Consider the following 56570-nt stretch of genomic DNA (forward strand, 5'->3'; position numbering starts at 1 on the left):
CCGCCCTCGCGGCGCACGACGCGATCCTGCTCGGCGCGGTCGGCGGCGATCCGCGCGACCCGCGGCTCGCGGGCGGGATCATCGAGCGCGGCCTGCTGCTGAGGCTGCGGTTCGCCTTCGATCACTACGTCAACCTCCGGCCGACCCGCGTCTTCCCGGGTGTCGTGAGCCCGCTGGTCCGGCCGGGCGACGTGGACTTCGTGGTGGTGCGGGAGGGCACCGAGGGGCCGTACGTCGGCAACGGCGGCGCCATCCGGATCGGCACGCCCGCTGAGATCGCGACCGAGGTGAGCCTCAACACCGCCTACGGCGTGGAGCGCCTCGTGCGTTACGCGTTCGAGGTCGCCGAGAGGCGCCGCAAGCGGCTCACGCTCGTGCACAAGACGAACGTGCTCACCAACGCCGGGGCCCTCTGGACGCGGCTCGTGCGCGCCGAGGCCGAGCGGCATCCGGATGTCGAATGGGACTACCTGCACGTCGACGCGGCCACGATCTTCCTCGTCACCGACCCTGCTAGGTTCGACGTGATCGTCACGGACAATCTCTTCGGCGACATCCTCACCGACCTGGCGGGCGCTATCAGCGGCGGCATCGGACTGGCGGCCTCGGGCAACATCAACCCCGACGGCGCGTTCCCCTCGATGTTCGAGCCCGTGCACGGATCGGCTCCCGACATCGCGGGGCAGCAGAAGGCCGACCCCACGGCCGCGATCCTGTCGACCGTCCTGCTCCTGGATCATCTCGGGATGCCGGAGCCGGCCCGCCGGATCGAGGCCGCGGTCGCGACCGACCTCGCGGATCGCGCCGGCGCCCCGCGCTCGACGGGCGACGTCGGCGACGCGATCCGCTCCAGACTGTAGATAGGACGAAAGGCGCACCCATGGCGATCAACCTGCTCCCGATGGCGAACCAGGACCTGCTCTGGCAGGTCACCCGCAACGACGGGGCGAAGTCGGCCGAGGAGCGCGCCGAGATCCTGAAGGCCCCCGGGTTCGGCAATTACTTCACCGACCACATGGTCGACGTGTGCTGGTCGGAGCAGGGCGGGTGGCACCGGCCCCGCGTCATGCCGTACGGCCCCATCTCGATCCAGCCGGCGGCCGCGGTGCTGCACTACGCCCAGGAGATCTTCGAGGGGCTCAAGGCGTACCGGCACGCCGACGGGTCGATCTGGAGCTTCCGCCCGGAGCAGAACGCGGCGCGGATGCAGCGCTCGGCCCGGCGCCTCGCGCTGCCGGAGCTGCCGACCGAGTACTTCATCGACGCCCTCAAGCAGCTCATCGCCGTCGACGGCGACTGGGTGCCGGCCGAGCCGGAGACCTCGCTGTACCTGCGACCGTTCATGTGGGCCAAGGAGGCGTTCCTCGGCGTGCGCGCCGCCAAGAAGGTCAACTTCAACCTCATCGCCTCGCCCGCCGGCGCGTACTTCACGTCGGGGCCGGAGCCGCTCTCGATCTGGCTCTCGACCACGTTCACGCGCGCGGGGCACGGCGGGCTCGGCGCGGCCAAGACCGGCGGCAACTACGCCGCGTCGCTCCTGCCGCAGCAGGAGGCGTACGAGAACGGCTGCCAGCAGGTGCTCTTCCTCGACGCCCAGGAGGGGAAGTACCTCGAGGAGCTCGGCGGCATGAACATCGTGCTCGTCACGCGCGACCAGAAGCTCATCACGCCCGACTCCGACTCGATCCTCGAGGGCATCACGCTCGACTCGGTGCTGCAGCTCGCGGTGGACCGCGGCTACGCCGTCGAGCAGCGCCGGGTGTCGATCGACGAGTGGCGCGACGGCGCGGCGTCGGGCGAGATCGTCGAGGCGTTCGCGTGCGGCACGGCCGCCGTGATCACCCCCATCGGCGAGATCAAGAGCCCCGACTTCGGCATCTGGATGACGGAGCCGGCCGGGGAGCGCGTGTCGATGCAGCTGCGCGCGGAGCTCCTCGACATCCAATACGGCCGCGCCGCGGACCGGCACGGGTGGCTGACCCGCCTCGACGCGTAGCGCGGTCCATCCATCTGACGCGAATGCCCAGTCCTCCCCAGGGGACCCGGGCATTCGCGTCAGACAGCCGACGTGAGGCGGCCCCGGGCGCTCCGCGAGGGAGCCCAGGATGCCGGCATGACACGTCGGCGCGATCTGCCCGGCCCCTTCGACGGCTCCGCATTCCGCGTGGGGCGGGCGCGATCCGCGGGGATCTCGCGTCATCGCGTCGACGCGCGGGACCTCGTCCGTCCGCATCACGGCGGCAGAGCCCACCGCTTGGAGACCCTCGAAGATCGATGCCGAGCCCTGATGCCGCTCATGTCGTCCACGCAGGCGTTCACCGGGCCGACTGCGGCACTGCTCATGGGTGCGCCTCTGCCCCTGCGGCTCGAGCGGGACCCGCGTCTGCACGTCTCCTCGCTGCGGCCGCAACGCGCCATGCGGCGCCCCGGCGTGGTCGGCGTGGAACGAGGCGACGGTGCGGTCGGTCGGATCCGTGGCATCCCGGCGCTCCACGCCGCACTGGTCTGGGTCGACCTGGGTCGCCGGCTCTCCATCGTCGATCTCGTCGCCGTCGGCGATCGTCTGGTCTCCGGCACCCTCCGTCGACCGCCGCTGTGCGGGGTCGAGGACCTGGCGGCGGCGGTTGCGCAGCGGACCGGATCGCCGGGGGTCCGGGCGGCGCGGTCGGCCCTGCCGTCCATCCGGATCGGCAGCTGGTCGCGGCCGGAGACCTTCCTGCGGCTGCTCATCGTCGCGGCGGGACTGCCCGAGCCCGAGCTCAACCGGCCGATCGTCCTCTCGATCGGCCGGTTGGTGGTGCCCGATCTGTGCTGGCCGCTGTATCGCATCGTCATCGAATACGACGGCCAATGGCATGACGACGTGTGGGATTCGGACGCCGACCGTCACGAGGCCCTCGTCGACGACGGCTGGATGGTGGTGCGTGTCCGTCGTCACGAGCTCTTCCACGCGCCGGGGGTCCTCGTCGCGCGCCTCGTGCGTCGTCTGAACCAGTGCGGCTACCGGCATCCCGCGTCGATCGACCTGACGCGAATGCCCCGCTTCACCGCTTAGGACTGGTCAGTTGCGTCAGATGGACGGGGGGGAGGGAGGAGGGGGGAACGGACCTGACGGGTGGCGGCGGGCGAAGGCGGCGACCGCGGCGGCGGCGGCGTCGAGGTTCTCGGCCGGGGTATGGCCCGACGCCTTGCGCGGGCGGAGGTCGTGGTCGCCGTCGGGCGCCCACGAGATCGTGATCGTCGGCGCGAGCGCGTAGCCCGCGACGTCGGCGGTGGTGCCCATCGGGTCGCGCTCGCCCTGGCAGATGAGGGCGGGGGTCGCGAGGTGCTCGAGGTGCGCCGTGCGCAGCTGCTCGGGCCGGCCCGGCGGGTGGAACGGGTAGCCGAGGCACACCAGCCCGCGGAGGCCGTCGGGTCGGAGCGAGTCCGCCACCATCGAGGCCACGCGCCCGCCGTAGGACTTGCCGCCGATGAGCGCGGGACGCCCGGCCTGCTCCCACGCGACGCGGTACTCGCCGAGCACGCGGTCCGCGCGGGGGACGGGGGGACGCGAGCCGGAGCGGCGGGCGGCCATGTAGGCGAACTCGAAGCGCACGACCCGGATGCCGCGGGCCGAGAGGCGGGCGGCCATGTCATCCATCCATCGCGAGTCCATCGCCGCCCCCGCCCCATGGGCCAGCATCAGCGTCGGCCCGTCGTCGGGCCCGGTGATCAGCAGATCGGGCACGGAGGCAAGGCTAGGCTCGGAGCGTGAAGGTCGCCCGATTCGCCACGGAGGGCGAGGACCCCCGGTACGGCATCGTCGACGGCGAGGAGGTCGTCGTGCTGCGCAGCGACCCCATCTTCGCCGGGTTCGACACGACGGGAGAGCGGGTCGCGCTCGCCGACGTCCGGCTGCTGGCCCCGGTGATCCCGCGCTCGAAGGTCGTGTGCGTCGGCCTCAACTACGCCGAGCACCGCAACGACATGGCCAACGTGGACGCGCCCGACACGCCCCTGATCTTCCTCAAGCCGAACACCGCCGTGGTCGGTCCGGGCGACCCCATCCAGATCCCGCCGGTCGAGGGCCGCATCACCCACGAGGGCGAGCTGGTCATGGTCGTCGGCCGGATCGCGAAGCAGGTCAAGGCCGAGAACTGGGCCGACTACGTGTTCGGCTACACGATCGGCAACGACGTCTCGGCGCGTGACCAGATGTTCGCCGACGGGCAGTGGGCCCGCGCCAAGGGCTACGACACGTTCGCGCCGATCGGGCCCTGGATCGAGACGGAGCTCGACCCGACGAATCTGGAGATCCAGACCTACGTCGACGGGGAGCCCCGCCGGCACGGCAACACGAAGGACCTGCTGCACAAGCTGCCGGAGCTCATCGAGTACATCTCCGACGTCTGGACGCTGTTGCCCGGCGACATCATCATGACCGGCACACCGTCGGGGCTCGGCGGCTTCGTCGACGGCCAGGTGGTCGACATCGACATCGAGGGCATCGGGCGCCTGAGCAACCCGGCGCGGAACCGCGACGGCTGAGCATGGCCGGCGCATGAGCGAGCGCGTCGACCGCGCGCGGCTGCATCGGCGGGTGCGCGTCTCGCTGATCATCGGCCAGGCGATGGCCGGCGTCGGCATGGGCGGCACGCTCTCCGCCGGATCGTTGCTCATCGCGCACGTCACCGGTTCCGACGCCTGGGCCGGGATGGCCGCCACGTTGACGACCCTGGGTGCCGCCGCGGCCGCCCTGCCGCTGGCCGCACTCGCGCGCCGCCACGGTCGAGCGCCGGCCCTCACGACGGGCGGCGTCGTCGCCGCCGCAGGGGCCGCGCTCGGCGTGCTGGCGGCGGTGCTCGGCTCGGTCGCGCCCCTGTTCATCGCCATGGTGCTCATCGGCGTCGGCACGGCCGTCAACCTGCAGTCGCGATTCGCGGCCACCGACCTCTCCGACCCGCGCAGCCGTGCCCGCGATCTCGCGATCGTCGTGTGGGCCACGACCGTCGGGGCCGTGCTCGGGCCGAACCTCATCGACCCGGCCGACCGGTTCGGCCAGGGGATCGGGCTGCCACCGCTCGCGGGGCCGTTCCTCGTGACGCTGCTCGCCCAGCTGCTCGCCGCCGTCGTGTACGTCATCGGCATCCGGCCCGATCCGCTGCGGTTCGCGGCGCGGGCCGCGGCGGCCGCCGGCCCTGCCGCCGCCGGCTCGCCGCCGGATCGCAACGGTGTCACGACGGGCATCGTGGCGCTGGCCGCGAGCCACGCGACGATGGTGTCGGTCATGTCGATGACGCCCGTGCACATCCAGGAGCTCGGGGGCGGGCTCGTCGTCATCGGATTCACCATCAGCCTGCACGTCGCCGGGATGTACGGACTGTCACCCGTGTTCGGCATCCTCGCCGACCGGGTCGGCCGCGAACGGGCGATCCTGGTCGGGCAGGGGCTGCTGCTGCTGAGCCTCGTCTGCGTCGGGGCGGGCGCCCGGAGCGAGGCGCTCGTCATGCTCGGGCTCGTGCTGCTCGGACTCGGCTGGAGCGCCTCGACCGTCGCGGCCGCCGCCCTCGTGTCGGAGTCGGCGGCGCCGGAACGCCGCACGAGCGTGCAGGGTCGCTCCGACCTCATCATGAGCGCGTCCGGAGCCGTCGGCGGAGCCCTCGCCGGGGTCGCGGTCGCCACGCTCGGCTATGCCGCGCTCGCCTTCATCGCACTCGCCCTCGTCTTCGCCGTGCTCGCCACGGTGGGCTTCCGCGCCGGACGCGGGCGGCGTGAGCAGCCTCTCGCCGGGGCGGCCGCGGCCGAGCTGATCCCGCTGGATCCGGACGTCATCCGCGAGGAGCTGCCGTGAGCTGGCCGGCCGACCGCACGGTGCTCGGCCCGAACGGCGAGCACTAGGCTCGGATCGCGATGAGTGCCGAGGAAGCGGGGGCGCCGGCCCCGAGCCGCATCGCCTGGGTCCCGGGACTCCTGCTCGCCGGGGTCGCCGCCGCGATCGGCTGGCTCGTGCACGACCTGCTGCCGTGGGCGCCGTGGTTGACGGTGTCGCTCGTGCTGGGCGTGATCGTCGGATGCATCCCGCCCGCCCGGCGCGCACTCGACGGGGCGCTGAAGGCCGGCCTGGCCCTGGCGGCGCGACGCGTGCTGCGCATCGGGATCGTCGTGCTCGGGCTGCAGCTGAGCCTCGTCGACATCGGGCGGCTCGGCTGGGCCGCGATCCTGCTGATCATCGCGCTCGTGGCCGTCGGCTTCGTCGTGATGTACCTGCTCGGCCGCGCGTTCCGGCTGCCCGGCGACGAGCCCGTGCTGCTCGCCGCGGGCTTCTCGATCTGCGGCGTCTCCGCCGTGGGGGCGATGAGCGCGGCACGGCGCTCCGACCCGGCCGACGGCGGCGCTCCCGTCGCGATGGTCACGCTGTTCGGGACGGCCGCGATCGCCGTGCTGCCCGCGCTCGCTCTGCCCTTCGGGCTCGGCCACGGCCGCATCTACGGCGACTGGGTCGGCGCGAGCGTGCACGACGTGGGCCAGGTGGTCGCCACGGCGGGCGCCGCGGGAACGTACGCCCTGGCGGCCGCGATCGTCGTCAAGCTCACCCGCGTGCTCATGCTCGCGCCGATGGTCGCCATCGCGTCCGTCGCGACCCGCCGCCGGATGCGCGCCGCGGGCGACGACGTGCGCGGGCCGCTGCCGCCGATCGTCCCGCTGTTCATCGTCGGGTTCCTGGCCCTGGTGCTGATCCGCACCTTCGCGCCGGTGCCGCCGGTCGTGCTCGATGTCGCCTCCACCGTGCAATCGGCTCTGCTCGCGACCGCCCTGTTCGGCATCGGCGCGTCGCTGCGGCTCGAGCGGCTCGTGCGGACCGGGCCGCGGGCGCTCGCCGCGGGCGCGATCGGCTGGGTCGTCATCCTGCTCCTGGCGCTGCTCGTGCCGTTCGTCGCCGCGCACTGACGTCGCCGCCGTGGTCGCCATCCTGGGCCTCGTGAGCGCGGTCGTCTACGGCGCCTCCGACTTCTTCGGCGGTCTCGCCGCCCGCCGGATGCCGGCGCTTCTGGCGAGCACGCTCGGCTCCGCGGTCGCCGTGGTGGGGGCCGCGATCGCGGTGCTCGTCGACCGGCCGGTCTGGACCCTCGAGGACGCCGCCCTGGCCGCCGTCGCCGGGGTGCTCGGCGCGATCGGCACCTGGTCGTTCTACGCGGGCCTCGCCATCGGCCCGATGAGCGTCGTCTCGCCGGGGGTCGCGATGATCTACGCGGTGGTGCCCGCGGTCGTCGGCATCGCGCTCGGCGAGCGGTTCCGTCCCGTCGGCTACGTCGCCCTCGTCGCGGTCGTCGGCGCCGCCCTGCTGCTCGCGGTGCCCCGGCAGCGCGACGGCGCCCGGCTCACCCGGCGTGCGATCGTGCTCGGGACGATCGCCGGGCTCGCGTACGCCGGGTACATCATCGCGATGGACCGCACGAGCGCGGCGTCGGGACTCGAGCCGCTGCTCGTCGAGCTCGCGGCGGCGTTCGTCGTGTTCACGATCGTGCTCGCGTTCCGGCGCGCACGCCGCGGCCCCTCCGAGCTGGCCGGCCTGCGCGACGCCCGGTCGGTTCTGCACGCCCTGCTCGCGGGGCTGCTCCTCGTGGTCGCGACCATCCTGCTCGTCATCGGTCTGCACCTCGGGGAGCTCGCCGTCATGGGCGTGCTCAACTCGCTCTATCCGCTCGGCACGGTGCTGCTGGCCCTCGTGGTGCTGCGCGAGCGGCTCAGCCGGCTGCAGCTCGCCGGCATCCTGCTCGCCATCGCCGCCTCAGCGGCGCTCGCGCTCGGCTGACGGACCGGCTGCGTCGGTAGGCTCGGAGGCGATGGCCGACCTCCCCTTCACCACCGCGACCGGATCCGACATCCGGGTGCGCTTCTGCCCCTCGCCGACGGGCACGCCGCACGTCGGCATGGTGCGCACGGCCCTGTTCAACTGGGCGTACGCCCGGCACACGGGCGGCACGTTCGTCTTCCGGATCGAGGACACGGATGCCGAGCGCGACAGCGAGGAGAGCTATCTGCAGCTGCTCGACGCGCTGCGCTGGCTCGGCCTGGACTGGGACGAGGGCCCCGAGGTCGGCGGCCCGCACGAGCCCTACCGCCAGTCGCAGCGCGGGCGGGTCTATCAGGACGTCATCCGGGCGCTGCGGGATGCCGGCCACCTCTACGAGAGCTTCGTCACCCCGGAGGAGATGGAGGCCCGCAATCGCGCCGCCGGCCGCGACCCCCGGCAGGGCTACGACAATCACGAGCGCGATCTGACCGACGAGCAGCGCGCCGCCTTCCGCGCCGAGGGTCGCGAGCCCTCGCTGCGGCTGCGGGTGCCCGACGTCGACCTGAGCTTCGACGACCTCATCCGCGGGCCGGTGACGTTCCGGGCGGGCAGCTTCCCCGACTTCGTGCTGGTGCGGCCGAACGGCGCGCCGCTGTACACGCTCACGAACCCGGTCGACGACGCTCTCATGGGGGTGACCGACGTCATCCGCGGCGAGGACATCCTGTCGTCGACCCCGCGTCAGATCGCGCTCTATCTCGCCCTCATCGACATCGGCATCACGACGTTCGTGCCGCGCTTCGGGCACATGCCGCTCGTGCTGGGCGAGGGGTCGAAGAAGCTGTCGAAGCGCGATCCGGAGTCCAACCTGTTCCACCACCGCGATCGCGGCTTCATCCCCGAGGGGCTGCTGAACTACCTCGCGCTGCTCGGCTGGTCGATCGCCGCGGACCGCGACGTGTTCTCGCGCGAGGAGCTGGTCGCCGCGTTCGACATCCGCGACGTGAACGCCAACCCGGCGCGGTTCGACCAGAAGAAGGCCGACGCGATCGACGGCGACCACATCCGGATGCTCGAGCCGGCCGACTTCGCCGGACGCATCGTGCCCTACCTCGAGGGGCTCGTCGCCGACCCGCCGACGCCGCAGCAGGCAGCGATCCTGCGCGAGGCGGCGCCGCTCGTCCAGGAGCGCGTCAACGTGCTCGGCGAGGCGCGCGGGATGCTCGGCTTCCTGTTCACGCCCGACGACGAGATCCACTACGACGACGACGCGCTCCCGAAGGACGCCGACCAGGCGCGCCTCGTACTGGATGCCGCCGTCGCCGCCCTGGAGCCCCTCGACGACTTCTCGGCGGCCGCGATCGAGGCGGCGCTGCGGGCGGCGCTCACTGTGCCGGTCGAGGAGGGCGGCGCGGGGTTGAACCCGCGCACCGCCTTCGGCCCGCTGCGCACCGCGATCTCGGGACGCCGGGTCAGCCCGCCGCTGTTCGAGTCGATGGAGATCCTCGACAAGGCCTCCACGCTCGCGCGCCTCGACCGCTTCCAGCGCCACCTGCGGACGGCGTAGTGCCGTAGCGGCACTCGCGAGTCACTCGAACCGCTGCGTGGCCCAGGGGAACCGCACCTCGACCTCGAGCCCGCGGCCCGGGTCGTTGTGGAGCGCGACGTCGCCCCCGCTCAGCCGGGCGATCCCGGCCACGATCGTGAGACCGAGCCCTGCCCCGTCGCGGCGCGGCGCCGCCCGGGCGAAGCGCACGAGTGCGCGGTCGGCGAAGTCCGGGTCCATGCCGCCGGCGTCGTCCCGCACCGACAGCACGGCGCCCGAGGCGCGGCGACGCAGGGCGAGCTCGATGCGCGCGGGCCGATCGCCGGCCGCCGCGATCGCATTGCCCGTGAGGTTGTCCACGGCTCGCCCGAAGTCCTCGATCGGCACGGCGACGGCCGTCTCGTCGGCGCCCGGATCCGCGTGCGCGACAACCTCGATCGCGCGGTCGCCGATGCGCAGGCGCGCCCGGTCGGCGGCGTCGGCGAGCTCGAGAGCGAGATCGGCGTAGTCCGCGCGGCCCGGCGTGGACTGCGCCTCGATCCGCGACAGCTCGAGCAGCGAGGTCGCGAGCGTGCTCAGCCGGCCGAGTGTCGCCTGGGCCGACGCGAGGTCGCGCCGCAGCTCCCGCTCGTCGTCGCCCGCCTGGGCGAGCTCGAGCTGGGTCTGCAGGATCGCGAGGGGCGTGCGCAGCTCGTGGCTGGCATCCGAGACCAGTTGTCGTTCGCGCTCCGCCGACGCCCGCAGCTGCTCGATCAGCTCGTTGAGCGACCGCGCCAGCCCGGTGATCTCGTCGTCGGCCGCACCGACCGGCAGCAGCTCGTCGCCCGGCTGCGCCGCCAGCCGCACCGCGCTGCGCCGCAGCCGGGTGACGGGCCGCAGGGCGAGCGTGCCGATGAGCCAGGATGCCGCCCCGAACCCGACGTTGATGATCGCGATCGCGATGATGAGCAGCCAGGAGACCTGGGTGAGCACGGTCGTCTGCTCCTGGGCATTGCGGGCGGCCACCAGGTGCCAGGTGCCGGTGGAGTTGGTGACGGAGGCGACGCGCACGAGGTAGCGGACGCCGCCGACGGCCACCATGTGGTACCCGTCGGGCAGCGCCACCAGGGAGCCCATTCTGTCCCGCAGCGCATGGGGGAGGCTGTCGACCTTGCGCGCACCGGTCGGGTCGACGACGGCGATGTGCTCGCCGCGGCCCGGCCCGTCCAGGCCCTCCGTGGGCTCCGTGAGCAGGGCGGTGCGGTACGGCGCCTCGATGCTCGCGAGCAGGTCGTGCTCGCCCTCGTCGACGATCGAGCGCACCCGATCGAAGATCACGACCCCCGCGACGACCGAGATCGCGAGGGCGATGACGACGCTGCCGCCCGTGATCCGGGTGCGGATGCTGAGGCGGGAGAGCCTCATGCCGAGGGGGTCGCGGCGGCGTCCTCGGCGGGCGCGCGCGCCGCGGGACGCCCGGCCGCCGGCGGCTCGGCTGCGGCCGGGTCGACCGCCTCGAGCCGGAATCCGACGCCGCGCACGGTGACGATCTTCAGCGCCGATCCGCCGGCATCGAGCTTGCGGCGCACATAGCTCACGTACTGGTCGACGATGTTCGGGTCGTATCGCGCCGACCCCCAGATCTCGCCGAGGATGGCCCCGCGCTCGAACACCTCGCCGGGGCGCTCGGCGAGCATCCGCAGCAGATCGAACTCGGTCCGGCTGAGCCGGAGTTTGCGCTCGCCGACCCAGACCAGCTGCCGCGCGAGGTCGAGCACGGTGTCGCCCACCTCGACGCGGGCCGCGCCGAGCCGGCCGCGCCGCCGGAGGGCGCGCAGGCGCGCCGCGAGTTCGGCGAGATGGAACGGCTTCGTGAGGTAGTCGTCGGCCCCCGCGTCGAGCCCGCGCACCCGGTCGTCGACCGCGTCGCGCGCCGTCAGCAGCAGGATGCCGATCCCCGGCACCGCCTCCTTGAGCCGGCGGCACAGCTCGAACCCCGACATCCCGGGCAGCATGACATCGAGCACGGCGACGTCGTACCCGTCGGTATCGCGCGCCAGCGAGAGGGCGTCGATGCCGTTGTCGGCGATGTCGACCTGGTACTCCTCGCCGCGGAGTCCGCGCGCGATGAGCGCCGCCATCTCCGGTTCGTCATCCACGACCAGTGCACGCACCACGACGCACCTCCTGAGGTCGGATCCGAGCCTACGGGGAGGAGACTTGGCGCCGGATCGATGCGACCTGAAAGTCCTCTCACCCCGCGCGGCCGCGATCCGGGCCGGTTCCCCATGCGTGCCGGGGAGCATGGGCGACATGACGACCCTCGGCACGCAGACCGTCCGGCCGCCCGCGGCGCGGCCGGCGCGTTCGCGATGGGCCGCGGCGCGTGCCGTCCTGCGGAGGTCGACCGCGGCGCGCGCGGCGTCTCTCGGTCTCGTGGGCGGGCTGATCGGCTGGGCCGGATCGGGGGTGCCGTCGTACTGGGGCGACGAGGCGGCGAGCATCATGTCGGCCGAGCGCTCCCTGCCCGGCCTGTTCGCGATGGCGGCCCACGTCGACGCGGTGCACACCACCTACTACGCACTCCTGCACGTCTGGATCCGCCTGGTCGGCACCTCGGAGCTCGCCACGCGCACGCCGAGCGCGGTCGCGGTCGCATTCCTCGTCGCCGGGGTCGTGGTCCTCGGCGAGCGGCTCGGCGGCATCCGGCTCGGGGTCGCCGCGGGCATCGCCGCCGTCGCCCTGCCACGGATCACCTACCTGGCCACCGATGCCCGCTCCTACGCGTTCGCGGCGGCGGCGGCGGTGTGGATCGCGGTGCTCGTCGTCCGGCTGCTGCGCGGCCGGCACCGCCGTCGCGCCTGGGTCCTGCTCGGCGTCGCGATCGGAGCCACCGCCTGGATGTTCCTCTACGCCGTGCTGCTCGTGCTCGTCGTCGGGGTCATGGTGCTGGTGCTGCGACGTGACCTCATCCGCTCATGGCTCTGGGCCGGCGCCGCGGCCGTCGTCGTCGCGTCGCCCATCGCCCTGCTCGCCATGTCCGAGCGGCACCAGATCGCCTTCCTCGCCCACCGCAGCGTCGTGAGCGTCGGCGGCGTGCTCGTGACCCAGTGGTTCCTCAAACCCTGGCCTGCCGTCGTCGGCTGGGCGATCATCCTCGCCGGCGTCGTGCTGTCGCTGCGCCGGCGGCGCGGACGGCGGGCCGTGCTGCTCGGGCTGACCTGGATGGCGCTGCCCACCGCGATCCTGCTGCTGGCCGACCCCGTCGTGCCGGTCTACACGACACGCTATCTCTCCTTCGCCGCCCCTGCCGTCGCGCTGCTGATCGGGCTCGGCGCCGTGCGCATCGCGGAGTCGGTGCGCGGACGGGAGCTGCGTCTCGCCGCCGGTGCCGCGGTGCTGGGCATCGCGGCCGGCGTCTCCGCCCCGGTCTACCTCGCGCAACGCGGGCCGTACGGGCAGTCCGAGGGAGCCGACTTCGAGCAGGCCGCGGAGGCGGCCGGCGACCTCGGCCACCGGGGCGACGCCGTCATCTTCGACGAGGGCACGAAACCGTCGATCGACCCGCGACTCGCCTACCGCCTGTTCCCGCAGCGCTTCACCGGGCTGCGCGACGTCGAGCTGGTCACACCGTTCGACCGGCGGACCCAGCTGTGGGACGTCGTGCGCCCGCTCGACCAGGCGCTGCCGGATCTGGGTCGCGAGGTGATCGCGATCGAGAACACAGCGGGTCACGGCCTCCCGCCCGACATCGAGCGCCTCGTCGGGGCCGGGTACCGCGTCGACGCGGTGCAGCGGCTGCACATCGACAGCGTCTACCGCCTGACCCGGCCGGGCGCCTGACGGGCCTCGTCCGTACGGTAGAGTTGCTCCTCGGCCCGGCGCTTTCGAGCGCGACGTGCCGCCGCATTGGGGTGTGGTGTAATTGGCAACACGGCTGATTCTGGTTCAGTTGTTCTTGGTTCGAGTCCAGGCACCCCAGCCACACGACTGATCGACGCGCAGGCCGAGCGCGATCCAGGTCACCCGTAGGTGCGATCGTTCCACTCGAGCCATCCGGTCTCGTGCCGCCCGGACGGATCGTGGTGAGTCCAGTGCACGGTGCCGCCTTCGGCGTTCCACTCGTACTGCCCGAGGAACGCGACCGCGTCGCCGACGCGCAGTCCGTTCAGCCGTGGCGCGATGTCGATGTCGTATGCGACGAGGATCGTGAGCCCGTCGGGCAGCGTGAGGATGAACCGCTCGTGCCGTGACCCCGCGGTGTCGTCGGGCAGGATGCGCGAGACCGTGCCCGTGCCATGCACCTCGATACCGCTTCGCCGGTCGTCGAAGAGCGCGCGGATGTCGGAGCGCGTCGTCGATGCGCTCGCGAGTGCCGCGCCGGGCGCGGGGATGCGCGCGGGGGCCGGTCCGGCGATCCATCCCTGGGTGAGTCCGAGCGCGACGGCCGCCCCGACCAGGACGAGGGCGGCGACGGCGCCGCGCGCCCCCCTTCGCCTCACGCTGCGAGCCTAGCCAGGGCGCTCCGGCGGGTCACGGGCAGGAATCATCCATGTGTGTACATATCCTTGACAGGAGCGGCCTTATTGCGCATGAATGGGCGTCGACGGCAGAAGGAGCGCGACATGCGGATCGGTGTTCTCGGAGCGGGTGTCCAAGGCAAGCTGCACGCGCAGACCCTCGCGGGTCTGGCCGAGGTGGAACTCGCAGGGGTGGCCGACCTCCTCCCCGACAACCGGCGATGGGCGCACGAGACGCTCGGCGTGCCGGTGTACGACACGCTCGATGAGCTCCTTCCGCACGTCGACGCCCTCAGCATCTGCCTGCCGGACCATCTCCACGAGCAGCCGACCATCGCCGCCCTCGACGCGGGCGCGCACGTGCTGCTCGAGAAGCCGATGGCGCTCAGCACCGATGCGTGCGACCGCATCGCGGCGCGCGTGACCGACCGCACGACGCTCATGATCGGCCACGTGCTCCGCTTCGACCCGCGGGTGATCCGGGCGAAGGAGCTGATCGACGCCGGTGCGATCGGCGACGTCTGGGACCTCCAGGTGTGGCGGTGCACGTCGCAGGCCGTGGGGGAGGGCATCTGGGACCGCACGGGGGTGCACTGGTTCCTCGGCATCCACGACGTCGACCTCGTGCGGTTCCTCACCGGGCAGGAGCTCGAGGTCCTCTCCGCGGTCGCCGCGTCGCGGTTCTCGCAGCAGGCCGATGTGGTGCACTCCACGCTGCGTCTCTCGGGCGGGGGGCTCGTCACGATGAACGAGAGCTGGCTGCTGCCGCACTCCCGTCCCTCGCGCGCCGACGCCGGAGTGAAGATCGTCGGCGAGCGGGGACTGATCGAGATCGACCTCAGTCACTCCGACCTGCTGCTGGCCTCGCGCGACGGGGAGGTGTCGTTCCGCGACACGCGGTTCTGGCCGAGCCCGTCGGGAGCGGGCGCCTTCAACCTGCGGACCGAGCTGCAGGAGTTCATCCGATCCGTCCGCGACGGGATGCCGTCGCCCGTCACCGCAGCCGACGGTCGCGCCGCGGTGGCGACGATCGAGCAGATCGACGCCCGGCTGACGCGCGCGGACTGACAGACCATGGCGATCGTCGGGGTCGACATCGGCCAGTCCGGAAGCCGCTCGGTCGCGATCGAGGCCGGCGCCTCGCGACATGGGCAGGCGGGCGGCTACTGGTCGGATGCCGTCGCGTCCACCCTGCTGGCCGCGGTCGGTGCCGTGGCGGCCGTCGGCGCGCACGAGATCGGCGTCGGTCTCAGCGGCTATCACCGGATGGGCGACGACCGAGCGCGCATCGTCGACGCCCTCGCCGCGGCCGGCTACCGCGGCACGGTGGTGCTGGCCGATGACGCGGTCACCGCGCACCTCGGCGCATTCGGCGGCGGAGCGGGGGCGGTCATCGCCGCCGGCACGGGAGCCGTCGTGCTGTACGGCGACGGGCGCAGAGCGGTCAGCGTGGACGGCCTCGGTCACGAGCTCGGCGACCGGGGGTCCGGCTACGCGATCGGCCGGTCGGCCCTGCGCGATGCCCTCCTCGAGGAGGAGACCGGGGCCGCACCCGGCCGGGAGTCCGCGCTGCTGAACGCGGCGCGCCGCATGCTGGGGGAGGACCTTCGCCGTCGCGTGGCCGACGCGCCGCCGTCGGTCGACGAGGTCGCGTCGTTCGCCCGCGTGGTCGCCGAGACGGCCCGGTCGGGCGATGTCTGCGCCGTGCGGATCCTGGCCGACGCGGGGGCCGAGCTCGCCCGGTCGGCGACCATCGCGCTGCGCCGGGCCGATGCCGCAGCCGCGGAGGTGTGCCTGATCGGGGGCCTCGCCGCCGCGGGCCCGGCGTTGACCGACGCCCTCGCCGACGGACTGCCGGCGGGCTGCCGGCTCGTCGAGCCGCGGGGCGACGCGCTCGATGGTGCCGTGCTGCTGGCCGGCCGCTCCCGGCATCCGTACGGCGACCTGGTGAGCCGCTTCATCATCGACGCCGGCGGGATCGTCGTGGCCGGAGAAAGGGGCCGGGGGTGACGACCGTGCTGGAGACCATCCGCGGCGGGCTCATCGCCTCGTGTCAGGCGGCGTCCCCCGACAGTCCGTTCCGCGATCCGGCCGCCATGCGGCTCATGGTCGAGGCGGTGCGGGTCGGCGGTGCCGTCGCCGCCCGCGTCGAGAGCATCGCCCACGTGCGCGCCGCCCGCGACTGCGGCCTTCCCCTCGTCGGACTCGTCAAACGCGCGAGCGCCGGGAGCGACGTGTACATCACCCCCACGGTCGCCGATGTGCGCGCGCTCATCGCGGCGGGGGCCGCGATCGTCGCGGCGGACGGCACCGTGCGGCCGCGGGAGGGGGGCGCGACCCTCCCCGAACTCGTGGACGCCGCCCACACCGCGGGCGCCGTGTTCATGGCCGATGTGGACAGCGTCGAGGCCGGGATCTACGCGGCCGGCTGCGGCGCCGACATCGTGAGCACGACGCTCGCCGGCTACACGGTTCGAGATCTCGAGGTGCCCGATACGCCCGACATCGACCTCGTCGCAGCGCTCGTGCACGCGGCCGGGATCCCCGTGGTGGCGGAGGGGCGCTACACCCGCGTGACCGAGGTGGAGCGCGCCGTCGCCCTCGGCGCGCATGCCGTCGTCGTCGGCACCGCCATCTCCGACCCCGTCCGGCTGACGGCGCGATTCGCGGCCGCCCTGCCTCCACGGCAGGAGTTCCGATGACCGACGGCACCAAGGCATCCCGCGCCTACACCCACCTCGTCCGCCGGGTCGAGACGATGCGACCCCACGAGATGCTGCCCCGGGAGGTCGACCTCGCGGCCGAGCTCGGCATGAGCCGCACGACGCTGCGCCAGGTGCTGACCACCCTCGCCGCCGCGGGATCGATCTACTCCGTGCGCGGGTCGGGCACGTTCGTCTCGGACGCGAAGATCGACAAGGGCACGGCGCTGTTCGGGTTCAGCGAGGACATGCGCGCCCGCGGCATGACGCCGGGAAGCCGCCTCCTGCACGCCGGTCCGGAGCTGGCCGACGGCGACGTGGCGGAGCGTCTCGGCCTGCGTCCCGGCGCACTGGTCTACCGGATCGAGCGGCTGCGTCTGGCCGACGAGGTGCCGATGTGCGTCGAGGACGTCCGGTTGCCCGCCGAGCTGTTGCCGGACCTGCTCACCCGCGACGTCTCGGCGGGGCTGTACGAGCTCCTGCGGTCGGCGTACGGGATCGAGGTCGTGGTCGCGCGGCAGACGATCGCCAGCTCCGTGGCCACCGCCCAGGAGGCGGACCTGCTCGGGATCGCCGTCGGGGCTCCCGTCTTGAACGTGCGACGGGTGGGCCAGGACGCACGGGGCCGATCCGTCGAGTGGGCGCGCTCGTTGTATCGCGGCGATCGGTACGAGTTCAGCCTGACCGCCACCCGCAACGGGCACCGGTGAGGCGCGGTCGGGATGGCTGAGCGGGCGGTGGCTCCGGAGGTGCTCGTCGTGGGCGGCGGTCTCGGCGGGGTCGCCGCGGCGCTGTCGGCGTGTGCGGCCGGACGCACGGTGCTCATCGCCGACGAGTTCCGCTGGCTCGGGGGTCAGGCGACCTCGCAGGCGGTGCCGCTCGACGAGCACCGGTGGATCGAGCGGACCGGGTCCTCCGCGACGTACCGGGCCTTCCGCCGGGGATTGCGCGCGGAGTTCCGCCGTACGTACCCCCTCCGCACCGCCGTCCGCGACGATCCCGCTCTCAACCCCGGCTCGGCATGGGTGAGCCCGTTGAGCATCGAGCCCCGGCTCGCGGTGCGGGTGATCGAGGCGATGCTCCGGCCGTGGATCGCGCGCGGCGTGCTCCGGGTCGAGCGCGAGTCCTCGATCGCCGACGCCGAGGTCGACGGCGACCGGATCGCGGCCGTCACCCTCCGCCTGCGCGACGGCGACCTCCTGCGGGTCGAGCCGCGGATGGTGGTCGAGGCCTCCGAGACGGGAACGCTCCTGGAGGCGGCCGGCGTGGAGCACCGGCGCGGAGCGGAGTCCGCGGCGATGACGGGCGAGCCCCACGCGCCCGCTCGGGCCCTGCCGGAACGGATGCAGGCCGCGACGCACTGCCTCGCCGTGGAGCACGTGGCGGGCGAGTGGACGATCGACCGTCCCGAGGATTACGACTCCTGGCGCGCACTGCGCATCCCGGGGTGGCCGGGGCCGATGCTCGACTGGCGCTATCCGAACCCGCGCACCGGGGCGACCATGACCGCCCGCTTCACGCCGAACCCGGACGAGGCGGACTCCGACATGGAGGCCGCCGTCTTCCGGCCCGAGCTGTGGACGTACCGGCGGGTGTTCGACCGGCACCATCTGGTCGGCGATCACCACGGCGTCAGCGACGTCACCGTTCTCAACTGGCCGATGAACGACTACGTCGCGGGCCCGATCGACGACGTGGATGCCGGCCGGCATCGGGCGGCGGCGAAGAGCCTGACGCTCAGCCTGCTCTACTGGCTGCAGACCGAGGCGCCCCGACCGGACGGGGGCGCCGGCTGGCCGGGGCTGCGTCCGCGCCCCGACGTGACCGGCACCGACGACGGCCTGGCGCAGGCACCGTACGTCCGCGAGGCCCGCCGCATCGACGCCCTCGCGACGCCTCGCGAGCAGGATCTGTCGGTGCAGGTGCGCGGAGATCGCGGCGCGGTCGTCTATCCGGATGCCGTGGCGCTCGGGCACTACCGGATCGATCTGCACCCGGCCGTCGACGGCACCGGATACGTCGACATCGCCACGCACCCGTTCACCGTGCCGCTGGGCGCGCTCATCCCGGTCCGCGTCGCCAACCTGGTCGCAGCCGGCAAGACGATCGGCGCCACCCACATCACCAACGGCTGCTACCGCGTCCACCCGGTCGAGTGGGTCACCGGCGAGATCGCCGGCCTGCTCGCGGCCGAGGCGATCCAGCGCGACCGTCCGCCCGCGGCGATCCGGGCCGACCCGGCCGGCTTCGAGTCCTTCCGGCGGCTCGTGGCGGCACGCGGCGTCGATCAGGCGTGGGGGGCCACCGAGCTAGCAGATGCCCGACGATTGTTCGGTCACGACGGCTGAGCGACCGCACGCGGGACGAGGTCCCTCGTCGTCACGAGCGCGCCCTGGTCGCGCAGCACCGCCTGCAACTCGGTGACGTCGAGCTCGCGCGGGTGGATGCCGTGCCGCGCGCTCAGGGCGGCCGCGGTACCGGCGGCGTGCCCGGTCGCGGTGCAGGTGGCCCCGACCCGCACCGAGCCGAGCGCCTCGCGGTCGACGGAGATGCAGCGGCCGGCCGCGAGCAGGCCGTCCGTGGTGGCCGGCACGAGAGCGCGGTAGGGGATCCCGTACGGTGCGGGGACGAACATCGAGTGCGACCCGACCTCCCCCTCGGCGGGGTGCACGTCGATCGGCCAGCAGCCCAGCGCGACGGCGTCGTCGAACTCCACCCCGTCGCGGATGTCGTCGCCCGTCATCGTGTACTCGCCGATCAGCCGGCGGGTCTCGCGGATGCCGATCTGCGGGCTGGTCTGCAGCAGGCGCCCCTCGGCGAAGCCGTCGACGTGATCGCGGAAGTACTCGAACAGCGCGAAGCTGTCGCGGCGGCCCTGCATCTCGGCGCGCGTGAAGTCGTGGATATCGGTGGCGTCGCCGACGATGCGCGTGGTGTTGACCCACACCACGTCCTTCTCGAGGCCGCCGAACCAGGGTCCGCCGAAGACCGGCAGCCCGCCACGGCGCCGGATCTCGCGCATCGCGGGGATGTCGACGGGCACGTCGGCGCGGACCGACGCGTACTCGCTCAGCGCGGGCTCCATGAGCGGACCGGCGTCGGGCCCGATGGGGATCTGTCGCGGCGCGAGATGGTCGACCGCCTCGACCGGCTGGACGTTCCCGATCCGCATGGACATGGTCATCGGCTGGAGGGTCTCGCCCTGGGTCCAGTCGTCTCCCGATCGGGAGACGATGTCCCCGTTCCCCGTCCCGTCGACCGTGACCGCGGCGCGGATCGCCCGTCTGCCCTCGACGGTCTCGATGATGCACCCGCGCACCGCGCCGTCCTCGACGATGGGAGAGGTCGCGAGCACATGCAGGAGCACCTCGACCCCGGCGTCCTGGAGGAGCCGGTCGGCGACGAGCTTCATCTTCTCGGGATCGGAGCTGAGGGCGAAGCCGTCGTGGTTCAGCGCTCCGCCGATCGCCTCGGCACGGGCGAGCCAGTCGCCGCCGACTCCTGCCACGCAGCGCACGCGATCCGGCATCAGCCAGGAGTTGTATCCCGCCAGGGTGATCACGAGGCCCGAGGTCCACATGCCGCCAAACGCCGCGCCCTGCTCGACGAGGAGGGTCCGTGCCCCGGTGCGCGCGGCGCCGACCGCGGCCGCGACACCGGAGGGGCCGCCGCCGACGACGAGCACGTCCACCTGCGCGAGCACCGGCACCGCGCGCGCGGGCTCGGCGTAGGTCGCGGGCGCGTCGATCTCGGTCATGAGATCAACATTAGCGCTACCGTCCGGCTCCGCCAGCCCTTATATCGCGCCACGCATTAGCCCTAATGTGGGACGCAGCATCCCGTCGCAGAGGAGCGTCATGTCATCCATCGGAGTCCACGGTCTCGTCTTCACCGGGCGGTTCGACGCCGCAGGGATCGAGCGCGCGATCACGGGCGCCGCACGAGCCGGATTCGACCTCATCGAGTTCCCGGTCTTCGACCCGGGCGAATGGGATGTCGATCTCACCCGCGCGCTGCTGGCCGAGCACGGCCTGCAGGCGACCGCATCGCTCGGTCTGCCCGAGGATCGCAACGTCAGCTCCGCCGATCCCCGCGTCGCCGCGGCGGGGGAGTCGTTCCTGTCCGAGGTGGTCGACGTCGTGGCCGGGATCGGCGGCACGCGGCTGTGCGGCGTCATCTACGGCCCGTTGGCCAAGCGCTTCCGCGCCGCCGAGCCCGAGGAGGTCGCGAACGGCCAGGCGGCTCTCGGGCGCGTGGCGCGGGCCGCGGCGGCGCGCGGCGTGCGGCTCTCGATCGAGATCGTCAACCGCTACGAGACGAACATCGTGAACACCGCGGTCCAGGCAGTGCGGTACGTCGACGGCATCGAGGCGCCCGTAGGCATCCACCTCGACACCTACCACATGAACATCGAGGAGCCGGACATGTTCAGCCCGGTCTTCACGGCCGGCGACCGGCTCGACTACGTGCACATCGGGGAGAGCCACCGGGGCTATCTCGGCACGGGCACGGTCGACTTCGACTCCTTCTTCCATGCACTCGACGCGGCGCGGTATGACGGACCGATCGTCTTCGAGTCGTTCTCGTCGGCCGTGGTGTCGGCGGACCTGACCGGGATCCTCGGCATCTGGCGCAACCTCTGGGACGACGGCGACGACCTCGCTGCGCACGCGAACGCCTACATCCGGGGCGCCCTCCGCGCCGCCGCGACCATCCGCGGCCACTGACCGGCGGCGACGCCGGTCGCGGGCCGCATCACATCGTCGGAGTCGGGTCCACGATCTGCCGCACCGACGACTCGCGCACGACCAGCTCCCCGGGGATGAGCCGGCGCAGCGGCGGCGTGCGGTCGCCGGCGATGCGTCGCAGCAGGAGGGAGACGGCGGCCTCCGCGATCAGGTCGAATGGCACGTCGACGGTCGTGAGGGAGGGCTGCAGGTACGCCGTGTACGGATGGTCGCTGTAGCCGATGACGAGCACGTCGTCGGGCACCCGCACCCCGCGCTCCGCGAGCGCCCGCAGGGCGCCGACGGCGTGGTAGTCGTCTTCGAACAGCATCGCGTCGGGGGCGGCGTCGCTCTCCAGCAGCGCTGAGACGGCGCGGTAGGCCTCCTCCAGCTGCCATGGGCTGGTGCGGTTCTCGAACCGTCGCGTCGGCATCGGCACGACGTGGCCGGACGCCTCGGGGACCGCGCGCACCGCCGACTCGAAGCTCTCGACCCGGATGCGGTTGGTCATCGTGTCGATGTCCTCGTCGAAGAAGTACAGCGATCGCGCACCCTGCGCGAGCGCATGCCGGGTGGCCGCGTACATCGCCGCGTGCTGGTCCATCGCGACGAAGTCGCCATCGCGACCGGGGATCTCGCGGGCCACGGCGACCACGGGGAACGGCAGCTCGCCGGCGTCGGTCCAACCGCTCGCGTCGCCCTGCACCGGGATCACGATCGCGCCGGCCGGCTCGGCCTCGAGCATCCCTGCGATCACCGCGTTCTCGACGTCCGCGGACTCCTCGGTGATGTGCAGGACCATGTCGTAGCCCTGTGCCCGCAGGGCGGTCTCGACGGCGGGGATCAGGCGCAGGATGAAGACGTTGATCGAGCTCGTGACGGTCAGCGCGACGACCTTGGAGCTCCCCCGCGCCGCGCGGGAGGGCGACACGTAGCCGATCCGCTCGGCCTCGCGGGCGACCGCTTCGCGCGTCCGGCTGGATACCCCGTCCTTCTGCGTGAGGGCGCGGGACACCGTGTTCACCGACAGCCCCACCGCGTCGGCGAGGTCGGTGAGCGTCGGGCGTTTCTGTCGGGGCACGGGGGTCCTCTCGGGCCGGGATGAGCGGCTAGGGCCATCCTGGCCCGGATCGGTCGCCGGGCGCGCTCGAACCGGATGCGCAGCACGACCGGCGCGCACCGCCGGACTCACCAGTCCGCCGAGATGACGACGGAGTCGAGGAACAGGAGGTTGCGCGTGGGACTGAGCGTGCGCACCGAGAAGTAGAAGTTGAGCAGGTTGTCGAGCGCGTGCCAGCGGTCGGGATAGGCCGGCACCGGCACGTCGCGCAGGTCGATGACTGTGTCGTTGAACTGGAGCTCGACGTTCGAACGAGTCTCGGTGTCGAGCAGGAACCGCAGGTAGTGCCAGTTCGTCTTCGTGGGCACCTCGTTGTAGCAGGTGCCCTGCTCGGCACCGACGGCGTGCCAGTCCGCGGGGTCCGGGGCCGTGAAGTCGCTGAGCGGACCGTAGGGGTGCGCCTCGCCGAGCCGCTCGTGCGGGGTCGGCTCGGGCACGACCGGGTACATCCAGCGGCGGACCAGGTGATGGTCGGCATCCGTGTTCTGGAAACGCATGACGTTGTGGTACCGGATGCCGCCGTCGCCGCAGATGTCCGTCGCAACGGTGAAGGCGCCGAACTGCGCCTCGGACGGATGCTGATTGCCGTCGAAGGTGATGTCGCCGAAGGTGTTGTTCTCGACGCCGCCGCCGAGGGTCGCCTCGGACTTGTAGGTCAGATACGCCTCGATCTGCACCCGGCCGCGACCGCTCATCGTGAGACGGCGGATCCCGACCGCGGTGTGGCCGGTCTCCGGACGGGTGGCGAGCTTGAGGGAGTACGTCCCCGTCATCGCGCCGTGGGTTCCGACGTCGAAGAAGTTCGCGTTCGACAGCTGCGGCGGCCGCATGTCGATGAACTGCGGATCGATCGAATCGAGGGCGCCCGTGCCGTCGTAGTTGCCGCTCAGTTCCACCCAGCCGTTGGTGCCGTTGTTGAAATCGTCGACGGTCAGGATCCGCGACAGCGGGTTGTACTTGCACAGCACCGGGTCGGAGCTCCGGATCGCCGCCCTCAGGTCGTCGGCCGTGGACGTCTGCGTCATGTTCCCTCGAAGCTCCCTGCTCGACCGCGATCGTAGTGTTTGAGGTATCAGCCTATTCTTCACGTGAAAAATTACAAGAAACGTTGACCTTGAAGCCGTGGCTTCCTACGCTGCAGGGGACGAACCCGAGGGAGCGCATGCCGAACACCGCCGCAGTCCTGACGTCCGCCGGCGTGGTCGAGCTCCGGAACCGCCCCGTCCCGCTGCCCGGCGAGGGCGAGGCGATCGTCCGGATCCGCAGCGTCGGCGTGAGCGAGCTCGACGTGGCCCGCTTCGAAGGGACGTGGGACCGGAGTCCCGGCTGGGGCGCGGTCCTCGGTCATGAGGCGACCGGCGAGGTCGTCGGGGTCGGTGCGGGCGTGACGATGGTGGGCCTCGGAGACCGGGTCGCGATCGAGCCCGGCGCTCCGTGCCGCCGGTGCGCCGCGTGCCGACGCGGATGCCCCCGCCTGTGCGCGCAGCTCGCCTTCTTCATCCCGCCGCTGGACGACGGCTTCCTGGTGCGGTACGCGGCGATCGACGAATGGCAGCTGCACCGGCTGCCCGATCTGATCTCCTTCGACGACGGGGTCCTCATCGAGCCGCTCGCCGTGGCCCTCCGCGCCGTCGAGCGCGCGGCTCTGCGTGCCGGCGATCGCGTGCTCGTCACCGGTGCCGGGCCGATGGGTCTTCTCGCCGCGGAGGCGGCTCGCGCGCTCGGTGCCGACACGGTGCGCCTTGCGGACGGATCCGCGACCCGGCTCGACATCGCCTCCTCGCGCGGTTTCGAGGTGGAGGACGGCGGAGCGGGATCGGAGGTCGACGTCCTCCTCGAGTGCTCCGGGAGCGTCGCCACGCTCCTCCGGTCCATCGAGCGTCTGGCCGACGGCGGCCGGGCCGTGACCGTCTGCGTGAGCGCGTCGGACGACACCGTGACGGTGCCCCGGGACGATGCGCGCGAGATCAGCGTCGCGCGCGCGAACCGCTACCAGTTCACCTGGCTTCTCGCCGTCGAGCTCGCATCGACGGCACGGATCGAGCTCGACGGGATCGTGTCGCACGGATTCGGCATGGCTCGCGCGGCGGAGGCGTTCCGGCTGGCCGCCGGGACGCCCGACGCGATGAAGGTCGTCATCCATCCCGGCGACGACTGACCCGACGACCGCCGGGGCCGTCGAGACGGATCAGGCCGGCCCGACCCGCTGCGGATCGATGATCGCCTTCATCGAGTCGGGCACGTGCTTGGCGAGCGTCAGCGCCTCCGCCGTGTCGTCGAGCCCGAAGCGGTGCGTCACGATCGAGGCGACGTCGACCCGGCCGCCGGCGACGAGGGAGATCGCCGTCGGCCACGTGTGCGCGTAACGGTTCACCAGGCCGATCGTCAACTCGTTCACGTTCAATTTCGACAGGGGCAGCTCGACGGACTGTTTCGGCATGCCGACCATCGCGGCGCGGCCGTTCGTGCCCAGCCTGCCGAGCCCGTCGGCGAGGGCGGTGGGGGCGCCCGAGCACTCCAGCAGGACGTCGAAATCGGCCCGGGTGCCCTCGCCGGCGCGCTCCGCCGCGAAACCGAGCTCGCGGGCCAGGCCAAGGCGGAATTCCGACACGTCGACGACCGTCACCGAGGCGGCGCCGAAGGCGCGCGCGACCTGGGCCGCGAGCACGCCGACCGGGCCGGCGCCACTGACCAGCACGTGATCGCCGGGCGCCAGACCCGCGCGATGGCACGCCCAGATGCCGACCGAGAGCGGCTCGCACAGAGCGGCCTCCTCGTAGGTCATCGAGTCGGGGATCGCGAAGAGCTGGCGCTCGTCGAGGGCGATGCGCTGCACGAGCGCGCCGTCGTACGGCGGCGTGGCGAGGAACTTCAGGCGGGGGCAGAGGTGGTAGCGGCCGGCCATGCACTCCCGGCAATTCCGGCACGGCTCGCCCGGCTCGATGGCGACCCGGTCGCCGGCCTTCACCCGGGTCACCTCCGCACCCACCGCCACGATCTCGCCCGCGACCTCGTGGCCGAGGATGATCGGCCCGTCGACCACGTAATCCCCGATGTACCCGACCGTGTAATACGCGGTGTCGGAGCCGCACACGCCGACGGCCTGGATCTGCACGACGGCCTGGCGCGGCCCCGGCGCGGGCTCGCCGACATCCCGGATCTCGATGCGCCCGATCTCGGGCATCACGGCGGCCTTGTTGGACACGGTCGACTCCTCGTCGGGCGGATTCAGCGGTTCGTGGACGCCCGGAGCACGAGCTCCGGCTGGATGAACTCGGTCACCGGCTCGTCGCCGGCCACGCTGTTGTCGAGCAGGGCGAACAGGCGTGCCGTCGCCCGTCGGGCGACCTCGATGGAGGGCAGCCGCAGCGTCGACAGCGGCGGATCGAGGAACCGGGCGAAGGCGTAGTCGCCCCAGCCCATGACGAGGACGTCCTCGGGGATCCGGATGCCGCGCTCGCGCAGCGCGCTGTACAGCCCGAGCGCCAGGTAGTCGTTGCCGACGACGAAGGCGTCGGGCATCCGGCCGCCGTCCAGCAGGTCGCGCACGACGCGGTAGCCGTCCTCGGCCCGCCAGTGCATGGCGGAGCGCGCGTTGCGGCGGGAGGGGATCAGCTCGTTGCGGCGCGAATCGAACGGGATGCCGTGCTCCTCGAGCGCCTGGCGGAAGCCGTTGATCCGGTGCTCGACGGTCGAGATCTGCAGATCCTCCTCGATCAGCAGCGGATCCCGGGCTCCGCGCTCGAGGACGGCGTTGGTCGTCATCCGGCCGCCGGCCTCGTTGTCGTTGGAGAAGAAATCCACCCCGAGCTCCGGGATCTCCCGGGTGGTCAGGACGAGGGGGATCCCGGCGCGCGTGAGCGCGGTCCACGGGTTCGCCCGCCCCTGCACGGGCACGCCGATGACCCCGTCGACGCCGGCGCGCAGCGCGGTCTCGATGGCGAGCCGTTCGCGCTCGGGGTCCTCGTCGGACAGCAGGAGCAGCAGGTTGTATCCGGCGGTGAACGCCTGGTCCTCGATCTCGCTGACGAGGTCGTTGAAGTAGGGATTGGCGATGTCGGTGACGACGACGCCGATCGTCTTCGGCGAGCCGAGCACGAGCGAGCGGGCGTGCACGTTGGGCACGTAGCCGATCCGCTCGGCCTCGGCCTTGATGCGGGCACGCGTGGCGGCGCTGACGCCGGGCATGTCGTTGAGGGCGCGGGAGACCGTGTTGGCGGAGAGGCCGACGGCCTCTGCGACGTCCTGGAGCGTGCGACGACGCTGCCCCCTGCTCCTCGCCACCATCGCCGCCTCCGCCTACTCCTTGAGCTCCAGGTAGATCCGCAGCAGCGGGGATTCCTGACCGGCCTTCTGCTCGACGCGCAGACGAAGCCAATGCCCGAACCGCTCGACGGGGATGGACAGGAGGCCGACCGCCTCGGATTGTACTGCCGAGACGGACTCGTGATCGATCCAGTTGATGCCGTCCGGTGAGATCTGGACGCGCATCTCGACCGTGCTGCCGGGGGCGGGGCGGAGGAACTGGACGTACCAGCGGGCCTCCCCGGCCCAGGCCGTCTCGAAGGGCTCGGTCTCGAGCACCTGCTCGAGCTCGGCACCGCGTTCGATGACGGCGCTCTGCGATTGACGCATGGTCGTGCTCACCAATCTGCCGAGATGACGACGGAGTCGAGGAAGAGGAAGTTGCGGTGCGGTCCGAGGGTGCGCACCGAGAAGTAGAAGTTCAGGAGGTTCTCCAGCGACTCGTACTTCTCGGCGTAGGGCGGCACCGGCACGTCGCGCAGGTCGTACACGTCGCTGTTGAACTGCAGCTCGACGTTCGAGCGGGTGCGGGTGTCGACCACGAAGCGCACGTAGTGCCAGTTGATCTTGGTCGGGACCTCGTTGTAGCAGGCCTCCTGCCGCACGTCGCTGAGGTACCGCCAGTCGTCCGGGTCCGGCGCGGTGAAGTCGGTGTAGGTGTCGTAGTCGTGCTTGCCCTCGAAGCGCTCGTGAGGAGTCGGCTCGGCGACGACCGGGTACATCCACTTCTGGACGATGTGGCCGTCCCAGTCGGTGTTCTGGAAGCGCATCACGTTGTGATAGCGCACCCCCTCGCTGCAGAGGTCGGTCGCGACGGTGAAGGCGCCGAACTGCGCTTCGGAGGGATGCGAGTTCGCATCCCACGTGATGTCGCCGTAGCTGTTGGCCTCCTCGCCGCCGCCGAGGTTCGCCTCCACCTTCCAGGCGACGTAGGCCTCGATCTGCAGCAGGCCGCGCCCACTCATCGTCAGCCGCCGGATCGCCGTCGAGGTGTGGCCCGGACGCCGGCGGGTGGCGAGCTTCATCGAGTACGTGCCGGTCATGCCGCCGTGCGTGCCGACGTCGAAGAAGTTCGCGTTCGACAGCTGCGGTGGGCGGAAGTCCCGGAAGTGGCGGTCGAGCGACTCGAGGGATCCGCGTCCGTCGTAGTTGCCGCCGAGCTCGACCCAGCCGTGGACTCCGTCGTTGAAGTCGTCGAAGGTCAGGATCCGGGACAACGGGTTGTATTTCGAGAGGCGCAGATCGGTGCTGCGCATCCCCTCGCGGACGCCGGCTGCGACGCTCGCGGTGTCGATGGACACGAGATGACTCCTTGGATCGTCGGGGCCGGCGCTCCATCGCGCGGCCCGTGCTGTCGCAAAGTTAGCGTTCTCGTTCACTCCTGTCAAAGACTGCCGGTCGGCGCGCCGCCAGGACGAGCAAGACGCGTGTTGCCCTGTAAACACAGGGATAGCGCGAGCGCTTGACATTTCTCGGAGGATCGGCGAGGGTGCATGAGCGATAATGTTTTCGAGGTCGACCCGGGCCTCCACCGCAACAGGATCGAAGCGGATCCGGACGGGAGATGTGCGTGCTCGGCTACGTGTTGCGGCGCCTGCTGCTCGCCGTCTTCGTCCTCTGGGGCGTCGCCACGGTGGTCTTCATCGTCGTGCGCATGGTCCCCGCGGATCCCGCCCTGCTCATCGCCGGAGAGACCGCCACCCCGCAGCAGCTGGCCGCGCTGCGTCACGACATGGGGCTGGATCAGCCGCTGATCCTGCAGTACCTGCAGTACCTCGGCAAGGCCGTGGTGGGCGACTTCGGGAACTCCTATCTGCAGAGCGTCCCCGCGATGTTCCTCATCGGGCAGGTCCTGCCGAACACCGCGCTGCTCGCCGTGCTCGCCTGCGCGCTCGCGCTCGTGGTGAGCTTCCCGCTGGGGCTCATCGCGGCGCTGCGGGTCAACGGCCTCGCCGATCGGGCGGTCACGACCTCGTCGCTCGTGGTGCAGGCCCTTCCGGGGTTCTGGGTCGGCGTCGTCCTGCTGCTGATCTTCTCCCGGACGCTGAAGTGGCTGCCGAGCGCCGGACTCACCAACGCCCAGAGCCTCATCCTGCCCGCGATCGTGCTCGCGCTGCCGTTCATCGCGATCCTGACCCGGCTGACGCGCAGCGGTCTGCTCGAGGTCGTCGGCGAGGGCTACATCCAGACGGCGCGGGCGAAGGGCCTGGCCGAGCGCACGGTGATCTTCCCGCACGCGATCCGCAACGCCACCATCCCGATCGTCACGGTCGTCGGCCTCGAATTCGGCACCCTGCTGGGCGGTGCCGTCATCACCGAGACCGTCTTCTCGTTCCCGGGGGTCGGACGGCTGCTGGTCACGTCCATCCAGACCCGCGACTACAACGTCGCCCAGGCCTGCGTCATCATCATCGCCGTCGCCTTCGTCCTCATCAACCTGCTCGTCGACCTGCTCTACGCCTACCTCGATCCGAGAATGAGGCTCGTCTCGTGACCACGTTGCCCCCCACCATCGCCGTGCAGACGGTGCAAGCCGGCCGGCGTCGCTCGCGCGGCGCGGTCGTGGCGCGGATCGTGATCCCGCTGCTCGTCATCGCGATCATGGCGATCGGGGCCGTTCTCGTGCCGATCCTGTACCACTACGACCCGCTGCACACCGACCTCCTCGTGCGCCTGAAGCCGCCGGGGACGGTCGTCTCCAACGGGTCGGTCGCGATCCTCGGCACCGACCAGGTCGGCTCCGACCTGTTCGCCGAGATGATGGACGGCACGCGGATCTCGCTGCTGGTCGGGGCGGCCACGCTGCTCATCGCAGGCGTCGTCGGGGTGCTGCTCGGTCTGCTGGCCGGGTACTTCGGGGGCTGGTTCGACACGGTCCTCATGCGCATCGCGGATGTCCAGCTCGCGTTCCCGTCGATCCTCCTGGCGATCCTGATCGCCTCCGTTCTCGGCCAGGGGGTCCTGAACGTGATCATCGTGCTGTCCATCGCGAACTGGGTGGTCTTCGCCCGCGTCACGCGCAGTCAGGTGATGAGCCTCAAAGGGCGCGAGTACGTGGAGGCGGCGCGCACCCTCGGCGCCGGTCACGCCCACCTGATCTTCCGCACCCTGCTGCCGGGCTGCGTGGCGCCGATCCTCGTGATCGCGACCGTCGAGTTCGGGCAGGTGATCCTCGCGGAGGCGGCCCTGTCGTTCCTCGGGGTCGGCGTGCCGCTCGGCACCCCGAGCCTCGGCAGCACGATCTCCAACGGCACCCAGTACCTCACGACCGCCTGGTGGATCTCCACCCTCCCCGGCGTCGCCCTGCTGATCCTGGTGCTCGCCACCGGCATCCTCGGCGACGCCCTCCGCGACCGCTTCGACCCGAGGCTGAGGAGCGCCTGATGACGATGACGCGCACCGCGGCGGTCGAGCCCGGCTCGGGCACCGAGCCGTTGCTGAGCGTGCAGAACCTGCAGGTGGAGTTCTCCACGTCGGCCGGGGTCGTGCGGGCGCTGGACGGCGTGAGCTTCGACGTGCACGCGGGGGAGACGCTCGCCGTGCTGGGGGAGTCCGGTTCGGGCAAGTCGGTCACGGCCCAGGCGATCATGGCCCTGCTGCCCAAGCCCGCCGGCTCGATCGCGGGCGGCCGGATCATCTACCGGGGCCGCGACCTGGCGCACGAGCCGGTCAAGCAGGTGCGCGAGCTCTGCGCGACCGAGATCGCGATGATCTTCCAGGACCCGCTGAGCTCGCTGAACCCCGTCTTCTCGATCGGCTACCAGGTCGCCGAGCCCTTCCGGCGCCGACAGGGCATGGGCAAGAAGGAGGCCTGGGCGCGGGCGCTCGACCTGCTCAAGCACGTCGGCATCCCGAACGCCGAGAAGCGGATCCGCGACTACCCGCATCAGTTCTCCGGCGGACAGCGCCAGCGGATCATGATCGCGATGGCGATCGCCCTCGGCCCGAGGCTGCTGATCGCCGACGAGCCGACGACGGCCCTCGACGTCACCGTCCAGAAGCAGATCATGAATCTGCTCGCCGACCTGCAGGCCGAGACCGGGATGGCGATGATCCTCATCAGCCACGACCTCGGTGTCGTCGCCGACGTCGCGGAGCGGACGGCGATCATGTACGCCGGCCGGATCGTGGAGACCGGGACGATCCGCGAGGTCTACGACCACCCGGCGCATCCCTACACCCGCGGCCTGCTGGACTCGATTCCGAGCACCAGCGACATCGGCAAGCGGCTCACCCCGATCGTCGGCTCCCCGCCCAATCTGCTCGCGCTGCCCGCGGGATGCAGCTTCCACCCACGCTGCCCCTTCGCCACCGACATCTGCCGGACGGTGGAGCCGCCGCTGCGGCAGCCGGTCGGCTGGCTTCCGGGGCATGAGGCGGCGTGCCACCGCTCGGAGGAGGTGCTCGCGCATGGCTGACACCGCGGGCGATCCGCCCCTGCTGCGGGTGACGCACCTCAAGGTCGCCTATCCGATCCGCTCCTCGGTCCTCATGCGATCGATCGGCGAGAACCTCGCGGTCAGCGACGTCAGCTTCGATGTGCGGGCCGGTGAGACGGTCGGACTGGTCGGGGAGTCCGGTTCGGGCAAGTCGACCATCGCGCGCACCGTCATCGGCCTCGTCAAGCCCAGCGACGGCGACATCGAATTCGAGGGCAGGAGCATCTCCGGGTACTCCTCGCGGCGCATGAAGGGCGTGCGCCGGGACATGCAGATGGTCTTCCAGGACCCTTACGCCTCACTGAACCCGCGGCTGACCGTGCGGGACCTCATCGCCGAGGCATGGCGCGTGCACCGCGGCATCGTGCCGAGCAATCGCTGGACCGCGGAGGCGAAGGAGCTGATGGAGCGCGTCGGGATGAACCCCGACTACGCCAGTCGCTACCCCCACCAGTTCTCGGGTGGTCAGCGTCAGCGCATCGGCATCGCCCGCGCCCTCGCGCTGCGGCCGAAGCTCATCATCTGCGACGAGGCGGTCTCCGCCCTGGACGTGTCCGTGCAGGCGCAGGTGCTGAATCTGCTGGACGACCTGCAGACCGAATTCGGGCTCGCCTACCTCTTCATCTCGCACGACCTCTCCGTGATCGAGCACCTGTGCGATCGCGTGCTCGTGCTCAACAAGGGCGTGGTCGTCGAGCAGAACGGAACACGCGAGCTGTTCGAGGACCCGCAGGACGAGTACACGAAGGCGTTGCTGGCCGCCGTCCCGGTGGTGCGCCCGTGGCTGGATCCGGCGTCATGAACTCCTCCCGGTCACCCGGGCGGACACCCCAACGCACCACCGTCAAGAAATCAAAGGAGATCGCAATGACATCCCCATTCCGCAAGGGGCTGCTGGGGCTCGCGGCCGCGACCGCGGCCGTCGCCCTCGCCCTCACCGGGTGCAGCTCCGGCGGCACCCCGTATACGTCGGGCGCGGCCCTCCCCGACGCCAAGCAGAACCTCACCTTCGTCCCCAACTACGCGGTGCCGAGCACCGATGTGACGAAGAACCCGCTCGAGATGGGCACGAACCAGGTGATGTCCAACGTCCTGCAGGCGCTGGTCAAGCTCAACGACAAGTCCGTCCCGGAGCCGCAGCTGGCGACATCGTGGGACTGGACCGACCCGACCACCCTGGTGTTCAAGCTGCGTAAGAACGTGAAGTTCAGCGACGGCGCCGACTTCACCGCCACGAACGTGAAGAACAGCTTCGACCGCTACATCGCCCAGAAGCAGGCGCTCGCGGCCGCCCTCTCCGTGATCACCTCCTACGAGGCGGACGACTCCGCCGGCACGTTCACGGTCCACACCAAGGCGCCGACGGGAACCCTCGTCGGCATCCTCGCGCTCGTCTACATCGGCGAGGGGGCCGCGACGGACGACGCCGCGTGGAGCAAGCCGGTCGGCACCGGCGCGTTCGTGCTCAGCGACTACGTGCCGAACGACCACGTCACGCTCACGCGGAACAAGAGCTACTGGGGCACCAAGGCGAAGCTCAAGACGGTGACCTTCAAGCTGATCACCGACACCAACGCGAAGATCACCGCGTTGTCCAACGGGCAGGTGCAGGTGCTGAACGACGTCACCAACGACCAGATCCCCACGGTCAAGGGGATGTCGAACGTCACCTTCACCCAGAGGTCCGGTCTGACGTACTACTTCCTGTGGTTCGAGAACCAGCACAAGCCGCTCGACGACGTGCGCGTCCGCAAGGCCATGTGGGAGGCGCTCGACCTGCCGACGATCGTGAAGAGCCTGTACGGCGAAACCGCGTCGACGATGGACTCCTTCTGCCCGTCGGCGGCCTTCGGCTGCCTGCCGGCCGAGGGGATGCCGAAGTACGACCCGGAGGACGCGAAGAAGCTCCTCGCCGACGCCGGGTACCCGAACGGCTTCAGCACCGACGTCATCTTCAGCACGGCCAACTCCGGGCTGAACGACCTGGCGACGGCGTTCGTCTCCGCCTGGAAGTCGGTGGGCATCACCGTCCAGCCGCGTGCGGAGGACGGCACGAGCTGGCTCGCCGACTTCACCGCTCTGAAGTGGGACATGGACCTCCAGCCCAACCAGACGATCACCGGGGATGCCGACTACACGCTGAACCGCCTGTACAGCTGCGCCGCGAAGCGGCTCGGGTACTGCAACCCGGACCTCGACGCGCTCATGACCAAGGCGCAGCAGGCGACCGATGCAGGGGAGCGCAAGGACCTGTACCAGAAGGTCGTGAACATCATGGCGAAGGACGTTCCGGCGATCCCGCTGTTCCAGTCCACGTCGAACGTCGCGGCCCTGAAGACCGTCAAGGGTCTGAAGATCCCGCCGTCGGAGTTCATCGACTGGAGCGGGGTCTACCTCACCAACTGAATCGAGCGTGGCGCGGGGCGGCGGATCGCCGCCCCGCGCCACGACGCCCCGCCCGCATCGACCAGGGAATCAGAGAGCGCGTGTTCATCACGGAGAAGAGCCGGGACATCCCGGTCGCCGGCAGCTACGACGTCATCGTCTGCGGCGGGGGTCCCGCGGGTCTCATCGCGGCGGCGGCCGCCGCGCGCAACGGCGCCCGGACGCTCCTGATCGAGCGCTACGGGTTCATCGGCGGCATGTCGACGAGCGCGCTCGTGACGCCGATCAGCGAGTTCCGCATCAACAGCAAGCAGCACATCGGCGGGATCCCCCTCGAGCTCATGAGGATGGCGGCGGAGCTCGACGGCGCCAACGTCTCGCTCGACAGCGGCAACTACCCCGTCAACGACGAGGTCCTGAAGCTCGCGGCGCAGCGACTGCTCCTCGACAGCGGCGTCACCCTGCTCTACCACTCCTGGATCTCCGACTGCGTCGTCGAGGACGGCCGCGTCACCCACGTCGTACTGCAGAACAAGGCCGGCCGGGTGGCGTACGAGGGCGCCGTGTTCATCGACTGCACCGGCGACGCCGACATCGTGCGGGCCGCCGGCCTGCCGACGGTCAAGGGAGACGTGCTGCAGCCGGCATCCCTGTGGTTCCAGCTGGGCGGGGTCGACACCGACGCCCTGGCCTACACGTTCGGCGACGCGGTCAACGGGGTGCTGCCGATCTCCGACGTCATCCGGGACAAGCTGGCCGAGCTGCACGAGCAGGGCCGCATCCCCATCTTCGGCGGCCCCTGGATCAACAAGTTCTTCCACGAGGGCATGGTCAGCATCAACCTCCTGCGCGAGCCGACGGACGCCAGCGATCCCGAATGGTTCACCCGCACCGAGTGCAGCATGCGCGAGAACCTGCACCTGATCATCGACGTGCTGCGCGAGAACTTCCCGGAGTTCGAGCACGCCTGGCTCGCGAAGTCGGGCATCCAGACCGGGGTGCGCGAGACGTACCACATCGTCGGCCGCCACGAGCTGACGAGGGACGACATCCTGAACCCCAAGGCGTTCCCAGACACCATCGCGAAGGGCGCGCACGTCATCGACATCCACGAGACCGACGGCAACGACCAGCTCGATTTCGTGATCCCGCGGCAGGAGTACAACATCCCGCTCGGCTGCCTCATCCCCCAGGGCAGCGTCAACCTCATCACCGCCGGTCGCTGTCTGAGCGCCGACGGACCCGGATTCGGCTCGGCACGGGTCATGGCCACGTGCATGGCCATGGGGCAGGGCGCGGGCACGGCCGCAGCGCTGGCCTTCCGCACCGGCCACGCCATCCCCGACGGGGATGTCGCCCTGCTCCGCCGCACCCTGATCGACCAGGGCGCCATCGTCGACTTCGACAACTGCCGGATCCCGGCATAGGACCTGAGGAGAGAGCATGCAGAAGTTCCTGAGCTACGAACGCGGTCTCGAGAAGTACAACCCGCTCGAGCGCGTCATCACCTACGACGATTTCGACACCGGGTTCAACGGCTGGATGGACCTCACGCCCAACTTCGTCTACGACGACTACGAGTCGTTCGACTCGGTCGTCGACCTCTCGAGCTGGGCGCCGACGATGCTGAGCTCGGCGTCGATGCGGTTCGCCTCGTCGCACGGCTCCATGGAGGGCACCTACTCGCTCAAGCTCTCGACCGCGCCGACGGGCGGTCCGCACACCGAGCCGCCGCGGCCCGGCAGCATGGGGCACGCGATCAAGCGGCTGTCCCGTTTCGGCGACCCGTCGAAGATCCAGATCGAGACCTGGTACTCGTACACCCCGACCCAGGACAGGGTGGGGCTCGGCGAGGAGGACATCCGGGCCTTCGGGTTCTTCTTCGACGTGCAGGACTCGGAGTACCGCTACATGCCGGGGGTGCGCTACGTGAACTCGCTCGGCGGCAATCTGGTGAAGAAGTGGCAGTACTACCGGGTCGCCGACGGCGTCACGCCGACGGACTGGAGCTTCGGCGTGGAGAAGGGCTGGTGCGTGCCCGGCGTCGACAACCAGTGGTACGGACGTCGTTTCGCCGACGGCTCCGGCGACGGGTACCAGTGGGTGCCCGGAGGCGAGCAGGACCTGCTCTACAACGAGAGCCCCGACAAGGTGAACTGGCTGTACCTGCGCCTCACGGTGGACGTGAAGAAGCGGGAGTACATCGAGCTCCAGTCGATGGACCGCGTGTTCGACATGCGCGGGCTGCAGCCGACCCTGACCAAGGGGTACAAGTCGATCGACAACCTCATCAATCCGGTCTTCTTCGTCGAGACCGACACGGACCGCTCCGTCCATCTCTTCCTCGACTCGGTCGTCTACTCGACCGAGTGACCGACGCCGCCGATATCCGTTCTCCCCATCGAAGGCAGGACCATGCTGACCACCAACACCTCCGTCCTCACCCGCCGGGTGCGGATCAGCGGCGACCACGCGACCCTGCCCTACGAGGCCGGATGGGCGAGCGAAGCCGTGTTCTTCCTCCAGGCGGAGGGCGGGCATCCTGACCTCTCCGTCGCGGCCGAGGTCTCGCCGGACGGGATCACCTGGATCCGCCGAGGGGCGCCGGTCGCGCTCCGGGGATCCGAGGCGCTCGCCGAGCTGCCGCTCACCGTCTTCGGCAACTGGTTGCGGCTCGTCGTGTCCGGGGCGACCGAGGCGGCGCCCGCGCGCATCCTGATCCACCTGACCCTGAAGGGCTGAGCGGCCTCCGGCTGCGGAGCGCGGCGCGTGCCGCATCCGGTTGAATGGCGGTGATGAACCCCCGCCGCATCTCCGCTCTGCTCGTCGTGGGGATCCTCGGCGGCGTCCTCTCCGGGATGTTCGGGGTCGGCGGCGGCATCATCATGGTGCCCCTGCTCCTCACCCTCGGCCGTATAGATCAGCGTCAGGCGGCGGCGACGTCGCTCGCCGCGGTCGTGCCCACCTCCGTCGTCGGCGCGGTCGCCTACGGCCTGGCCGGGCACGTCGACGTCATCGCGGGGCTGGTCGTCGCCGCCGGCGGGGTCGCGGGATCGCTCATCGGCACCCGGCTGCTCCGGGCGCTGCCGGTCGGCTGGCTCCGCTGGCTCTTCATCGCGCTGCTCCTGCTGGTCGCGGCCCGGCTGTTCTTCGAGGTGCCGGAGCGCGGCGCTGCGATCGCCTACACCTGGTACTCGATCGTGGGGCTGCTGGTGCTCGGGCTCGTGATGGGCATCGCGTCGGGGCTGTTCGGCATCGGCGGCGGCGTCATCGTCGTGCCGGTGCTCGTGGCGGTGTTCGGCGCGAGCGACCTGCTCGCGAAGGGCACCTCGCTGCTCGCGCTGCTCCCGGCCGCGGTGATCGGGTCGACGGCGAACGTGCGGGCACACCTGCTCTGGGTGCGGACCGCGCTGCTCGTCGGCATCCCCGCCGCTCTCGCGTCGTTCGGTGGCAGCGCGCTCGCATTGCTGCTCTCGCCTCAGACGTCGACGATCCTGTTCGCGATCCTCATCCTCGCGGCCGCCGCGCAGATGGTCGTGCGCGCGGTGCGCAGGCAGAGGACCCCGCCGGCCGACGCCGACGGGATCGCCGCACCCGCCGAGGACTGAGCTACAGGTCGATCGACTCCCCGACCTCGAGCGGGGTCCACGTGCCGCCGTTCTGCTCGGTGGCCCATTGCAGGCGGGCGGCGTGCATGCCCTTGCCGGCGACGGAGAGGGTCATGTCGTGCGCGTAGAAGGCGCGCTTCGGCTTGACGGCGAGCACGTAGTCCATGACCTCGCCGACCTTGAGCCACGGCGCGCCGGCCGGCGCCGCGAGCGTGCCGACCTCGACGCCCTCGGGCACGGTGAACGAGTCGCCGGGATAGTAGAGCTCGTCGTTCACGAGCACGCCCACGTTGTCGATCACCGGCAGCGAGGAGTGGATGACGGCGTGCTTCTCGCCGAAGAAGCGCAGCGTGAACGGCTCGACCTCGACGACGTCACCGGCTCGCACGACGTGCACCTCGAACCCGCTCGCGGCCGCCGCGACGCCCTGCGGTCCGTAGATCCGGGCGTCGGGGCTGATCTCGAGGATGCGTGCGAGGTTGTCCTCGGTCCAGTGGTCGGCGTGCTCGTGGGTGATCACGACGGCCACGGTGTTCGCGAAGTCCGGCGGGGTCAGGAACATGCCGGGATCGATGACCACCTGCTTGTCGGCGGACGAGATGACGAGGGTGGCGTGTTCGTACTTGGTGACCTTCACGATGCGACCCTAGCCGGGTCGGCTCAGCGGTCGCGGTGCTTCGGCTTCTGCACCGTGCCCGTGCGCGCGGCCTCGTAGAACGAGACGCACACGGAGAGGTTCTCCCACGCGTCCTCGACCGTCGACAGCGCCGAGGAGGGGTCGCGCACGGCCGCGAGGATCGCGTCGATGCCGACCGTGTGGTCGGGCGGCGACGGCAGCTGCTGCCACGAGTCGTCGCCCGTGCCGAACTCGCGCAGGCCGATCATGCCGGTGGTCGTGTCGAGGTAGACGATCCCCTGGGTGCCGACGATGCTCGTCGAGATGCGCCAGCCGCCGGCCGGGGCGCTCCAGGTGTCCTCGATGGAGGCCATGACGCCGTTGCCGAAGCGCAGGATGGCGTGGCCGTAGTCCTCGACGCCGAGGTCGGTGTGCAGCAGGTTCGCCACACGGCCGCTCACCTCGTCGACCTCCTCGCCCAGCAGCCACCGCATCCGGTCGATCTGGTAGAGGCTGTGGTCGATCCAGCCGCCGCCGGGGGCGCGGTCGGGGTCGGCCCACCAGCCGCCGTCGGGATCCCCGCCCGGCCAGCCCATCGGCAGCGAGCCGCTCAGGCTGAACTGCGCCGACGTGATCCGCCCGAGGCGGCCGCCCGACACCCATTCCTTGAGCAGCTGGTTCTGTGCGGCCTCGCGCGAGCGGGACTCGCCCGGCATGAAGACGACGCCGGCGGCGTTCACCGCGTCGACGATCCGATCGGCCTCGGGCAGGGTGCGTGCGAGCGGCTTGACCGAGACGATGTGCTTGCCCGCCTGCGCGGCGGCGACCACGATGTCGGGGTTCTGGTCGACGCTCACGAAGCTCGCGATCACGTCGATCGAGTCGTCGGCGATGAGGGCGTGCAGGTCGTCGGTCACGGCCGGCGAGCCGGTCTTGGCGGCGACCTCCTTCGCCCGGTCGATGTCGCGGTCGGCGATGCCGACGAGCTCGGCGTCGTCCTTCGCGGCGATGGCCTCGGCGAGCGGGATCGCCGAGTACCAGTGGTCGAGTCCGACGACTCCGAAGCGGACGGCTGACGACATGATTCTCCTTATTGTCTGCGGGGTCAGAACGTGGTGGTGAGCTCGACGACGCGACCCTCGCGAGCCGACGTGCCGACGGCGATCATGATCTCGAGGGCGTGCCGGGCGTGCTCGGCGGTGAGCACCGGTTCGGCGCCGTGCAGCACGACGTCGGCGAGGTGGTCGACGAGCAGCGCGCGGCGAAGCGCGTCGCGTCGCGGATCGGCGAGCCAGCCGTCGCTCTTCGGCTGCACCCAGCCGTCCATGCCGGGCGCGACGTCGGTGCGGTACAGCTGCAGATCGGGTCCCGACGGATTGATGATGCCCATCGCACCCTGCCGGCCGAAGAGCTCCACCTTGGGGCTCAGCGACGCGTGCACGTTGTACGAGCCGTCGATGACGGCGAAGGTCGAATCGCCGAAGTCGAGCATGAACAGGTTCATGTCCGGCGTCGTGACCGGCATCTCGAGACCGGTGTACTCGTTGTCGCCGCGCACGGTGCGGATCGGGTCGGTGATGCCCGCGAAGGCGCTCACGCGGCGGGCGGGCCCGAGGATGCCGGTGATCTCGTGGATGCCGTATACGCCCATGTCGAACAGCGGACCGGAGCCCTCCTGGTAGAACCAGCTGGGGTCGAAGGGCCAGCCCTCGGGGCCGCCGCCCGGACCCTGGTGCGAGCTGCGCACCCGGGCGAAGGCGACCCGGCCGATGGCCCCCTGACGCACCAGCCGCTGCGCCTCGCGATAGGGGCGGTAGAGCATGTCCGGCGGTGCGACGATCACCGTCACCCCGTTCTGCTTCGCGGTCTCGATGATCCGGTCGGCGTCCTCGAGCGTGGTCGCGATCGGCTTCTCGACCACGAGGTGCTTGCCGGCGCCGACGATCGTCAGCGCGGTCTGCGCGTGCGCCGGGATCGGCGTCAGGTTGATGACGGCGTCGACCTCCTCGCCGGCGAGCAGCTCGTCGAGGGTCGCGTACACGTTCGGGATGCCGTACGTCGCCGCGGCGCGCTGCGCACGCTCCACCATCACGTCGGCGATCGACACCACCTGCACCTTGTCGGCGATGTGGTGCAGGTTCGGCAGCACCCCTTCGGGGATCGTCGCGATCCCGCCGGAGCCGAGCACGCCGATGCGCAGGCGCGAGGGCGACGAGACGGAGGGGGCGGCGACATCTGTCATGAGGCGATGCCTTTCATGGGTGGGTTGCGGAAGAATCGCCCCGACCCGGGGTGGAGACCGGGTGAGACCCCGCGTTCGGCACCGGCCGGCGCCGAACGGGTGGAGCCGACATGGCTTCGTGTATAGGATTATTCATTAAGGTTCCTTATTTCGTCAAGGGACCGGGCGCCCCCCGGCGCCTCCGATCCAGAGCGTGGGAACGCCGAAGCGGGGGAGAGAAGGAGAGCCGTGGCCGAGTCACGCCGGACCGCAGCGCCGTCCGCGGCCATCGCGCCGTCGATCCTGCGCACGATGAATCAGCGCTACCTCCTCGACTGGCTGTACAGCAACGGACCCGCCACCCGCCCGCAGCTGGCGCGCGACTCCGGCCTGTCGCAGCCGACGGTCTTCGCGACGCTCGCCAACCTCGAGCAGGCGGGTCTCGTGCGGCCGAGCGGCCAGTCCGACGAGCCGGCCGGCCGGCCCGCGCTCATCTACGAGGCGGATCCCACCGCCGGCGCGGTGCTCGCGGTCGACCTCGGGTACGACTGGGTGCGCATCGTCGTGACCGATCTTCTCGGTCGCCAGCTCGGCAAGGTGGAGCATCGCAACACCGCGCGCAGCTCCAAGTCGCTCGTGGATGCGGTGGTGGAGGGCGCGTCGCAGGTGGCGAAGGACGCCGGTCTCGAGCTCTCGGGCATGACGACGGCGGTCATCGCGTCGCCCGGCGTCTACCGGGCACAGGCCGGCCGCGTCGCCTACGCGGCGCAGCTGCCGGGATGGCAGCGCCCCCGGCTGGCCGAGGAGCTCGAGAAGCGCCTCGGCCTGCCCATCACGATCGAGAACAACATCAATCTCGCCGCCCTGAGCGAGTACACGGAGGGCGCCGGCCAAGGGGTGAGCCCCTTCGCCTTCCTGCACATCGGAACCGGCGTGGGTCTGGGCATGGTGATCGACGGCGAGGTGTTCCGGGGGGCGACGGGTGCCGCCGGCGAGGTCGCCTTCCTGCCGCTCCTCGACGTCGAGGGGGCCACGCCCGAGGACCGCAACCGGGGCATCCTCGAGGAGGCTCTCGGAGCCGATGCCCTCGTCTCCGCCGCGAAAGACGCCGGGATGACGGGAACGATCACCCCGGCGCGGGTCTACAAGGAGGCACGGGCGGGGTCGGCGCTCGCCCTCGGCGTCGTGCGCGGTCAGACCGAGCTGCTCGCCCGCCTGCTGGTCAGCCTGTGCTCGTTCCTCGACCCGGAGCTCGTCGTGCTGGGCGGCGGCGTCGGCCAGAACCTCGACCTGCTGGGCGTGGGACTCATGGATCGCATCGGCGAGCTGTCGCCGCTGCGTCCTCGGCTCGCGGCGAGCAGCCTCGGCAGCGATGCGGTCGTGCGGGGCGCCGTGGTCCACGGGATCTCCCTCGCGCGCGAGGCCGAGTTCCAGGCGCGGATGGCCTCCGCGATCACCGAGGCCGCCCCGGCTGCGGAGCGAACCGGGATCTCCTGACCTCGTCCGGGTTGCAGAATACGCACACATTCTGCAACCTCTGCCAAGAGCAAGCGGGGTCCGCTGTCGCCCGGTGTAGCTCATCCGGCGCGCACTGCGATCCCTGATATCCGCTGTGATCACGGGCGTTTGTTCCTGCCGCTGACGGCGGACGCGACTCGTGCGGCATCCACTGGGCTCCCCGTTCTTGTCAAGATTGGTGCTTGACCAAGAAAGAGCCTTAACGAATACTCCTTAATAACTATCGGGCAGTCGAGCGGGTCACCGCCTTCGGAGCCCCTGCACCGCGATCACTTTTCAAGGAGGAAACATGTGGAGGAAGCACTACCTGGCGGCCGGTGCCGTCGGCCTCGCGGCGGCCCTGGCCCTGACCGCGTGCAGCAGCGGCTCCGGCGGCGGAGGTGACGGCGGCTCGAGCACCACGCTCGACGTCTGGCTCATGCAGAACACGCTGACGCCCGCGTCGCAGAAGCAGCTCGAGCAGAAGTTCGAGGCCAAGACCGGCGCGAAGCTCAAGATCTCGATCCAGCAGTGGGACGACATCAACACGAAGATGACGACCGCCCTCGCGACCGACACCCCGCCGGACGTCGTCGAGATCGGCAACACCGACGTCCCGCTGTTCGCCGCGAACGGCGCCCTCGCGGACCAGACCGCCGAGAAGAGCAAGCTGGCGGGCGGCAGCACGTTCCTCACCGGTCTCGAGGGGCCGGCGACGGTGGACGGCAAGATGTACGCCGCTCCGTTCTACGCGGGGGCCCGCGGCGTCATCTACAACACGGACCTGTGGAGCAAGGCCGGCATCACGGCCCCGCCGACCAGCTGGGACGAGTTCACGGCCGACCTCGACAAGGTCGCCGCGACCGACTCCGCCCCCGACTTCTCACCCGTGTACCTGACCGGCACGTACTGGTACGGCGGCTTCACCTTCGTGAGCGACGCCGGCGGTTCGATCGCGACCGAGAAGGGCGGAACCTGGACGTCGGGCCTGACGAGCCCGGCCGCCCAGAAGGGCCTGTCGCAGTTCAAGGCGTTCCAGAACAAGTACTCGACGACCGCGTCGCGCACGGCGCCGCTGGACACCCCCGATCCGAACGCCGTGTTCGGCACGGGCAAGACCTCGGTCATCTTCGGCAACGGCAACTCGGTGGCGACGATCCTCTCGACCTACCCGGCGCTCAAGGGCAAGGTCGGCACCTTCGCGCTGCCGAGTGAGAACCACCCCGGCAAGGCTTCGCCGACCTACCTCGGCGGCTCGGACCTCGGGATCGCGGCGAAGAGCAAGAACCTCGCCCTGGCGAAGAAGTTCATCGCGCTCATCACGTCGAGGTCGGTGCAGATCGATCAGCTGGTGAAGCTCGACGGACACATGCCGGTGACGACGAAGCTGCTCGACGAGGCGACGCCGGAGGTGTCGCCGGTGCTGCGGGCGTTCTACACCGCGGGCAAGAAGAGCTACTCGACGCCGGCGGCGCCGGGCTGGGCGACCATCGAGACCGACCAGTCGGTGCTCGCCTTCTTCTCCGAGGTCGCGGCGGGCACGAGCACGCCCGAGCAGTCGGCCCAGACGTTCAGCGCCCACCTCACCAAGGCGCTCAACGCCAACCAGTAGCAGCGACCGATCGAAGGAAGACGACATGTCGTCGGACACCTCGCAGATGAACGCGCGAGGGATCGCCCCGACCGGGGCGGATGCGGGCCGCGGCTCGCATCCGCCCCGCGGGTCCGCCCGCCGCCGCCGCTGGGTCGCCCCCGTGATCCTGATGGCGCCCGCGATGGTCGTGCTCGCGGTGATCCTCGGGTATCCCCTCGTGCGGCTCGTGCTCAACTCGTTCCAGGACTTCGGCCTGCACGCCCTGTTCACGGGTCAGAACGAGTGGATCGGGATCGCCAACTACACGGCGATCTTCACCGACTCCGACTTCCTGCCGGTCATCGGCCGCACGCTCGTGTTCACCCTCGGCCTGTGCGTAGCCTGCATGGTGATCGGCATGGCGATGGCGCAGCTCATGACCCGGGTCGGCGGGTTCACCCGGATGCTGCTGAGTTTCATCCTGATCCTCGCGTGGGCGTTGCCCACGGTGTCGTCCACCCTCGTCTGGCAGTGGCTCTTCCAGCCGCTGTACGGCGTCTTCAACTGGGTGATCACCCGGCTCGGCGTGTTCGGGGACTACACGGAGCACAGCTGGACGAGCGAGCCGTTCCAGGCGTTCGCGATCGTGTTCATCCTGATCGTGTGGCAGGCGGTGCCGTTCGTGGCGCTCACCCTCTACGCGGGGCAGTCGCAGATCTCGTCCGACTACTACGAGGCGGCGATGCTCGACGGCGCGACGGGATGGCGCATCTACCGGTCGGTGACCCTGCCGTTCCTGCGGCCCGTGCTCTACCTGGTCGCGATCCTCCAGGTGATCTGGCACTTCAACACGTTCAACCAGCTCTGGATCCTCACCCAGGGCGGGCCGAACGGCAAGACCACCACCCTCAGCATCTGGTCGTTCCAGAAGGCCTTCGCCTCGAACTCGTTCGGGCAGGGCTCCGCCATCGCGATCGTGACGGCCCTGATGCTCATGGTGATCACGTTCTTCTACATCCGCCGCCTCGTCCACTCGGGAGAGAAGCTGTGACCACGACCGCCCAGCCCGCCACCGCCGCGGGCACCGCCGAGGTCGTCGGCGGGACCGCGCGCGGGGAGGTGCGCCGGCGACGCCGCCGCGCCAAGAACCCGGGCTCGCACCTGCTCGTCTACGTCCTGTGCGTGATCTGGATCTTCCCGATCTACTGGATGCTGAACACGTCGTTCAAGGCACCCGCGGACATCCTCTCGACGACCCCCGCGTTCCTGCCCTCGCCGCCGAGCATCCAGAACTACATCGACGCCTTCACGAAGGCCGGGTTCATCTCGTCGCTGCTCAACAGCCTCGGGGTGACGCTCGCGACGGTCGTCGTGTCGATCGCGCTCGGCTTCCTGGCATCCGCGGCGCTGACCAAGTTCCGGTTCTTCGGACGCCGGGCGATCCTGATCACGATCATCTGCGTGCAGATGATCCCGGGCACGGCGCTGCTGATCCCGCTGTTCTTGTCGTTCAAGAGCCTCGGCCTGCTGAACAACTACGCCGGCATCGTGCTCGCCTATGTCGCGACCGTGCTGCCGTTCAGCATCTGGGTGCTGCGCAGCTTCTTCCTCGCACTGCCGGACGAGATCGAGGAGGCGGCCAAGGTCGACGGAGCCAGCACCTGGCGCATCCTGCGCTCGATCTACCTGCCGCTCGTGCTGCCGGGGCTCATCTCGACGAGCGTGTTCGCCTTCATCAATGCGTGGAACGACTACATCACCGCCTACGTGATGCTCGAGGACCAGTCGAAGTACACCCTGCCGGTCTGGCTCGTGTCGTTCAGCACGAACGAGGGCACCGACTACGGAGGCCTCATCGCGGCGTCGGTGATCTTCTCCCTGCCGGTCGTCATCTTCTTCGTGCTCGTGCAGCGCAACCTCGTCTCCGGCATGTCGGCGGGCGCGGTGAAGGGCTAGTGCTGCGCGTCGAGACCCTCGACGACCGACGGGCGCTCGGCATCCGGGCGGGCGCGGATGTCGCCGCCGAGCTGCGTCGCCTGCTCGAGCGGCAGGCATCGGTGCGGGCCATGTTCGCCGCGGCACCGAGCCAGACCGAGACGCTGGAGGCGCTGGTCGCCGCTCCGGGCATCGACTGGAACCGGGTCACCGCGTTCCACATGGACGAGTACGTCGGGCTGCGGCACGGTGCGCCCGAGCGGTTCGGCGCCTGGCTGTCGCGGGCGCTGTTCGACCGTGTGCCGTTCGGCGCCGTGCACGTCATCGATCCCGGCGACGACCCGGATGCCGAGGCCGCCCGCTACGGCGCGCTGGTCACCGAGGCGCCGATGGACCTCGTGTGCCTGGGCATCGGGGTCACCGCACATCTCGCGTTCAACGATCCGCCGGATGCCGATCTCGCGGATCCGGCCGCGGTGAAGCTCGTTGAGCTCGATCTCGAGAGCCGCCGCCAGCAGGTGGCCGACGAGTGCTTCGCGGCTCTCGACGAGGTGCCGACCCACGCGCTCACCGTCACGATCCCGCCGCTCGTCGCGGGACGGCGGCTGTTCTGCATGGTGCCCGGCGCGCTCAAGGCGCGCGCGGTGCGGGCGACGCTGCGCGAGCCCGTCTCGGCCGGGACGCCGAGCACGGTGCTGCGCGGGCATCCCGCCTGCACCCTCTATCTCGACGCCGAGTCGGCGGCGCTGCTGGACCCCGCGGAACGGAACGCGGCATGAGCGGCTGGCGGCTCTCGGGCTTCGGCGACGAGATCGACCCCGAGCCGTGCGTGCAGCTCGCCGTGCTCGCGGCGGTGGGGGCGCGGCTCATCGACGTGCGCTCGGCATGGGACGTCAACATCGTCGAGCTCGACGCGGATCGGCTCGCCGAGCTCGCGGGACTCGTGCGGGATGCGGGCATGGCCGTCTCCGCGGTCTCGTCGCCGGTGGGCAAGGTCGACATCGACACGCCCGTGGAGGACGAGGTCGAGCGGCTCGAGCGCGCGGTCGCGGCCGCGCACGCACTCGGCGCCCCCTTCGTGCGGGTCTTCTCCTTCCAGTACGGGCATCGCGATCCGGAGTCGGTGCGCGACGAGGTGCTTCGGCGGCTGGCCGCGCTGGTCGAGGTCGCGCGGCGCGGCGACGTCGTGCTGCTGCTCGAGAACGAGTCGGGCCTCTACGGCGACCAGCCCGAGCGGGTGCTGGATGTCGTCGAGTCGGTCGGCTCGGAGCGGCTGCGGGTGGCGTGGGATGGCGGCAACTTCGTACGCGTCGGCCGTCGGCCCTTCGACGAGGCGTTCCCGTTGCTCGTGGCGCACATCGCCTACCTGCACGTGAAGGACGCGCTCGCGGACGGCGCCAGCGTGCCCGCCGGCGCGGGCGACGCGCAGCTGCCCGAGACCATCGCCGCCCTGACGACGTCGGGCTTCGACGGCGTGGCGGCGCTCGAGCCGCACCTCGCGGTCGCGGGCCGGCTGGGGGGCTTCACCGGGCCGGCGGGATTCGGCGTGGCGGCCCGCGCGTTCACGGCTCTGATCGACCGAGTGGAAGGACACCTCGCATGACGACGGAATCGACGGCCGGCACGCTGGCGGAGCGGATGGGTGTCGCCCTCGTGGGGTGCGGGGTCATCGGCCGCACGCACGTGCAGGCGATCCGCGCCTTCGACGAGCTGGAGCTCGTCGCCCTCGTCGACCCGGTGGTCGACGCTCGCCGGGAGTTCGCGGACGGGATCCAACGGGAGGGCGGCGCGCGCCCGACGGAGTACGACCGACTCGACGAGGCACTCGCCGATCCGCGCGTGCAGCTCGTCGTCGTGGGCACCCCGACGGGGCTGCACGCCGAGCAGGGTCTCGCCGCGTTGCGGGCCGGACGGCACGTCATCATCGAGAAGCCGCTCGACGTCGACATGCACCGCGCGCGGGAGATCGTCGCCGAGGCGACGGCCGCGGCCGGCCGCGGCGTCGTGGGCTCCGTCATCAGCCAGCACCGTTTCGACGACGCGACGCGGGCGGTGCGCGCGGCGATCGACGACGGCCGGCTCGGCGTCGTGACCTCCGCCATCGCGACCTCGCCGCGCTGGCGCACCCAGGCCTACTACGACTCGGGCGACTGGCGTGGCACGTGGGCGATGGACGGCGGCGGCGCGCTCATGAACCAGGGCGTGCACACGCTCGACGTGCTGCTGGCGCTGCTCGGGCGCCCGGTCGAGATCTCGGCCCGCACCGCGCTCCTCGCGCACGAGCGCGTCGAGGTGGAGGACACGATGGTGGCGACGATCGAATTCGAGAGCGGAGCCCTCGCGGTCATGCACGCGTCCACCGCGGCGAGCCCCGGCCTGGCATCCCGGGTGCAGGTCATGGGGTCGGCCGGCTCGGCGATCATCGACGACGATCAGCTGCTCTACCTGCACGCCGAGCGCGAGCCCGACGGCTCGCCCGCGACGGATGCGGACGGCGACCAGTCGGAGCGGGCGCTCGCGGCGCTCGGAGCCGGACGCCACGACGACATCGCGAGCGGCGGCGACGCGCGCGACGTGGCGGCGGGGCACGTGCGCCAATACGCCGATGTGCTGCGGGCCATCCGGGAAGGCGGACGGCCGGGTGTGCGCATCGACGAGGCGGCGATCGTGCTCGCGACGGTGCGGGCGGTGTACCTCTCCGCGACGCTCGGCGCGCCCGTGCGGCTGGAGGACGTGATGAACGGGCGCTACGACGACACCGAGGTCAGGACGGGGCGGGCATGAGGTTCTCGGTCTTCACGGCATCCACCCCGGAGTGGACCCCCCGGCAGGCGGCGCGCGCGCTCGCCGAGCAGGGCTGGGACGGCGTCGAGTGGCGCATCACCGACCAGCGGGAGGCGCCGGAGCCCGGCTTCTGGGCCGGCAACCGCAGCACCTGGCCCTTCACCGGGCTCGAGGAGCGCCTCGACGAGATCGAGCGGGTGACCCGGGATGCCGGCCTCGCGTTCTCGGGGCTCGGGGGCTACCAGCGCTGCGACGACCACGACGGCGTCGAGCGCATGCTCGCGGCGACGGCGCGGCTCGGCGCGGAGCGGGTGCGCGTGACCATGCTCCCGCTCGGCACCGCGGCATCGGGTGAGGGCGAGCCGAGCGGTCGCTCCTACCCCGACCTGTTCGACGAGACGCGCGAGCACGTCCGGTGGCTCGCCGACCGCGCGGCCGCGCACGGCGTGCTGGCGCTCATCGAGCTGCATCCGCGCACGGTCGTCTCGTCGGCCTCGGCGGCCGTGCGCCTGCTCGAGGACGTCGACCCGGCGCACGTCGGCGTCATCCACGACTCCGGCAACCTCGTCTCGGAGGGCGGGGAGGACACGCTCGCGGGCTTCCAGATGCTCGGGTCGCACCTCGCGCACGTCCACCTCAAGAACGCCCGCTGGCGGGTCGTCGGCGAGGAGGGCGAGGGCGCGCTCGCCGGCACGAAGCGCTGGGCGCCGGGCCCGGTTCCGCTGCGCGAGGGGCAGTGCGACCTGCTCGACCTTGTGCGCTCCCTGCGACGGGTCGGCTACGACGGCTGGCTCACGGTGGAGGACTTCTCCACCGACGAGCCGCTCGCCGCGCGCACGGCCGGCAACCTGGCCTACCTCCGCGCGGTGCTCGCCGCCGCCGATGCGGAGGGCTGAGTGGACGAGTGGAGCGGGCACCTCGCCACCGGCGAACCGGTACGTGTGCGCGCGGCCGGCGGCGTCGTCACGGCGATCGAACCCGCGAGCGAGCACGATGTGCCCGATGTCTGGATCGTCCCCGGTCTCGTCGACCTACAGGTCAACGGCATCGCCGACCTCGACCTGAACCGCGGCGATCCGTCGCCGGAGACCGTCGCGGGCGTCGTGCGCGCGCTGCAGCGCGAGGGCGTCACCCGGTTCCTGCCGACCGTCGGCACGGCGTCGGAGGAGCACATCACGGCGGCGGTTCGGGCGATCGCGGATGCCTGCGACGCGGACCCGGACGTCGCGCGGGCGGTCGCCGGCATCCACGTCGAAGGGCCCTTCATCTCCGGTGAGGACGGCCCGCGCGGGGTGCACGACCCCGCCGCCGTGCGGCCGGCCGACCCCGACGAGGTGCGCCGGTGGCAGGAGGCCGCGCGCGGTCGGATCCGGATGGTGACGTTCGCGCCGGAGTCACCCGGCGCCCTCGACCTCGTGCAGGCGCTCGTGCGCGAGGGGATCATCGCGGCGATCGGCCACGGTGCCCCGACCGAGGAGCAGGTGCAGGCGGCGGCCGACGCGGGGGCGACGATGTCGACCCACCTCGGCAACGGTGCGGCGCCGATGCTGCGGCGGCATCCCAACCACCTCTGGGCCCAGCTCGCCGACGACCGGCTCTGGGCCGGGCTCATCGGCGACGGGTTCCACCTGCCGGCCAGTACCCTGACGACGATGATCCGGGCGAAGGGCGACAAGGCGATCCTCGTGAGCGACGTGGGGTCGCTCGCCCGGATGCCCGCGGGCCGCTACAGCGGACGGCACCACACCGACGTGGTGCTCGAGCCGAGCGGGCGGCTGCACATCGCCGGCTCCGAACTGCTCGCCGGATCTGCCAGCACCCTGCGCGACAGCATCGCGAATGTGGCGCGACGGGGCATCGTGCCGCTCGCCCGGGCCGTGGAGCTGGCCAGCCGGCACCCCGCGCGACTCCTCGGGCTCGACGCCGACGGCGCCGGCGACCTCGCGGTCGGGGCGGCCGCCGATCTGGTCGTGCTGCACCGCACCGACGACCTCGCCGTCGCCCAGACCGTCGTCGCCGGGCGCACCGTGCATCGCGCGGCGTCGTGAGCACGCTCACCGCGCCCGACCTCGCGGCGATCCGGCGCTGGCGCACCTCGGTGCTCGTCGTCTTCGGGCTGGCGGGCGTCGGCGTCGCCAGCTGGCTCTCGCGCCTGCCGAGCGTGCGCGACGGGCTGGAGGCCACGACCCTCGCGATGGGCGTGCTCGCGCTGGGGATCTCGATCGGCTCGGTCGCCGGGTTCGCGGTGGCCAGCCGGATCGCCGTGCGCTACTCGCCGCGCGCCGTCATCCGCGCATCGCTCGGCGTCGCGATGGGCGGGCTGCTGCTCGCCGGGGTCAGCGGAGGCGTGCTGCCCGACTATCCGCTCGCGATGGCGGGGCTCATCCTGCTCGGTCTCGGCAACGGCACCTGCAACGTCACGATGAACGTCGAGGGTGCGGCCATCGAGCGGGCGCTTCGCCGACCCGTGATGCCGTGGTTCCACGCGCTCTACTCGATCGGCGCGGCCGTCGGCGCGAGCATCGGCGCGCTCGCCGCCGCCCTCGGGATCTCGCCCTCCGTGCAGATCCCGGTGGTCGTCGCGGCCATGGCCGTCACGACGGTGTTCGCGACGCGGCACCTCGGCACCGAGCCGCACGCCCGGCCGGGGGGCCATCCGGCGTCCCCGGCGCGCCGGCGCTCGCCCTGGTTCGAGGGCGGCACCCTGCTCATCGGCCTGGTCGTCGTGGGCATGTCGTTCGCCAACGGCGCCGCCAACGACTGGATCGCCCTCGCGATGGTCGACGGGCACGGCAGCGGACCGGGCGTCGCGGCGCTCGCGGTCGACGTGTTCACGATCGCCGTCGTGGTGACCCGGCTCACGGGGGTGCTGCTGCTCTCCCGGCTCGGGCGGGTGCGCACCGTGCAGCTCACGGCGGCGGTCGCGATCGCCGGGCTGCTGCTGTTCATCCTCGTGCCGAATCCCGTGGTCGCCTTCGTGGGGGCCGCGCTCTGGGGGCTGGGCGTCTCGCTCGGCTTCCCGATCGGGATGTCGGCCGCGGGCGACGAGGCCCAAGGCGCGACCGGTCGCATCGCCGTGGTCGCCGCGATCGGTTACGCGGGATCGCTGGTCGGGCCGCCGCTCATCGGGTTCGTGGCGGGCGGCGTCGGCATCCGGACCGCGCTGCTCATCGCCGTGGTGCTCGTCGTCGCGGCCGGCGCCGTGGCGCCCGTGCTCTCCCGATCGCGCCGCGACGCCCCGACGACGCCCTGATCGCGCCGGGTCCGGCGACCGTCCGCCGCTCAGCCCGCGGCGAGCACCCGCAGCAACCGGCCCCGGTCGTCCAGGGCGAGCAGATGCGCCCGGGCGCCGGCGACGAGCCGACCTCGATCGGTCCAGCCCATCCGGTCGGCGGGGGTCGTCGATGCCATGCGCACCGCGTCCGCGATCGGCACCCCGAGCTGCGACACCGCCCTTTCCACGGCGGCGGCGAGGGTGAGCGTGGAGCCCGCCAGGGTCGTGGTGCCGGTCAGGCGGGCGGCGCCGTCGACCACGTCGATCTCGCGGCCGGCGACGTCGTAGTGCCCGTCGCCCAGCCCCGCGGCGGCTGACGCGTCGGTCACGAAGGTCACGCGCTCCGGCCCGGCGGCGCGGATCGCGAGACGCACCGCGTCGGGTGCGAGGTGGATGCCGTCGACGATGAGCTCCACCGAGACCCGCTCGTCGAGCAGAGCGCGCGCGACGGGACCGGGCCGGCGGTGCTCGAGGGGCGGCATCGCGTTGTAGAGGTGGGTGACGTGACGGGCGCCGGCGTCGATGCCGGCGGCGAAGGCGTCGCCGTCGGCATCCGTGTGCCCGAGCGCGAACCGCACCTCGTCGTGCCGGGAGATGAGCTCGAGCGCGCCGGGCAGCTCGGGCGCGATCGTCACGAGACGGGTGTATCCGCCGGCGGCCTCGAGCAGGTGCGCGAACACCGTCTCCTCCGGGTCGCGCAGCGCCGACGGCGGGTGCGCGCCCCGCCGGGCGGGGGAGAGGAACGGTCCCTCGAAGTGGATGCCCGCGAGCTGCGGCGCCGACCCGTCGTCGATCACGGCGGCGATCGCGCGGGCCGCCTCGAGCATCCGGGGCAGGGGCATGCTGCCGATCGAGGCGAGCAGGGTGGTCGTGCCCGCGCCCCGGTGCACGCCCGCGGCGACCCGCACGTCATCCTGCGCACCCGCGTACAGCGATCGGCCCCCACCGCCGTGGCAGTGCACGTCGACGAAGCCGGGCACGAGCCAGCCGCCCGCGAGGTCGACGACCTCGGCGTCGGCATCCGGCGGGGCGCCGATCCCGAGCGCCTCGATGCGGTCGCCCGCGAGCAGCCAGCCGTCGTCGAGCACGCCGTCCGGCGTGACGATGTGGGCGCCGCGGACCAGCAGGCCGCTCATCCGGCCGCCGCGAGCCGCGTGTCGCGGGCGGGCGCGTAGGTCTCGAAGACGTGCAGGATGTGGTCGCCGTCGCTCGTGATCGTCGTCACGTCGTCGCGGTTCACGCCGAGCTCGAGGTACAGGCTCGACAGGGCGAGCGACATCGCGCCGAGCAGGCCGGCCGAGTCGTCGAGGCTCGAGCGGCGCACCGAGGCGCGGACGCCGACGCTCGCCTCCACCTGCGCCCCCAGACGGGCGAGCAGGGTGTCGTCGAACGAGTCGGAGAGGCCGCCCGTGACGAGGATCGACTGCGGTTCGTAGGCGAGCGCGACGACCGAGAGCAGGTGCTGCAGAGTCGCATGCACCCGGTCGACGGTCGCGCGGTGCCGGCGCGGATCGGCGAAGATCTCGCGCGCGCTCGAGACGGGCGTGCCCTGCTCACGGGCGTAGGCGACGAGTCCCGCGCCCGAGACGAGGTCGCGCACGCGGTGCGGGGAGTCCGGCAGCGGCAGGCGCCCGAACTCGCCGAGCTCGCCGTCGCGACCCGACAGCACCCTGCCGTCGATCGAGATCGCGGCGCTGAGGCCGGTGCCGAGCACGAGCAGCGCCACCGTCTCGCCCAGGGTGCCGGAGCCGTACTGCAGCTCGCCGAGCAGGGCCAGGTTGGAGTCGTTGTCGAACGAGGTGGGCACGCCGGTCGCCTCGACGAGACCGTCGATGAAGTCGGTGCCGATGATCTGCGGCAGGTTGACGGAGCCGACCACGCGCTCCTTGTCGCCCGCCACGGCGCCCGGCAGACCGACCGCGACGGCCCCGAGCTCCACGCCGCCGCCGTGCCGCACCGCGAGGTCGAAGATGTGGCCGGCGAGCCAGTCGGCGAGCTCCGGCCCGGACAGCTCGGAGGGCGTCATGAGGTGCCGCCGGCCGAGGGTGCCGCCCAGCGCGTCCGCCAGCACGATGCGGCAGTTCGTGCCGCCGAGGTCGACGCCGGCGACGATCGCCTGCCGGGCATTGAGGTGCAGCCGGGTGGCGGTTCGCCCCGGCCCGGAGCGTTCGCGCGGGTCGCCCTCCAGCACGAGACCCTCGTCGACGAGGTCCTCGACGACCCGGAAGACGGTCGCCTGGCTCAGCCCGGTGGCGCTGACCAGCCGGGGCCGGTCGAGTTCGCGAGCCGAGATGAGCGCGGACAGCACGGCGCTGCGATTGAAGCCGCGGGGGAGCGACGGGGTGCCCATCGGAATTCCTTTCAGCCTGAATTAGATTCCGACTGAATCATAAACACCCGCCGCCCTCCGCGGCAACGCCGGACGGCGGGTCAGACCGTGCGGGGAGCCCTCGCCAGGTTGGCCTCCAGCTCCTGCTTGCTCTGACGCACCCCGTATGCCGGGCGGTCCCGCTCCACGCGCCACGACTCGCTCAGCGGGCTCGTGTCGACGGCGTCGAAGCCGAGGTCGTCGTAGAGCTTCGCGACGAATGCCGCCGCGTCGGGGAAGTCGCTCGCCAGCGCGAGCGCGCGGCGGTTCGGCGCTCCGGCCGGGGCTCCGTCGCTCGTGATGTCGGCGGAGCCGATGTGATTGAACGCCTTGACGACCTTCGAGGTCGGCAGGTGCTCCTGCAGCAGGCCGCTCGTGGTCGTCTCGCCCGCCTCGAGGGAGTCGACGACGCCGTCGCGCTGCGGGTAGTAGTTGTTGGACTCGAGCACGATCTTGCCGGCGAGCGGCTCGACCGGGATGTCGTGGATCGCCCGCAGCGGCACCGAGACGACGGCGACCTCCGCGGCCTCCGCCGCCTCCTGTGCGGTCGCCGCACGCGCCTTCGGGCCGAGCTTCGCCACCAGCTCCGCGAGCGTCTCGGGGCCGCGCGAGTTCGCGATCACGACCTCGTGCCCGAGTCCGATGACCGCGGTCGCGACCGCCGTGCCGATGTTGCCTGCGCCGATGATGCCGAATGTCGTCATGTTCATGCCAACGTATTGATCGGCTCATCATTCCGGTACCCCCCTGGGGTATGTAGACTGATCGGGTGATCGACGACATCAAGAAGCGCGCCCTGCATCGCGCCCGCATCATCGAGGGACAGTTGCGCGGCATCCAGCGCATGATCGAGGACGAGGCCTACTGCGTCGACATCATCACGCAGACCCTCGCGGTGCAGAAGTCGCTGCGCAGCCTCAACAAGCTGCTGGTCGAGAACCACCTGCGCACCCACGTGACCGAGATGTTCGAGGAGGGCGGATCGCGTCGCGACGACGCGGTCGACGAACTGCTCACCGTGTTCGAACTGCAGCAGAACAGGAGCGCATGATGGACCACGAGACGGCGGCGGCGCCCGAGCGCCCATCTCCGCATCACGCCGGCACGGGCGAAGACGCTCGGATGATGCAAACGGGGGCGCTCGCGGAAGCAGCGCACGCGGAGCACGACCACGAGATGCACGAGGGTCACAGCGGTCACGAGCACGCCGCCCACGACGGCCACGGCGGTCACGACCACAGCGCCCACGACCCGAACGCGTTCCGGCGGCTGTTCTGGGTCTGCCTCGCGCTGACGATCCCGACCCTGGTCTTCTCGACCGGGCTGCAGGAGATCCTGCACCTGCCGGGTCCCCGCTTCGCCGGCTCGATCTGGATCTCCGCGATCTTCGGCGCCGCCGTGTTCGCGATCGGCGGTCGCGTCTTCCTGACCGGTGCGATCGCCGAGCTGCGCGTGCGCACGCCCGGCATGATGACGCTCATCTCGCTCGCGATCCTCGTCGCGTTCGGCTACTCGGTCGCCGTGCTGCTCGGGGTGCGGGGCATGGACTTCTGGTGGGAGCTCGCGACCCTCATCGACGTCATGCTTCTCGGTCACTGGATCGAGATGAGCGCCGTCATGGGCGCGCAGAACGCGCTCGGCGCGCTCGCGAAGCTGCTGCCCGACGACGCCGAGCGCCCGGATGGCACGCGCGTCGCCCGTGCGGACCTCGCGGTCGGCGACCTCGTGGTGGTGCGGCCCGGGGGCTCGGTGCCCGCCGACGGCGAGGTGACCGAGGGCGAGTCGGAGGCCGACGAGTCGCTCCTCACGGGGGAGTCGGCCGCTGTGACGAAGCGCCCGGGCGACACGGTCGTCGGCGGTTCGATCGTGCGCGGCGGCGCCCTGACGGTCCGGATCAGCCGGGTCGGCGACGACACGGCGCTCGCCGGCGTGATGCGGCTGGTCTCCGAGGCGCAGGCCAGCCGCTCGCCCGCGCAGCTGCTCGCCGATCGCGCGGCCGCCATCCTGTTCTACGTCGCGCTCGGCGCAGCGCTCGTCACCCTCGTCGTGTGGGCGCTGCTGCGTCCGGAGGACCCGGCGTTCGTGCTCGAGCGCGTCGTGACCGTGCTCGTCATCGCGTGCCCGCACGCGCTGGGGCTCGCGATCCCGCTCGTGGTGCAGCTGACGACCGCGATCGGGGCGCGCCGCGGCATCCTGGTGCGCTCCCGCGAGGCGCTCGAGACGGCGCGGTCGGTGGATGTCGTGCTCTTCGACAAGACCGGCACGCTCACCGAGGGGCGCCCCGTGCTGCGCGGCATCGCCGTGGCGCCCGGCGCGGACGAGGCGGATGCGCTGGGGCTGGCGGCCGCGGTCGAGCGGCGATCGGAGCATCCGCTCGCCCGCGCGATCGAGGCCGCGGCGCTCGAGCGGAAGGTGCGGGTGCCGCGATCGAGCGGGTTCCGGGCGCTCGAGGGCCGCGGAGCCGAGGCCACGATCGACGGCCGGGTGGTCGCGGTCGCCGGGCCGCGGGTCGCGACCGAGCGCGGCATCCTGCTCGACCCCGAGCTCGTGCACGCGTCGCGCGAACTCGGCGCCGACGGGGCGACGCTCGTGCACGTCCTCGACGGCGATCGCGTCGTCGCGGTGCTCGCGCTCGGCGACGCCGTGCGCCCCGAGTCCGCCGACGCCGTCGCCGGGCTGCATCGGGCCGGCATGCGGGTCGCGATGCTGACCGGCGACGCGCACCGGGTGGCCGACGCGGTCGCAGCCCGGCTGGGGATCGACGAGGTCAACGCCGAGGTGCTGCCGGGGCAGAAGGCCGACGTCGTGGCGCGTCTGCAGTCCGCCGGTGCGAAGGTCGCCATGGTCGGCGACGGGGTGAACGATGCCCCGGCCCTCGCGCGGGCCGACGTCGGGATCGCGATCGGCGCCGGCACCGATGTGGCGATCGCGTCGGCGGGGGTCGTGCTCGCGTCCGACGACCCGCGCGCCGTGCTCGACACGGTCGCGCTCAGCCGCGCCGCGTACCGCAAGATGCAGCAGAACCTCGCGTGGGCGACCGGGTACAACGTGCTCGGCATCCCGCTCGCGGCGGGGGTGCTCGCGGGCGTCGGGTTCGTCATGCCGCCCGCGGTCGGGGCCGCCGTGATGTCGGTGTCGACGATCGTGGTGGCGCTCAACGCGCAGCTGCTGCGCGCGCGCTTCGCTCAGAGCGGGGG

The 56570-nt window shown here is 71.5% G+C and carries 54 protein-coding genes and 1 tRNA gene (1 of these 55 running past the window's edge); 38 read left to right on the forward strand and 17 right to left on the reverse strand.

The window, feature by feature from the left end; genetic code table 11:
- The 3 genes from ABD285_RS07695 to ABD285_RS07705 all read left to right on the forward strand — a co-directional run.
- The coding region (locus ABD285_RS07695) for a 3-isopropylmalate dehydrogenase (RefSeq protein WP_344201681.1) at positions 1 to 860 on the forward strand (860 nt) is incomplete at its 5' end.
- A 41-nt stretch (positions 861 to 901) separates the two neighbouring features.
- Positions 902 to 1996, forward strand: a complete 1095-nt coding sequence (locus ABD285_RS07700) for a branched-chain amino acid aminotransferase (protein ID WP_425565011.1) — start codon at positions 902 to 904, stop codon at positions 1994 to 1996.
- Positions 1997 to 2296: 300 nt separating this feature from the next.
- Positions 2297 to 3055, forward strand: coding sequence for an endonuclease domain-containing protein (locus ABD285_RS07705; protein ID WP_344201687.1), 759 nt, complete (start codon positions 2297 to 2299; stop codon positions 3053 to 3055).
- A gap of 15 nt (positions 3056 to 3070) precedes the next feature.
- Here ABD285_RS07705 and ABD285_RS07710 read toward each other — a convergent pair whose 3' ends face one another.
- Positions 3071 to 3727, reverse strand: a complete 657-nt coding sequence (locus tag ABD285_RS07710) for an alpha/beta family hydrolase (protein WP_344201690.1) — start codon at positions 3725 to 3727, stop codon at positions 3071 to 3073.
- A 23-nt stretch (positions 3728 to 3750) separates the two neighbouring features.
- Here ABD285_RS07710 and ABD285_RS07715 point away from each other — a divergent pair, with 23 nt between their 5' ends.
- The 5 genes from ABD285_RS07715 to gltX are packed head-to-tail and all read left to right on the forward strand — an operon-like array spanning position 3751 to position 9341.
- Positions 3751 to 4527 (forward strand): fumarylacetoacetate hydrolase family protein, encoded by a 777-nt coding sequence (locus ABD285_RS07715; RefSeq protein WP_284253139.1) that lies wholly within the window; start codon positions 3751 to 3753, stop codon positions 4525 to 4527.
- Between the two features lie 13 nt (positions 4528 to 4540).
- Positions 4541 to 5830: an MFS transporter gene (locus ABD285_RS07720; RefSeq protein WP_284253138.1), complete on the forward strand. Its 1290-nt coding sequence runs from the start codon at positions 4541 to 4543 to the stop codon at positions 5828 to 5830.
- Between the two features lie 59 nt (positions 5831 to 5889).
- Positions 5890 to 6927 carry a YeiH family protein gene (locus tag ABD285_RS07725; RefSeq protein WP_284253137.1) on the forward strand — a complete coding sequence of 346 codons (1038 nt, stop codon included), beginning with the start codon at positions 5890 to 5892 and terminating at the stop codon, positions 6925 to 6927.
- A 10-nt stretch (positions 6928 to 6937) separates the two neighbouring features.
- Positions 6938 to 7792: an EamA family transporter gene (locus ABD285_RS07730; RefSeq protein ID WP_284253136.1), complete on the forward strand. Its 855-nt coding sequence runs from the start codon at positions 6938 to 6940 to the stop codon at positions 7790 to 7792.
- 31 nt (positions 7793 to 7823) lie between these two features.
- The gene (gene gltX / locus ABD285_RS07735) at positions 7824 to 9341 is read left to right on the forward strand and encodes a glutamate--tRNA ligase (RefSeq protein WP_344201697.1); all 1518 of its coding nucleotides are present in this window, start codon (positions 7824 to 7826) and stop codon (positions 9339 to 9341) included.
- A gap of 21 nt (positions 9342 to 9362) precedes the next feature.
- Here the strand turns inward: gltX and ABD285_RS07740 are convergent, their stop codons facing one another.
- The gene (locus ABD285_RS07740) at positions 9363 to 10724 is read right to left on the reverse strand and encodes a sensor histidine kinase (RefSeq protein ID WP_344201700.1); all 1362 of its coding nucleotides are present in this window, start codon (positions 10722 to 10724) and stop codon (positions 9363 to 9365) included.
- Positions 10721 to 11476 carry a response regulator transcription factor gene (locus tag ABD285_RS07745; protein ID WP_344201702.1) on the reverse strand — a complete coding sequence of 252 codons (756 nt, stop codon included), beginning with the start codon at positions 11474 to 11476 and terminating at the stop codon, positions 10721 to 10723. Before ABD285_RS07745 ends, ABD285_RS07740 begins: the two co-directional genes overlap by 4 nt.
- 136 nt (positions 11477 to 11612) lie before the next feature.
- On the opposite strand from ABD285_RS07745, the gene ABD285_RS07750 reads away from it, so the two are divergent.
- Positions 11613 to 13142, forward strand: coding sequence for a glycosyltransferase family 39 protein (locus ABD285_RS07750; RefSeq protein WP_284253133.1), 1530 nt, complete (start codon positions 11613 to 11615; stop codon positions 13140 to 13142).
- A gap of 67 nt (positions 13143 to 13209) precedes the next feature.
- Positions 13210 to 13284 (forward strand) — tRNA-Gln (locus ABD285_RS07755).
- Between the two features lie 37 nt (positions 13285 to 13321).
- Here the strand turns inward: ABD285_RS07755 and ABD285_RS07760 are convergent.
- A complete protein-coding gene (locus tag ABD285_RS07760) occupies positions 13322 to 13801 on the reverse strand; it encodes a DUF3465 domain-containing protein (protein ID WP_344201705.1) in 480 nt (159 codons plus the stop codon).
- Positions 13802 to 13924: 123 nt separating this feature from the next.
- Between ABD285_RS07760 and ABD285_RS07765 the strand changes: the two genes are divergently transcribed.
- The 5 genes from ABD285_RS07765 to ABD285_RS07785 are packed head-to-tail and all read left to right on the forward strand — an operon-like array spanning position 13925 to position 18869.
- Positions 13925 to 14887 (forward strand): Gfo/Idh/MocA family protein, encoded by a 963-nt coding sequence (locus tag ABD285_RS07765; RefSeq protein ID WP_344201708.1) that lies wholly within the window; start codon positions 13925 to 13927, stop codon positions 14885 to 14887.
- 6 nt (positions 14888 to 14893) lie between these two features.
- On the forward strand, positions 14894 to 15829 hold the full coding sequence (locus tag ABD285_RS07770) for a BadF/BadG/BcrA/BcrD ATPase family protein (protein ID WP_344201711.1): 936 nt from the start codon (positions 14894 to 14896) through the stop codon (positions 15827 to 15829).
- Positions 15826 to 16521 (forward strand): N-acetylmannosamine-6-phosphate 2-epimerase, encoded by a 696-nt coding sequence (locus ABD285_RS07775; RefSeq protein WP_344201714.1) that lies wholly within the window; start codon positions 15826 to 15828, stop codon positions 16519 to 16521. The genes ABD285_RS07770 and ABD285_RS07775 overlap by 4 nt, the downstream gene beginning before the upstream one ends.
- Complete coding sequence (locus tag ABD285_RS07780; RefSeq protein WP_284253125.1) at positions 16518 to 17231, forward strand: GntR family transcriptional regulator; 714 nt, start codon at positions 16518 to 16520, stop codon at positions 17229 to 17231. The genes ABD285_RS07775 and ABD285_RS07780 overlap by 4 nt, the downstream gene beginning before the upstream one ends.
- Positions 17232 to 17243: 12 nt before the next feature.
- Positions 17244 to 18869 carry an FAD-dependent oxidoreductase gene (locus tag ABD285_RS07785; RefSeq protein ID WP_344201717.1) on the forward strand — a complete coding sequence of 542 codons (1626 nt, stop codon included), beginning with the start codon at positions 17244 to 17246 and terminating at the stop codon, positions 18867 to 18869.
- On the opposite strand, the gene ABD285_RS07790 is transcribed toward ABD285_RS07785, so the two are convergent.
- Positions 18857 to 20278: an FAD-dependent oxidoreductase gene (locus tag ABD285_RS07790; protein WP_344201719.1), complete on the reverse strand. Its 1422-nt coding sequence runs from the start codon at positions 20276 to 20278 to the stop codon at positions 18857 to 18859. The two genes, ABD285_RS07785 and ABD285_RS07790, sit on opposite strands and share 13 nt — an antisense overlap.
- A gap of 100 nt (positions 20279 to 20378) precedes the next feature.
- Between ABD285_RS07790 and ABD285_RS07795 the strand changes: the two genes are divergently transcribed.
- The gene (locus ABD285_RS07795) at positions 20379 to 21248 is read left to right on the forward strand and encodes a sugar phosphate isomerase/epimerase family protein (protein ID WP_284253124.1); all 870 of its coding nucleotides are present in this window, start codon (positions 20379 to 20381) and stop codon (positions 21246 to 21248) included.
- Between the two features lie 28 nt (positions 21249 to 21276).
- On the opposite strand, the gene ABD285_RS07800 is transcribed toward ABD285_RS07795, so the two are convergent.
- Both ABD285_RS07800 and ABD285_RS07805 read right to left on the reverse strand, forming a co-directional pair.
- The gene (locus ABD285_RS07800) at positions 21277 to 22329 is read right to left on the reverse strand and encodes a LacI family DNA-binding transcriptional regulator (protein WP_344201722.1); all 1053 of its coding nucleotides are present in this window, start codon (positions 22327 to 22329) and stop codon (positions 21277 to 21279) included.
- A 107-nt stretch (positions 22330 to 22436) separates the two neighbouring features.
- Complete coding sequence (locus tag ABD285_RS07805; protein ID WP_344201725.1) at positions 22437 to 23393, reverse strand: DUF6772 family protein; 957 nt, start codon at positions 23391 to 23393, stop codon at positions 22437 to 22439.
- Between the two features lie 137 nt (positions 23394 to 23530).
- On the opposite strand from ABD285_RS07805, the gene ABD285_RS07810 reads away from it, so the two are divergent.
- Complete coding sequence (locus ABD285_RS07810) at positions 23531 to 24526, forward strand: alcohol dehydrogenase catalytic domain-containing protein (RefSeq protein WP_284253120.1); 996 nt, start codon at positions 23531 to 23533, stop codon at positions 24524 to 24526.
- Positions 24527 to 24556: 30 nt separating this feature from the next.
- Here the strand turns inward: ABD285_RS07810 and ABD285_RS07815 are convergent, their stop codons facing one another.
- Genes ABD285_RS07815 through ABD285_RS07830 form a run of 4 tightly spaced genes read right to left on the reverse strand, consistent with a single transcriptional unit; the run spans position 24557 to position 27974 of the window.
- Complete coding sequence (locus tag ABD285_RS07815; RefSeq protein ID WP_344201728.1) at positions 24557 to 25573, reverse strand: NAD(P)-dependent alcohol dehydrogenase; 1017 nt, start codon at positions 25571 to 25573, stop codon at positions 24557 to 24559.
- A gap of 23 nt (positions 25574 to 25596) precedes the next feature.
- Complete coding sequence (locus ABD285_RS07820; protein WP_284253118.1) at positions 25597 to 26652, reverse strand: LacI family DNA-binding transcriptional regulator; 1056 nt, start codon at positions 26650 to 26652, stop codon at positions 25597 to 25599.
- 15 nt (positions 26653 to 26667) lie between these two features.
- Positions 26668 to 27015 (reverse strand): DUF6385 domain-containing protein, encoded by a 348-nt coding sequence (locus tag ABD285_RS07825; RefSeq protein WP_344201731.1) that lies wholly within the window; start codon positions 27013 to 27015, stop codon positions 26668 to 26670.
- Entirely contained in the window at positions 27012 to 27974 is a 963-nt protein-coding gene (locus ABD285_RS07830) for a DUF6772 family protein (protein WP_284253116.1), read from the reverse strand. Before ABD285_RS07830 ends, ABD285_RS07825 begins: the two co-directional genes overlap by 4 nt.
- A gap of 269 nt (positions 27975 to 28243) precedes the next feature.
- Here ABD285_RS07830 and ABD285_RS07835 point away from each other — a divergent pair, with 269 nt between their 5' ends.
- The 9 genes from ABD285_RS07835 to ABD285_RS07875 all read left to right on the forward strand — a co-directional run bounded on the left by ABD285_RS07835 (position 28244) and on the right by ABD285_RS07875 (position 37105).
- Positions 28244 to 29167, forward strand: a complete 924-nt coding sequence (locus ABD285_RS07835) for an ABC transporter permease (RefSeq protein ID WP_344201734.1) — start codon at positions 28244 to 28246, stop codon at positions 29165 to 29167.
- Positions 29164 to 30057 carry an ABC transporter permease gene (locus tag ABD285_RS07840; RefSeq protein ID WP_344201737.1) on the forward strand — a complete coding sequence of 298 codons (894 nt, stop codon included), beginning with the start codon at positions 29164 to 29166 and terminating at the stop codon, positions 30055 to 30057. The genes ABD285_RS07835 and ABD285_RS07840 overlap by 4 nt, the downstream gene beginning before the upstream one ends.
- Complete coding sequence (locus ABD285_RS07845; RefSeq protein ID WP_344201739.1) at positions 30057 to 31091, forward strand: ABC transporter ATP-binding protein; 1035 nt, start codon at positions 30057 to 30059, stop codon at positions 31089 to 31091. Before ABD285_RS07840 ends, ABD285_RS07845 begins: the two co-directional genes overlap by 1 nt.
- Complete coding sequence (locus ABD285_RS07850; RefSeq protein WP_284253112.1) at positions 31084 to 31914, forward strand: ABC transporter ATP-binding protein; 831 nt, start codon at positions 31084 to 31086, stop codon at positions 31912 to 31914. The genes ABD285_RS07845 and ABD285_RS07850 overlap by 8 nt, the downstream gene beginning before the upstream one ends.
- Before the next feature lie 65 nt (positions 31915 to 31979).
- Positions 31980 to 33518, forward strand: coding sequence for an ABC transporter substrate-binding protein (locus tag ABD285_RS07855; protein ID WP_284253111.1), 1539 nt, complete (start codon positions 31980 to 31982; stop codon positions 33516 to 33518).
- Between the two features lie 80 nt (positions 33519 to 33598).
- Complete coding sequence (locus ABD285_RS07860; RefSeq protein WP_284253110.1) at positions 33599 to 34924, forward strand: FAD-dependent oxidoreductase; 1326 nt, start codon at positions 33599 to 33601, stop codon at positions 34922 to 34924.
- 16 nt (positions 34925 to 34940) lie between these two features.
- On the forward strand, positions 34941 to 35870 hold the full coding sequence (locus ABD285_RS07865; RefSeq protein ID WP_284253109.1) for a DUF6772 family protein: 930 nt from the start codon (positions 34941 to 34943) through the stop codon (positions 35868 to 35870).
- A 42-nt stretch (positions 35871 to 35912) separates the two neighbouring features.
- On the forward strand, positions 35913 to 36239 hold the full coding sequence (locus ABD285_RS07870; protein ID WP_284253108.1) for a hypothetical protein: 327 nt from the start codon (positions 35913 to 35915) through the stop codon (positions 36237 to 36239).
- Positions 36240 to 36292: 53 nt separating this feature from the next.
- Positions 36293 to 37105: a sulfite exporter TauE/SafE family protein gene (locus ABD285_RS07875; RefSeq protein WP_284253107.1), complete on the forward strand. Its 813-nt coding sequence runs from the start codon at positions 36293 to 36295 to the stop codon at positions 37103 to 37105.
- A gap of 1 nt (position 37106) precedes the next feature.
- Here the strand turns inward: ABD285_RS07875 and ABD285_RS07880 are convergent, their stop codons facing one another.
- From ABD285_RS07880 to ABD285_RS07890, 3 genes are read right to left on the reverse strand one after another with little or no spacing between them, the layout of a single operon-like run.
- Positions 37107 to 37742: an MBL fold metallo-hydrolase gene (locus ABD285_RS07880; protein WP_284253106.1), complete on the reverse strand. Its 636-nt coding sequence runs from the start codon at positions 37740 to 37742 to the stop codon at positions 37107 to 37109.
- A 23-nt stretch (positions 37743 to 37765) separates the two neighbouring features.
- Positions 37766 to 38803 carry a Gfo/Idh/MocA family protein gene (locus ABD285_RS07885; RefSeq protein ID WP_344201748.1) on the reverse strand — a complete coding sequence of 346 codons (1038 nt, stop codon included), beginning with the start codon at positions 38801 to 38803 and terminating at the stop codon, positions 37766 to 37768.
- Between the two features lie 23 nt (positions 38804 to 38826).
- Positions 38827 to 39963 (reverse strand): Gfo/Idh/MocA family protein, encoded by a 1137-nt coding sequence (locus ABD285_RS07890; RefSeq protein ID WP_284253105.1) that lies wholly within the window; start codon positions 39961 to 39963, stop codon positions 38827 to 38829.
- 228 nt (positions 39964 to 40191) lie between these two features.
- Here ABD285_RS07890 and ABD285_RS07895 point away from each other — a divergent pair, with 228 nt between their 5' ends.
- The 10 genes from ABD285_RS07895 to ABD285_RS07940 all read left to right on the forward strand — a co-directional run bounded on the left by ABD285_RS07895 (position 40192) and on the right by ABD285_RS07940 (position 50984).
- Entirely contained in the window at positions 40192 to 41439 is a 1248-nt protein-coding gene (locus ABD285_RS07895; RefSeq protein ID WP_344201751.1) for an ROK family transcriptional regulator, read from the forward strand.
- Between the two features lie 310 nt (positions 41440 to 41749).
- Entirely contained in the window at positions 41750 to 43051 is a 1302-nt protein-coding gene (locus ABD285_RS07900) for an extracellular solute-binding protein (RefSeq protein ID WP_284253103.1), read from the forward strand.
- A gap of 25 nt (positions 43052 to 43076) precedes the next feature.
- Positions 43077 to 44063 carry a carbohydrate ABC transporter permease gene (locus ABD285_RS07905; RefSeq protein WP_284253102.1) on the forward strand — a complete coding sequence of 329 codons (987 nt, stop codon included), beginning with the start codon at positions 43077 to 43079 and terminating at the stop codon, positions 44061 to 44063.
- The gene (locus ABD285_RS07910) at positions 44060 to 44968 is read left to right on the forward strand and encodes a carbohydrate ABC transporter permease (protein ID WP_284253101.1); all 909 of its coding nucleotides are present in this window, start codon (positions 44060 to 44062) and stop codon (positions 44966 to 44968) included. The genes ABD285_RS07905 and ABD285_RS07910 overlap by 4 nt, the downstream gene beginning before the upstream one ends.
- Positions 44968 to 45726: a 6-phosphogluconolactonase gene (locus ABD285_RS07915; protein ID WP_284253100.1), complete on the forward strand. Its 759-nt coding sequence runs from the start codon at positions 44968 to 44970 to the stop codon at positions 45724 to 45726. The genes ABD285_RS07910 and ABD285_RS07915 overlap by 1 nt, the downstream gene beginning before the upstream one ends.
- Positions 45723 to 46550: a sugar phosphate isomerase/epimerase family protein gene (locus ABD285_RS07920; RefSeq protein WP_344201757.1), complete on the forward strand. Its 828-nt coding sequence runs from the start codon at positions 45723 to 45725 to the stop codon at positions 46548 to 46550. Before ABD285_RS07915 ends, ABD285_RS07920 begins: the two co-directional genes overlap by 4 nt.
- The gene (locus ABD285_RS07925; protein ID WP_284253098.1) at positions 46547 to 47731 is read left to right on the forward strand and encodes a Gfo/Idh/MocA family protein; all 1185 of its coding nucleotides are present in this window, start codon (positions 46547 to 46549) and stop codon (positions 47729 to 47731) included. Before ABD285_RS07920 ends, ABD285_RS07925 begins: the two co-directional genes overlap by 4 nt.
- Entirely contained in the window at positions 47728 to 48627 is a 900-nt protein-coding gene (locus ABD285_RS07930) for a sugar phosphate isomerase/epimerase family protein (protein ID WP_344201760.1), read from the forward strand. The genes ABD285_RS07925 and ABD285_RS07930 overlap by 4 nt, the downstream gene beginning before the upstream one ends.
- Positions 48628 to 49779, forward strand: a complete 1152-nt coding sequence (locus tag ABD285_RS07935; RefSeq protein ID WP_284253097.1) for an N-acetylglucosamine-6-phosphate deacetylase — start codon at positions 48628 to 48630, stop codon at positions 49777 to 49779.
- Positions 49776 to 50984 carry an MFS transporter gene (locus tag ABD285_RS07940; RefSeq protein WP_344201765.1) on the forward strand — a complete coding sequence of 403 codons (1209 nt, stop codon included), beginning with the start codon at positions 49776 to 49778 and terminating at the stop codon, positions 50982 to 50984. Before ABD285_RS07935 ends, ABD285_RS07940 begins: the two co-directional genes overlap by 4 nt.
- Positions 50985 to 51013: 29 nt before the next feature.
- On the opposite strand, the gene nagA is transcribed toward ABD285_RS07940, so the two are convergent.
- The 3 genes from nagA to ABD285_RS07955 form a co-directional block, all read right to left on the reverse strand.
- Positions 51014 to 52141, reverse strand: coding sequence for an N-acetylglucosamine-6-phosphate deacetylase (gene nagA, locus ABD285_RS07945; RefSeq protein WP_344201768.1), 1128 nt, complete (start codon positions 52139 to 52141; stop codon positions 51014 to 51016).
- Entirely contained in the window at positions 52138 to 53355 is a 1218-nt protein-coding gene (locus ABD285_RS07950) for an ROK family transcriptional regulator (RefSeq protein ID WP_284253092.1), read from the reverse strand. Before ABD285_RS07950 ends, nagA begins: the two co-directional genes overlap by 4 nt.
- A gap of 80 nt (positions 53356 to 53435) precedes the next feature.
- Positions 53436 to 54077: an NADPH-dependent F420 reductase gene (locus ABD285_RS07955; protein ID WP_284253091.1), complete on the reverse strand. Its 642-nt coding sequence runs from the start codon at positions 54075 to 54077 to the stop codon at positions 53436 to 53438.
- A 65-nt stretch (positions 54078 to 54142) separates the two neighbouring features.
- Between ABD285_RS07955 and ABD285_RS07960 the strand changes: the two genes are divergently transcribed.
- Together ABD285_RS07960 and ABD285_RS07965 are read left to right on the forward strand one after the other, a co-directional pair.
- A complete protein-coding gene (locus ABD285_RS07960; protein WP_284253090.1) occupies positions 54143 to 54424 on the forward strand; it encodes a metal-sensitive transcriptional regulator in 282 nt (93 codons plus the stop codon).
- Positions 54424 to 56570 carry the 5' portion of a copper-translocating P-type ATPase gene (locus tag ABD285_RS07965; RefSeq protein ID WP_344201773.1) on the forward strand. 34 nt of this gene lie beyond the right edge of the window, so the window shows 2147 of its 2181 coding nt (coding positions 1-2147); it begins with the start codon at positions 54424 to 54426; its stop codon lies off the right edge, out of view. The genes ABD285_RS07960 and ABD285_RS07965 overlap by 1 nt, the downstream gene beginning before the upstream one ends.

The organism is Pseudolysinimonas kribbensis, assembly GCF_039531715.1.
GTDB classification, from domain to species: domain Bacteria; phylum Actinomycetota; class Actinomycetes; order Actinomycetales; family Microbacteriaceae; genus Pseudolysinimonas; species Pseudolysinimonas kribbensis.

Excerpts from the sequence above, each read along its gene's own strand:
- ABD285_RS07725 (WP_284253137.1), top strand. The coding sequence starts at position 5,890 with ATGAGTGCCGAGGAAGCGGGGGCGCCGGCCCCGAGCCGCATCGCCTGG.
- ABD285_RS07905 (WP_284253102.1), top strand. The coding sequence starts at position 43,077 with ATGTCGTCGGACACCTCGCAGATGAACGCGCGAGGGATCGCCCCGACC.
- ABD285_RS07810 (WP_284253120.1), top strand. The coding sequence starts at position 23,531 with ATGCCGAACACCGCCGCAGTCCTGACGTCCGCCGGCGTGGTCGAGCTC.
- ABD285_RS07850 (WP_284253112.1), top strand. The coding sequence starts at position 31,084 with ATGGCTGACACCGCGGGCGATCCGCCCCTGCTGCGGGTGACGCACCTC.
- ABD285_RS07845 (WP_344201739.1), top strand. The coding sequence starts at position 30,057 with ATGACGATGACGCGCACCGCGGCGGTCGAGCCCGGCTCGGGCACCGAG.
- ABD285_RS07890 (WP_284253105.1), bottom strand. The coding sequence starts at position 39,963 with ATGACAGATGTCGCCGCCCCCTCCGTCTCGTCGCCCTCGCGCCTGCGC.
- ABD285_RS07780 (WP_284253125.1), top strand. The coding sequence starts at position 16,518 with ATGACCGACGGCACCAAGGCATCCCGCGCCTACACCCACCTCGTCCGC.
- ABD285_RS07875 (WP_284253107.1), top strand. The coding sequence starts at position 36,293 with ATGAACCCCCGCCGCATCTCCGCTCTGCTCGTCGTGGGGATCCTCGGC.
- ABD285_RS07930 (WP_344201760.1), top strand. The coding sequence starts at position 47,728 with ATGAGGTTCTCGGTCTTCACGGCATCCACCCCGGAGTGGACCCCCCGG.
- nagA (WP_344201768.1), bottom strand. The coding sequence starts at position 52,141 with ATGAGCGGCCTGCTGGTCCGCGGCGCCCACATCGTCACGCCGGACGGC.
- gltX (WP_344201697.1), top strand. The coding sequence starts at position 7,824 with ATGGCCGACCTCCCCTTCACCACCGCGACCGGATCCGACATCCGGGTG.
- ABD285_RS07720 (WP_284253138.1), top strand. The coding sequence starts at position 4,541 with ATGAGCGAGCGCGTCGACCGCGCGCGGCTGCATCGGCGGGTGCGCGTC.
- ABD285_RS07865 (WP_284253109.1), top strand. The coding sequence starts at position 34,941 with ATGCAGAAGTTCCTGAGCTACGAACGCGGTCTCGAGAAGTACAACCCG.
- ABD285_RS07705 (WP_344201687.1), top strand. The coding sequence starts at position 2,297 with ATGTCGTCCACGCAGGCGTTCACCGGGCCGACTGCGGCACTGCTCATG.
- ABD285_RS07855 (WP_284253111.1), top strand. The coding sequence starts at position 31,980 with ATGACATCCCCATTCCGCAAGGGGCTGCTGGGGCTCGCGGCCGCGACC.
- ABD285_RS07920 (WP_344201757.1), top strand. The coding sequence starts at position 45,723 with ATGAGCGGCTGGCGGCTCTCGGGCTTCGGCGACGAGATCGACCCCGAG.
- ABD285_RS07885 (WP_344201748.1), bottom strand. The coding sequence starts at position 38,803 with ATGTCGTCAGCCGTCCGCTTCGGAGTCGTCGGACTCGACCACTGGTAC.
- ABD285_RS07750 (WP_284253133.1), top strand. The coding sequence starts at position 11,613 with ATGACGACCCTCGGCACGCAGACCGTCCGGCCGCCCGCGGCGCGGCCG.
- ABD285_RS07790 (WP_344201719.1), bottom strand. The coding sequence starts at position 20,278 with ATGACCGAGATCGACGCGCCCGCGACCTACGCCGAGCCCGCGCGCGCG.
- ABD285_RS07785 (WP_344201717.1), top strand. The coding sequence starts at position 17,244 with ATGGCTGAGCGGGCGGTGGCTCCGGAGGTGCTCGTCGTGGGCGGCGGT.
- ABD285_RS07700 (WP_425565011.1), top strand. The coding sequence starts at position 902 with ATGGCGAACCAGGACCTGCTCTGGCAGGTCACCCGCAACGACGGGGCG.
- ABD285_RS07740 (WP_344201700.1), bottom strand. The coding sequence starts at position 10,724 with ATGAGGCTCTCCCGCCTCAGCATCCGCACCCGGATCACGGGCGGCAGC.
- ABD285_RS07900 (WP_284253103.1), top strand. The coding sequence starts at position 41,750 with ATGTGGAGGAAGCACTACCTGGCGGCCGGTGCCGTCGGCCTCGCGGCG.
- ABD285_RS07770 (WP_344201711.1), top strand. The coding sequence starts at position 14,894 with ATGGCGATCGTCGGGGTCGACATCGGCCAGTCCGGAAGCCGCTCGGTC.
- ABD285_RS07950 (WP_284253092.1), bottom strand. The coding sequence starts at position 53,355 with ATGGGCACCCCGTCGCTCCCCCGCGGCTTCAATCGCAGCGCCGTGCTG.
- ABD285_RS07765 (WP_344201708.1), top strand. The coding sequence starts at position 13,925 with ATGCGGATCGGTGTTCTCGGAGCGGGTGTCCAAGGCAAGCTGCACGCG.
- ABD285_RS07805 (WP_344201725.1), bottom strand. The coding sequence starts at position 23,393 with ATGACGCAGACGTCCACGGCCGACGACCTGAGGGCGGCGATCCGGAGC.
- ABD285_RS07870 (WP_284253108.1), top strand. The coding sequence starts at position 35,913 with ATGCTGACCACCAACACCTCCGTCCTCACCCGCCGGGTGCGGATCAGC.
- ABD285_RS07795 (WP_284253124.1), top strand. The coding sequence starts at position 20,379 with ATGTCATCCATCGGAGTCCACGGTCTCGTCTTCACCGGGCGGTTCGAC.
- ABD285_RS07925 (WP_284253098.1), top strand. The coding sequence starts at position 46,547 with ATGACGACGGAATCGACGGCCGGCACGCTGGCGGAGCGGATGGGTGTC.
- ABD285_RS07955 (WP_284253091.1), bottom strand. The coding sequence starts at position 54,077 with ATGACGACATTCGGCATCATCGGCGCAGGCAACATCGGCACGGCGGTC.